We start from the raw sequence: 57,136 nt of genomic DNA on the forward strand, positions 1-57,136 counted from the left end.
TGCGGCTGCGGGCCCTGACGTGGGGTCCGGAGACGGGCCGTCTCGCGGTCCTGCTGCACGGCTTCCCGGACACCGCCCACACCTGGCGACACCTCGGGCCCACACTGGCGGACGCGGGCTGGCGCGTCGTGGCGCCGTTCACCCGTGGCTACGCACCCTCGACGGTGCCGACCGACCGCAGCGGTCACATCGCCGCACTGATGGACGACGCTGTCGCCGTCCACGCCCGTTCCGACGGCGGGCCGGATGCGGTGATCGTCGGTCACGACTGGGGTGCGATCACCGCGAATGCGCTCGCTGCGCATCCGGACAGCCCGTTCGTCGCGTCGGTCGCCCTCGCCGTCCCGCCGTTCGAGTCGTTGCGGAAACGAGCCGCTCTGCCGGTACTTCCGCGTCAGGTGCGTAACAGCTGGTACACGCTGTTCAACCAGGTGCCCTGGCTGCCGGAGCGGGTCGCGGAACCGCTGGTGCGCCGGCTGTGGGCGGACTGGTCACCCGGCTACGACGCGAGCGACGACCTGCCCGCCGTTCACGCGGCGATGGCCGATCCCGCGCATCGCAGCGCCGTGATCGGCTACTACCGGAATGCGGCGCGACCGTGGCCGCGGGTACCTGCCGGCTACCGCCGCTGGGCCGGTGCGGAGATGCGGCGAACACTGGTTCCGACCCTCTACCTGCACGGCGCCGACGACGGGTGCCTCGATCCCCGCCTCGCCGGACTCGTCGGGGATTCGCTTCCGGCGGGAAGTGAGTCCCATCTGGTCCCCGGCGCGGGTCACTTCCTGCAGTTGGAGCAACCCGAGAAGGTCAACGAACGGATCCTCGCGTTTCTCGCCACGCACTGACGGTGCGACGATGGTGGGCGCGCGAGAGCGCACGGCGACGGAAGGGGCTCGAGGGACGGTGGACATGCGGGCGTGGACTGTGCGTGGCAGGGCTGGGCAGGCGGCCGGGGCGCTGGTCCTCGCGGCGGTCCTCGGCGGGTGCTCGACGGGCAGCTCGCTCACCGACGATCCGGCCCCGGGGCCGATCACGGTCGGGGCAGGCGAGTCCGCCGAGAGTCAGGTCGTCGCCGAGATCTACGCCGAGGTGCTGCGCGGGACCGGGTCGCCCGTGAGCACCCGCCTTGGGCTCGGTGCGGGAGACACCCTGGCGATGCTGGACTCCGGTGAAGTGACCCTCGTGCCCGAGTACACCGGACCGCTTCTCCTGCAACTGAATCCGAATGCGACCGTCACCGATCCTGCCGATCCCGACGAGGTGTTCGCGGAGTTGAACAGGTCTCTGCCACAGGGGCTCTCGGTGTCGGACCAGGGTCTCGCGGAGGACCCGGCGACGACCGGCGAGGAGGGTGAGCGGGCCGCGGCCAACGTGGTGCCCCTGATGCGCGCGGGGGCGCTGACGACCGCACAGGTCAAGGCGCTCAATGTCGTTGCGGGCGAGCTGACGTCCGAGGATCTCGCGGACATGGGCGAGACGGTGCGCGGCGGCGAGCGCAGTCCCGGCCGGGTGGCCGGAGACTGGCTCGCCGCACGATAGATCGACCCGACGGTCAGACCCGCGGGACCGCGAGTTCGGCGCGCAGGAACTCGCCCAGTTCGGCCACCGCGTCCGCGGCCTCCCGGACCAGCGCCGCTTGCAGGTGCGCGACGTGCCACAGCGTCGGGAACTCCGTGTACTTCACCGTGGCACCCGCCGCGCGTATCCGGTCCACGAGATCGACGACCTGCGGATACAGCACCTCGGACGTGCCGACGTGCACGATGGTCGGCGGGAGGCCCGACAGGTCTCCGAGCAGTGGCGCGTAGCCCGGGTCGCGGGCGTCGCCTCCGCCGAGGTAGGCGGCGGCCGCCCGGTACGACCACCCGGTGTTGATCACGGTGTCCCGGTCGAACGGGGCGTTGCGGGCGCCGGGATCGACCCACGGTGCGATCAGCGCGAGAGCCGCCGGCTTCACGCTGTACCGGTCCACGAGTCGCCTCGCGGTGGCGAGGGACAGTCCGCCGCCTGCCGAGTCGCCTGCGACGGCGAGAGTCTCGGGGGTGAGCCCGTGCTCACCGAGCAGCTCCAGGTACGCGGCGACCGCGTCCTCGACGGCGGCCGGATACGGATGCTCGGGTGCCAGTCGGTAGTCGAGCACGTACACCGCAGATCCGGATTCCCGGGCGAGGTGCGCGGCGAGCGATCGGTGCGTCGCGAGCGATCCGACCGTGTAACCGCCGCCGTGCAGCTAGAGGATCGCGGTGCGGCGCTCGGTCGCGCCGACCGTGATCCGCTCGGCGGGCCTGCCTGCGAGGGTCAGCGGCCGCACCACCGTGTCCCGGGGCAGCGTCTGGAGTACGGAACCGGCGTCGATCACGCGCCGGGACACCGTGGTCGGGAGCGCGGGGTGCAGTGCGAGCCGGTAGAACGGCGCGAGTGCCGCGGCCACCACCGGGAGCGGAAGGTACGGCACGTCTAGTGGCCCTTCGGCTTCGGCAGGACGCGGCCCGCGATCTCGGCGACGACGCGCTGGTATCCGGAGCCGACCAGTCGGACCCACGCGTCCAGCAGTTTGGCGTCCGCCCCGATCAGGACACGGGCTTTGCCCTTCCGCACGCCGTTGACGATCACGGCCGCGGCGTCCTCGGGGGAGGTGCGTGCCAGCTTCTGGTCGAAGAACTGGGAGAACGTCGCGAGGTCCTCGCCCGGTCCGGCGATCGCGTTGCGGGCGATGGCCGTCTTGATTCCGCCGGGGTGCACGCAGGTCACCTTCACGGGGTGCTTCGCGATGAGCATCTCCTCGCGCAGCGACTCGGTGAACCCGCGCACCGCGAACTTCGCCGAGTTGTAAGCGGACTGACCCGGCATCGACAGCAAGCCGAACAGGCTGGAGACGTTGACGACGTGGCCGTCGCCGGATGCGATGATGTGCGGCAGGAATGCCTTGGTGCCGTTGACGACTCCCCAGAAGTCGACGTCCATGACGCGTTCGATGTCCTTGAACTCGGACTTCTCGAACTCGCCGTGGTAGGCGATGCCCGCGTTGTTGTAGACCTGGTTGACCTTGCCGAAGTGCGCGAGAACCGCGTCCGCGTACTCGAGCACCGCCTCGCGCTGGGTGACGTCGAGGTGGTCCGACTTCACGTCGGCGCCGAGTGCCTTGCACTGCGCGACCGTCTCCGCGAGTCCGACGCTGTTCTGGTCGGAGAGGGCGAGTTTCGCGCCGCGCTTCGCCAGGTTCAGCGCGAGGGCCCGGCCGATGCCGGAGCCTGCGCCGGTGACGACGACGACCTTGCCTGCGAATTCACTCACTGGACACTCACCTTTTCGTCGTGGTCTTCGTCGTGGTCCGGGGTTGCCGGCGCCGCGACCGGGGAGGGGGCGGGCAGGTCGGCGGCGTTGACGCTGTCGTACGCCTCCAGGTCGAACGTGCGTGTGATGTTACGGAACTCGAAGGTGAATGCCGGCCACAGCGTGGTGTTGTTTCCGTGCTTGTCGAGGTACCAGCTGGCGCAGCCGCCGTTGTTCCAGACGCTGTGGCTCAGCTTCTCCTGGAGGTCGCGGTTGTAGCGGTCCTGGGCGTCCTTGCGGACCTCGATCGTCCCGATGTCGTTGCGCTCGATCACGTTGACCGCGTCGACGACGTAGTTGAGCTGCGACTCGATCATGAAGACCATCGAGGTGTGGCCGAGGCCGGTGTTCGGTCCGACGAGGAAGAACATGTTGGGGAAGTTCGCGATGCTGGAGCCCTTGTAGCCCTGCTGGCCACCGGTCTCGAAAACCTCGGCGAGAGAACGGCCGTCGCGACCGAAGATGCCCGCGAACGTGGGCGAGTCGGTGACGTGGAAGCCGGTCGCGACCACGATCGCGTCGACCTCGCGGGTACGGCCCGTGCGATCGACGACTCCGGTCGCGGTGACCTCGGCGATGCCGTCGGTGACGAGGTCGACGTTCGGTCGGGTCAGCGCGGGGAAGTAGTTGTTCGAGATCAGCATGCGCTTGCAGCCGATCTGGAAGTTCGGGGTGACCTTCCGGCGCAGGGCCTTGTCCTTGACCTGGCGCCGCAGGTGCCGTTCGGCCGCGAACTGCAGGGGCTTCATGAACACCGGCGCCTTCGCCAGACCCACGACCTGCGTCTCGCGCATGAGGTAGATGCCGAGCCGGGACAGGCGCTGGAATCCGGGGACGTGCGTGAAGGCGAACTTCTCGACGGCGGTGTACTCGCGGTCCGCGCGCGGCAGGATCCACGGCGCCGTGCGCTGGTAGACGTCGAGCTGTGCGACCTTGTCTGCCAGTTGAGGCACGATCTGGATCGCGGACGCGCCGGTGCCGATCACGGCGACGCGCTTGCCGGTGAGGTCGTAGTCGTGGTTCCACTGCGCCGAGTGGAAGATCTCGCCCTCGAAACCTTCGATGCCCGTGATGTCGGGGAGCGACGGCTCGCAGAGCGCGCCGACGGCGCTGATCACGATCTTCGCGACGTAGGTGTCCTTCGACGTCTCGACGATCCAGCGCGAGCGCTCGGCATTCCAGGTCGCGGACTGTACGTCGCAGCCGAAGACGTGCTTGTCGAGCACGTTGTACTTGCGGGAGACCGATTCGATGTACTTCTGGATCTCGGGCTGGGGGGAGAACGAGCGCGTCCAGTTCGGGTTGAGCGCGAAGGAGTAGGAGTACAGGTGCGAGGGGACGTCGCATGCTGCGCCGGGGTAGGTGTTGTCGCGCCAGGTGCCGCCGACGTCCGAGCCGCGTTCGAGTACGAGGAAGTTCTTCTTGCCCTCCTGGCTCAGTCTGATCGCGGCACCGAGGCCGGCGAAGCCGCTGCCGATGATGAGGGTGTCGACCTCGCGCGGTGTGGTCTCCGGGGTCGCGGTAGTACCTGTAACTGGAAGACTCATGTATCGCAGAATAGTGGCACTACTGAGCATCGGTCAACAGTCTGTTGAATATTGTTCAGTAAGCTTCCTCGACATGGAAGCACCCAAGCGCGTTCGGATGAGCCCGGAGGAGCGGCGAGCGCAACTGCTCGACCTCGGTGCGCGCATGCTCGCCGAGCGGCCGCTCGAGCAGATCTCCGTCGAGGCGATCGCCGACCAGGCCGGTGTCTCGCGGGGACTGCTGTTCCACTACTTCGCGTCCAAGCACGACTTCCACCTCGAGATCGTCCGGCACACCAGCGCCCAGATGCTCGCGCACACGGAACCCGACCCGGATCTCGAACCGATCGCGATGCTGCGCGCCGCCGTCACGTCCTACGTCGACTACGTCAGCGACAACCGGGGCACCTACGTGTCGATGCTCCGGGGCAGCGCCAGCGGGGACGAGGCGATGCGCGAGGAGTTCGAACGGACCCGCGCCGTGATGGCCGAGCGGATCGTGACCCACCTGCCGCGTCTCGGGATCGAGTACGGTCCGCGCATCGCCCTCGCGGTCCGCGGCTGGATCGCGTTCGTCGAGGAGGCGACGATCAGTTGGCTTCGTGATCCCGGGATTCCGCGCGACGAACTGATCGACCTGCACGTCGCAGCGCTGCCCGCCGTCGCGCTCGGTGCCGCGGCCGCAGTCGACCTACTCGACTGAGCGGGCGCCCTCGCTGCCTGTCGGACGCCTCCGCTAGGTTGCGGGGGTCCGACCGTCGAGCCGAGGAGAGATGCGTTGCCCGAATGGAATTCGTCGAGCACGGTCCGGGTGCTGGCACCTGCCCGGCCACGCGCCCTGGCCAAGGTCCCGTTCGTCGAACTCGCGGACGGCCGACTGCAGGGGGTGGTGTCCAGCGGCTCCGACATCGGGCGTGTGTACGTCTCGTCGGTCGCCGCGGGCAGCTACGAATTCGCGTGCAGCACCAACAACAACCGGCCCTGCGGCGGCGCTCGGGGCACCTTCTGCAAGCACATCGCGACACTCGTCGACGAGGCCGCGCTCCAGTACGGCGCGGAACGGGTGGCCCGCTACCTGCGCGTCGACCTCGCCGGTGAGGATCTGTCGGGACGGGACGTCGCGGAGCGGATGCGCGAGGCCGGCCCGCCCCGTGCCGACGCGGGTGCGGCAGCAGGAGTCTTCAGCCGATTCCTGCGGCACCTGACGTACCTGGAACACCCGCCCACCACGACACCGATCCCCGAACTGCACTGGTTCCCGACCGCGCGGGCGGTGCGCTGATGCGTGGTGACCTCCTCGCCGAACCCGTCGACGGCCTGGACGAGGCACTGGCCGCCGTCGACGCGGTCGACCGCGTACTGGTCGCGGGTCTGCTTCGACCTCAGCCCGCGCAGGTCGCCGACCTCGCCCTGATCGCCGAGAGCGTCGAGGGAACGCCGCTGGCCGGCCGCGTCGCCGAAGCCGCGGACAAGGCCGCCGCAGGCACGGCGGGACCCGAACACACGGTGGCCCTCGCCGCCGCCCGCATCGCGCTCCTCGGCGCAGTCCACGACGCCGTGACCGCCCGGGTCGCCGCTGCCACCGGAACGGTCGCCGCCGGCGAACGGCTGCCGCCGACACGCGCCGAGGTCGAGCCCGTCAACCTGCTGGAGGCCGCCTGCACCTGGCTGGCAGACCTCGCCCGCTCCGGGTGGCAGGGCATCGACGCCGACCTCGTAGCGGGGGCAGCGCCCGTCGTCGCGGCGATGCTGCCGGATGTCACGCACCGGCGGCTGGCGACGCTGCTCGACGGGTTCGCCGCCGAACTCGCCGCGTCCTGCCCCGGGTCGGCGTTGTCACGGATTCCCGCACGTCGCTGGGCCGATCTGTGGTCACGTGCGATGCTCCTGACGCGGCCGGGTGCCGCCGCCGTCCCAGCCACGGGAGTCGTCAGCGGCCGCCTGCTGCCGCTCGGTGTCGACCTGCAGGAGCACCCGACGGCGGTGCAGGCGCAGGTGCACGCGGTACTCGAGCCCGTGGACGGTGGCGAGCCGCGGCTCGTGCGGGCGAGCGTGTCGACCCCGAAACCGGAGACCGTGGTCGGGGCCGGTGTGTGGCAACTGCTCCGGCCGCACCTGTCGCTGCTCGGCGCGGCAGGCGCCGGTCGGTCGGTCGAGATCACGGACATGCCGATCACCGCCGAGGGAGACCTGATCTGGCAGGACGCGAACGCCAGGCCCGGCGCGGCCGCAGATCCGTTCGTCACCGCCCGGGTCGTCCTGCCCACCGCGACCACGGTCGAGGTCGCGCCGCTGGACCGGCACCCGGCCCGCATCGCCGTCCCGGTCTTCCTCGACGGGTACACGATCGACGACGGTGCCACCGGAGGTGCTCCCGACGACGCTCCCACGGTGTCGTTCGTCGTTGCCGGACAACCGATTCGGGTCGACGTCGACCGCATTCCGTCCGCGAGTCCGCTGACCTCGGAGGCCGTCGCGGCATCGACCGCGTGCATCGCGCTGCTGCGCTGGGACGCCGGATCGTTCGTCCTCCAGCCGCTGGCCGTCGAGACGGCCGTGAAGCGGAAGACGGTCGCCGTCCACGCGGACGCCTGGGCCGCAGGCACCACCGACAAGGTGGGGGCGAAGGCGGAGAAGGCGGCCACCGCCGCAGTGGAGGCGCTCCGTGAGCGCGCCGGAAAGCTGCTCCGGGCATGACCGCGGACGACAACCGCAGGCAGGTCCTGTACTGGCGCCTGCTCGCCCGGCTCTTCGATCCCGAGGAGCAGGCCTCGCTCGAAACCGCGAGCCTCGGCGTCGTCGAGGACATCGGACTGCCGCCCGCGCTGCTCGATCCGCAGGTGTCCGTGGACTCGGTGGTGCAGCGGCACCCTGAACTGTCCGCGGAGTTCGACCGCCTGATGGTCCCCGGACCGGACGAGGACGCCGAGCGGGACGGCGCCGCAGAGGTGCGCCGAGCGGCGCTGGTGTCGAAGGTGTTGCTGAACGTCTTCGCCACCGGCACCGGCAACGTGACCGCCGGGCAGTTGAGCCGATGGCAGTCCGACACCGGATGGCTGGAACGGGCACTCGGGGTGACCCCGGGCGACCGCAGCGGGTCCCTCGGGCCCGAACTGGGCGCGCTCGAGGCGGATCTCGTCAAGCGGATGCACCTGCGCGAGGTCCTTGCGGACCCGGCCCTCGCCGCGCACCTGACGCCGAGCATGTCGCTCATCGAGCAACTTCTGCGCGACAAGGGCAACCTGTCCGGCATCGCCCTGGCGAACGCGAAGAAGCTGATCCGCCGGTTCGTCGACGAGGTCGCGGAGGTGCTGCGCAACCAGGTGGAGAGCGCCGCGGTGGGGACGATCGACAGGTCGATCCCGCCGAAGCGCGTCTTCCGGAACCTCGACATCGACCGCACGGTGTGGAAGAACCTCCCGAACTGGAACCCGGACGACGAGCGTCTGTACGTGGATCGGCTCCACTACCGGCACACGGCACGGAGAACCACACCGCAGCGATTGATCGTGGTAGTCGACCAGTCCGGGTCGATGGTCGACTCGATGGTGAACTGCGCGATCCTGGCGTCGATCTTCGCGGGCCTTCCGAAGGTGGACGTGCACCTGATCGCCTACGACACGCAGGCGCTCGACCTGACGCCGTGGGTGCACGACCCGTTCGAGATGCTGTTGCGCACCAACCTCGGTGGCGGCAACGACGGCATGGTCGCGATGTCGCTGACCCAGCCGAAGATCGCCGAGCCGCGCAACACCGTGGTCGTGTGGATCTCCGACTTCTACGAGACCCGGGTGGAGCAGCTGTTCGAGTCGATGGCGGCGATCCACCGGTCGGGCGCGAAGTTCATCCCGGTCGGTTCGGTCACCAGCGGAGGGCGCGCCAGCGTCAACCCGTGGTTCCGGGACCGCTTCAAGGATCTCGGCACACCGGTGATCTCCGGTCACATCCGCAAGCTCGTCCACGAGCTCAAGACGTTCCTTACCTAGAAAGGTGTTCATGTCCGACCTGCTGCGCGCACCCGCCGAACACAAGTACGCCGACGAGCTGGACTGGCTCGAGTCGATCGACACCGGCCCCAAGCCGTTCGCGTGGCGGCTGTCGCCGAAGATGGTGCGACTGTTCGTACTCGGCGCCGAACGTTCCGACGGCCTCGACCGCGAGATCGCCCAGAAGTGGTTCGGTGACCGCAGTGTCGTCGAGCGCGCCATCGTCACCCTCGCTTCGGACCGCGGTCTGCTACTGATCGGCGACCCGGGTACCGGCAAGAGCTGGCTAGCGGAACTGCTCGCGGCCGCTGTCAGCCGCAACTCGACCCTGGTGGTGCAGGGCACTGCGGGCACCACCGAGGACCAGATCAAGTACTCGTGGAACGTGTCGATGGTGATCGCGAAGGGGCAGTCGCGTGAGTCGATGATCCCCTCGCCGATCATGACCGCCATGGAGACCGGCGCGATCGGTCGGTTCGAGGAACTCACGCGCTCCACCAGCGACGTGCAGGACGCGCTGATCTCGATCCTGTCGGAGAAGTACGTCTCGGTCCCCGAACTCGACAGTGACAACATCGTTTTCGCCAAGGCGGGTTTCTCGGTCATCGCCACCGCGAACAGTCGTGACCGCGGCGTCAACGACCTGTCGTCGGCGCTCAAGCGGCGCTTCAACTTCGTTCAGATCCCGGTGGTGACGAACAAGAAGAGCGAAGCGGAGATCGTCCGCTTCCGCACGGAGGAGTTGCTGCGTAGGCACTCCATCGAACTCGACGTCCCGCCGACGCTCCTCGACGTCCTGCTGCGCAGCTTCGCCGACCTGCGTGCGGCCGCCGTCTCCGCGGGCAGCGACGACGAGAAGCTCGAATCCGCGTTGTCCACCGCCGAGCAGATCGGGGTTCTCGAAGACGCGATCCTGCACAGCAACTTCTTCGGGGAATCCGCGCTGACCGCTCGCACGCTGGCCTCGTCGCTGGTCGGGTCGCTGGCCCGGCGTCAGCCGGAGGATCTCGCGATCCTCAACAAGTACCTGCACGGCGTGGTCGAACCGCGGAGCAAGGACGAGGGCGGCGAGTGGCCCGAGTTCCTCGACGGCGGCCGCGACACCATCGCCACCCTGTCGTGACCGCGTCGACCGGCGCGCCCGCCGGGCGGCAGGCGTTCGACGCCCTGCGCACCCAGTTGCGGGACGCCGCTGCCACGTTCGCCGACGGACCCGACGTGCTGGCGGACATCCTGTCCGGCATCGTCGACGACGTCGACCGCGCGTTGGCGGAGCCACTGGAGATCTTCCCTGTGTGCCATCACTCGCCGGCGTCCGCCGTCGCGATGGCGCGGCGGTTGCGGGAGAAGCAACCCACCGTCGTGTACCTCGAGCTGTGCGAGGACATGGCGCCGATCCTGACCGAACTGCGCAACTGCCGGCTGCCGGTCGCGGTGCAGGCGTTCGCCACGGAGGTCGTCGGGTTCCCGGCGGAGTGGGCGCCGCTGTCGGTGGTCGCACCGATCACCGAGGCGTCGGCCGAGTACCAGGCCATCGCCTACGCCCTCGACACGCCGGGCGTGGAACTCGTGCTGGTGGATCGGTCGTCGGACCACGTCTTCCAGTGGTCGCCCCGCGAGGGCACACCCGAGCCGTCCGTCCCCGCGGACGCCGCGCCCGAGGAGGAGGCGGTCCTGCACGGGGAGGCGGTCGGTGTCGAGATCGGTGACCTGCGGCCACGTTTCGCGGAACTCGAGGAACACCTGCTGCACCATGGGAAGGTACGGCACTGGTCGGAGTGGTGGCACCAGTACGTCGAGGTCCCACTCGGCGACAGCGATCACCACACCTACCGTCAGGTGATGACCTTGATCGGCAGCCTGTTCCGGCGGCTGGCGCCGGGCGACCCGAGGCGGGTCCGGGTGGACGAGGACCGCGAACGATACATGTGGGCCCGGATGCGGGAACACCTCACGCGAACGGGCACCGACCCCGCCGACTGCCTGTACGTGTGCGGCGCGTTCCACGCGGCCAGCCGGGTGCCGGAATTCGGCGTCGGGGGCACGGACACGTTCGTGATCTCGCCGCCGAGCGGCAGCACCTGGCGTCACGGGCTGATCCCGTCCAGCCACGCCGCGATCGAGGCGCAGTTCGGACTGGCAGGCGGCTCGGTGTCCATCGCGGCGACGGAATGGGCGAAGTACCTCAAGCGGTCCCGGACGACGCCCTTCCGGCTCGCCGGTCAGGCTGGGACGAAACGCGCTCCACGGAAGGAACTTCCGGCGCCGGTCGCGGATTCCGCGCCGACCGATGCACTCACCGGGTTCCTTCGGCGCCCACCGGTGCTCGACGCCCTCGACGAGTCGGAACTGCTCGGCTGGTCTGTGGAGATCGTGCGGGCCGCACGCCGCAACGGCTACCTGGCGTCGACCGCCGACGCCATCGCCGTGTTCCAGACCTCCATCCTTCTCGCCGGGCTGCGGGACCGCGCGAAACCGACCCCGTACGACTTCCAGGACGCGGCGATCACCTGTATCGAGAAGGACCGCGTCCCGGGACGCCGAGACGTACAGCGGCTCGTCGAGATCATGATGGGCGGTGACCGTGTCGGGCAGGTCGGGTACGACGCGCTGCCACCACTGGCGCGCGACGTCCACGACCGGCTCGCCCCGCTGAACCTGCCGCTGCAGCAACGCGGGGTGCGCCGCGCACTGCTCGACATCGCGTCGTATCCCGAGCTGGAAGCGTGTTCCGATCTGCTGTGGATGCTCCGGTACCTGCTGCCTGTCGGTGCGGCTCGACCGATCATGGGGGAGAGGCGGCTGGGGGAGCGGCCGATCCAGGAGTCGTGGGATCTCGCGCTCGGCACGCATCAGCGAGCGCTCATCGAACTCGGCTACGAAGGTGTGAGTGTCGAGCAGGTTCTCGAGCAGCGGTTGCGGCGCACCGCGAACCACCCGCGCGCGACGGCGGCGGTGGTCCTCGGCACCGTCGAGGACGCGACCCTGTACCTGCGCAGCCCCCGCCTCGCCGCCGAACTCGGTACCCGCGCGCTCGACGTGCTGTCCGCCGAACGGGGTGTGGAGGGTGCACCGGAGGTGCTCGCCCGCATCCGGAGGCTGCTCGCCCACCACCGCACCGCCGACTCGGTGCTGCCGCCGTGGATCGAGGCGTTCGTCACGGCCGGCTACGCCCACTACTGCACGCTTCTCCCGACGGCGTTCGTCGACGACGATGCCACCGCTCCGCAGGTCGCGGCGATGCTCGGGTTCCTGTTCGGGATGGAGTCGCTGGCTCTGTCTTTGGGCTGCGACAGATCTCAGCTGGAACTCGCTCTCGCACAGTCTCATCCGCGGGAACCGGATCGGGTCGCGCTGCTGTGGGCGGCGCAGGTCCAGCTCGGTGATCTCAGCCGGCCCGAACTCCGCGCGCGGTGCGACGAACTGCTGTCCAATCCGCTGACCCTGCCCGCGTATCCGCGCTACCTCAGTGGATTCGTGCACGCGCTCGATCCGGTTCCCGGGCTGGTCGATTTCGTGGTCGAAGCGGTGTCCACCGCCTTCGCGCGACTACCGGACCGGTTGCTGATCCCGTGGCTACCGACCCTCGTCGCCACTCTGCGCACGAGCGGAACGCACCTGGCGCCCCGGCTGACGCGCGAGGCGGCCCGGACGTTCCCGTCCACCCTCCCGGCCCTCGACCGGTGGGTGCCGCCGTGGCTGCAGCTTGACGACGACCGCAGCCCGGCCGCACGGCACACCGGTGCGCGGGTGCGCCTGCTCGCGTCGTACCCCGGATCGTGCACCGCGCTCGCCGAGCTGCTGGGTTACGACGACCCGTGGGAGGAGTCGTCCCCGGACCGCTCCGTCGGTCTCCTGGCCGAGTTCCCGGACACCGCCGTCGCAGTGGAGGCGCTGGTGGCACCGTGACGAGGTGCCGCGATCTGTGAGAGTCACTCGAGTCCGTTCGCCCGCAGTGGGTCGCGGTCTACGGTCCAGAGCGGTTGCAGCATGTGCCAATCGGCGGGATGTGCTGCGATTCCGGCAGCGAACCGATCGGCCAGGGCCTGGGTCGTGTTCTGCACTCCGCCCGCGGTGTCGACGGGTGGATCGACACGAAATCCCCACCCGTCCGGTGTGAACCAGCAGTGCACGGGAAGCAGCGGGGCCCCCGTGTCGATCGCCAGCCGAGCGGGTCCTGCCGGCATCCGGGCTTGCTCCCCGAAGAACGTCACCGGGACTCCCGTGCCGCTCAGGTCGCGGTCCGCGAGCAAGCCGACGATCCGTCCCCGTCTCAGCCTGGTCGTGAGGCTGTCGAACGGCGGCTCCGCGCCGCCGCTGAGGGGGATGATCTCGAACCCGAGGCTCTCCCGGAATCGGACGAAACGCTGGAACAACGATTCGGGCCGGAGCCGTTCGGCGACGACGACCGGAGGCCCGGCACGGTGGGCCAGCCAGACCCCTGCGAGGTCCCAGTTGCCGCTGTGCGGCAGGGCCAGCACACCGCCGCGTCCGTTCTCGGTCACCGCTCGAATGTGCTCGAGTCCGGTCGCGACCGATTCGACGGTGTCGGTCAGCCGCACCGGATCCATCGACGGCAGCCGGAACGCTTCGCACCAGTAGCGGGCGTACGAGCGCATGTTCGCCCGTACCAGGGCGTCGGGTACCCGAGAAGGCGTCGTCGCGACGACCCGTGCGAGGTTCCGGCGCAGCTGTTCCGGACCCCCGTTCCGTGACGCGCGATCCGCCGCGGCATCGAACAGCCGCCGGGCCCAGGGCTGGGGCAGGGTGCGAACCAGGCGCCACCCGGCGGCGTAACCGAGGTCCCGGACCTGTTCTGCTCGGTTCACCCGCACAACCTCGCGTCGCTTCTCGCCACTTTCGTTCGTCCCCTCAGTGTCCACCCACTGCTCTGCACCGAGTCAAGAGCGAGGAGCCGGTTTCTGTCGTCGCGGCGCACAATCCGCCCACGGCCCACGGCCCACGGCCCACGGCCCACGGCCCACGGCCCACGACTCACGCAGTCACCTGCCCCCCAGTCGACCGGCGCGTCGGTCGGGCGCACCCTGCCGCGAACTGAAAGGATCGACGCCGACCGCGCGCGCGGTGGGAATCGGCACAACCGTGGGTCGACGGGTCTGCGGGGCAGCGCCGGCTATTCCCCCCCTCGTTCTGATCAGGAGTGCAGACAGTGAGTAGTACAACGAGCGTGGTGCCGGGGCAGGACCCCGCACCACACCGACATCGACCACCGGTCGATCACCGGTTCCTCGGACTCGACACGCGTGTGTTTCCACATGCGCTGGTGATCCTCGCTGTGTGGCTGCTGTGGGTGGTGATCGTGCCAGCCATAGATTCTGCGGTTTCCTCCGAGGATCCAGTCGGCGCTGGCGAGCGACTGGAGGTGACCGACTCGCTCTCGTTCGCACCCGTGCCAGGGTGGAACGTCGACAGCGGGTTCCGGGTCGGGCAACACGGCGCATCGGACTCCGTGCCTCGGGTGGCCTTGACGCGTGGCAACGTCACCTTCTCGGTCGACGCCGACACGTTCGACGGGACGCCGAGCGAGTTGCTGTCCCAGATCGATGCCGTATCTGCCGCCACCAGCGGAAATTCTGTCCTCGCCATGTCCAGCCCCCCGCAGCCGGTCACCACCACCGGCGGTCTGTCCGGTGTCCAGGTCCGGTTCGACACACCCAGCGCCGCGGGTTCGGTGACGACGTTCGTCGTCGACGGAACCGGGTTGCGGGTGCAGGTGGTTGGTCCGCCCGATCAGATCGCGGACCGAGGCCAGGAGATCGACGCGATGCTCACCGGCATCGGCACGACCGAGGGGGATGGACAGTGAGCACTGCACTACTCGAATCACGCGCGGCGGCGCTCGACAAGACTGCGTGGGGTGAGAAGTTCCGGTTCGTCCAGCCACGAAACGTGGTGTTCTGGATCTATCTGTGGCTGTGCGGAGTCGGCGCGGTCAAGGGCTGGCAGATGTTCGCCCCGTACGCCGGGTACTTCGGGCGCGCCCTCCTCGTCGCCGGCATCGTCGCCGTCATCAGCGTCATCGTGTGGGGGTGGTGGTTCCGCCACATCGACCGATTCGAACGCCAGCCCGTTGGACTTGTGGTCACCGGTTTCGTGTGGGGTGCAACGGCGGCGACGTTCACCATCGCGTTGCCCGGCAACACCGCACTCGGGTCCCTGTACACCAAGTTGTTCGGGCAGGTGTGGGCCGAGGATTGGCACGCCGGACTCACAGCCCCTCTGGTCGAGGAGACCGCGAAGGGCGTCGGAATCATCGTTCTGCTCGCCTTGGCACCGCGTCTCGTGCGCACCGTGACAGACGGGCTGCTGCTCGGTGCGTTCATCGGGTTGGGATTCCAGACCAGCGAGGACTTCCTCTACTCGTTCGCCGGGGCGACTCAGGGGTTCGGTGCGCATCAGACCGACGGACTCGTCGGATCCATCGCGCAACGCACGTTCTCCGACATCATCTCGCATCCACTTTTCACCGCACTCTTCTGTGCGGGTGTGATGTATCTGATCGGCTCGACGGCGCAACCACGTCGAATCGGACGCGGGATTGCGCTCATCGTGGCCCCGATCGTGGTCCACGGTGTCTGGGATTCGATGATCGCGATCGCCGGCGGCAGTGCGGCGCTGACCATCGTCATCATGGTCGGTGACGCGATCTTCGCGTTGACCGCGCTGTGGATCGCATTCGTCTGGGCGCACCCACGCGAGGCTCACTTCGTCCGTGACGTACTCGCGCCGGAGATCGAATCCGGGGTACTGACCGATGACGAGGTGACCGCTGCCGGCGGATGGCGGCAACAGCGGCAGTACGTCAAGGCCGGCGGACATCGAGCCGAACGCCGCCGCCGCCGACACCTGGTCCGCGCCGCGGTGGACTTGTGTGGGGATCTGGCGGCCAGCAAGGGAGCCGACACCGTTGACGTCGTCACATCACGCGGTGAAATCGCACGGCTCCGCTCAGAACATCCGTCCTGACCGGACGCAGGAGAGGTCCGGTAGGTGCGCTGTGCGCAGGCATGCATCACGAGGTGGCTGTACCGTGGAGTGATCGGCGCACCATGCATCGGAATTGACAGTCCTTCGATCTGCGCCGATTGGAAATCACCGGGCCGATTCGCGGCCCAGGCCAGGAGCGTCACGATGACGCAGAATCCGATTCCCTCGCACTACGACATGGGCCGTCGCACACGGACCCCGGGCAACCGTCAACCCTTCGCCGACGCCACTCGAACGCCTCGAATCCTCCTCGCACCCCGGTGGGACGGTCGCAGAACCGTCGACGGGGCATGGTGGCCCTGGACCACGAATCTGACCGCCGAACTTCACGACCTGGCCACCGTGCTGACGCTGCGGCTCGGCCCGGTTGCACGTTTCGCCTACGAATGGAACCCGATCAGCGCCGGGCAGCGACTTGTCGACGAGCCGGACGGCATCGCATTGACCGCACCGATACCCGGCCAACCGGCGAACACCATGTACGTCTCCGGAGAGAACGGTACGCACATGGTGTTGGCGGTGCTTCCGCCGGGGACGGTGGCGGACCGCGGGTACGACGCTATGCGCCGGATCGTCGACGACTCTCGCAGTGGTTGATCACGATTGATCCCCGCTACCGATCCCGACCGGCAACTGAGCGGCGCGCGGTTCGCGACGCCCGGTGGGTCAGGCGCCCGAGATCGGCGGATTCCCCTGCCGACTCACAGGTGCCGCAGGTAGCGGTCGGGAGAGTCGAGGAAGCTGCGCCAGTCGCGTACCAGGTCGAGGTCGGTCCACTCCGGGAACTCGATGCCGGCGTCGGTCAGCTCCCAGACGTCGGCGCCGGGGCAGGCCGCCAGGATCGGGGAGTGGGTTGCCATGATCACCTGGGATCCCTCGGCGACCAGGTCGCCGATCACCCCGAGGAGGGCGAGGCACGACCGGAACGACAGGGCCGCCTCCGGCTCGTCCAGGATCCACAGTCCGACGCCGACGGGTCGCTCCGCGACGTAGTGCAGGAACGACTGTCCGTGGGACAGTTCGTTGTAACCCTGGTCGTGTGCACGCACCCGGTTCTCGTCGGCCGCGGAGAAGAGCGAGTGCATCGACTCGGCTCGCAGGAAGCAGCCGCCGTGCGGCCGCGGCCGCATGCCGGTGCACGTCAGGTGCCGAGGCAGATCGGTGTCCTCGGCACTCGCACCCGCCGACCACATCCGGTCCTGGGCGCCGGTGAAACCCGACTGCCACGCGCCCGCGACGGCCTCGACGAGCGTCGACTTCCCGACTCCGTTCTCGCCGACGACCACCGTCACCGGGTTGGTGAATTCGACTCCGCGACTGCACAATTCGGCGATCGCGGGAACCTGGAGATACCACGAAGCCGGGTCGAATCCATCCCGTGGGGTGAACTCGACCCGGCTCAGTGGCAATGACACGTCAGACGATCAGCGGAACGCCTCGTCGATGATCTCCTGCTGCTCGACGGCGTGCACCTTGCTCGAACCCGAGGACGGGGCCGACATGGCGCGCCGCGAGATCCGCTTGATGCCCGTCAGCAGGTCGGGCAGCAGCTCCGGCAGCGCCAGACCGAACAGCGGCCACGCACCCTGGTTTGCCGGCTCCTCCTGGACCCAGCGGAACTCGGTGGCGTTCGGGTACTGCTTGAGTGTCTCGCGCAGCCGGCGGGCGGGCAGCGGGTACAGCTGCTCGATCCGGACGATCGCGACGTCGTCGCGGCCCTCCTTCTGCTTGCGCGCCAGCAGCTCCCAGTAGAGCTTGCCGCTGACCAGCAGGACCCGCTTGACGGCGTTGCGGTCGCCGCCACCGGTCTCGTAGGTGGGCTCTTCGAACACCGAGCGGAACTTGCCGGTGGTGAAGTCCTCGAGTTCCGAAACCGCAGCCTTGTTGCGCAGCATCGACTTCGGCGTGAAGACGATCAGCGGGCGGCGGATGCCGTCGAGGTGGTGGCGGCGCAGCAGGTGGAAGTACGACGCCGGGGTGGACGGCACCGCCACCGTCATCGAGCCCTCTGCACACAGCTGCAGGAAGCGCTCGATGCGGCCGGAGGTGTGGTCCGGGCCCTGGCCCTCGTGGCCGTGCGGCAGCAGCAGCACGACGTCGGAGAGCTGACCCCACTTGGCCTCACCGGAGGAGATGAACTCGTCGATGATGGTCTGCGCGCCGTTGACGAAGTCGCCGAACTGCGCCTCCCACAGCACCAGCGCGTCGGGGTTGCCGACCGAGTAGCCGTACTCGAAGCCCACACCGGCGTACTCGGTGAGTGCGGAGTCGTAGACCATGTACTTGCCGCCGTTGTCGGCGTCCGCCGCGATCTGAGCGATCGGGTTGTACTCGCCACCGGTCTTGCGGTCGATGAGCACCGAGTGCCGCTGCGTGAACGTGCCGCGGCGCGAGTCCTGACCGGCGAGGCGGACCAGCGCGCCCTGCTCGACCAGCGAGCCGAACGCCAGCAGCTCCGCGAATGCCCAGTCGACCTTGCCCTCGCGGGACATCTCGTGCCGCTTCTCGATGACCGGCTTGACTCGCGGGTGCACGGTGAAGCCCTCGGGCACGTTGAGGAAGGCGTCGCCGATGCGGGCGAGCGTCTCCTTGTCGACCGAGGTCTGCAGGCGCGCGGGCGGAGTCTGGTCGAGTTCGACCGACTCCGACGGCTCCGGCTTGAACTTCTCCAGCTCCCGGACCTCGTTGAAGACCCGCTCCAGCTGACCCTGGTAGTCGCGCAGGGCGTCTTCCGCTTCCTTCAGCGAGATGTCGCCGCGACCGATCAGGTTCTCGGTGTAGCTCTTGCGGACGGAGCGCTTGGTGTCGATCAGGTCGTACATCGCCGGCTGCGTCATCGACGGGTCGTCGCCCTCGTTGTGGCCGCGGCGGCGGTAGCAGATCATGTCGATGACGACGTCCTTGTTGAACTTCTGGCGGAAGTCCACGGCCAGCTGCGCCACCCAGACACAGGCCTCGGGATCGTCACCGTTCACGTGGAACACCGGTGCGCCGATCATCTTCGCGACGTCCGTGCAGTACTCGGACGACCGCGAGTGCTCGGGTGCGGTGGTGAAGCCGACCTGGTTGTTGACGACGATGTGCACGGTGCCACCGGTGCGGTAGCCGCGGAGCAGCGCCAGGTTCAGGGTCTCCGCGACGACGCCCTGGCCGGCGAACGCAGCGTCGCCGTGCAGCATCAGCGGCAGGACGGTGAATCCACCCTCGCCCTTGTCGAGCAGGTCCTGCTTCGCGCGGACGAGGCCCTCGAGAACCGGGTCCACCGCCTCGAGGTGCGACGGGTTGGCGGTGAGAGAGACCTTGATGTCGTTCTCGCCGAACATCTGGATGTAGGTGCCCTCGGCGCCGAGGTGGTACTTCACGTCGCCGGAGCCGTGCGCGGCCGCCGGGTTCATGTTGCCCTCGAACTCGGTGAAGATCTTCGAGTACGGCTTGCCTACGATGTTGGCGAGCACGTTCAGGCGACCGCGGTGCGGCATGCCGATGACGACCTCGTCGAGGCTGTGCTCGGCGGACTGGTCGATGACCGCGTCCATCATCGGGATGACCGACTCGGCGCCCTCGAGCGAGAAGCGCTTCTGCCCGACGTACTTGGTCTGCAGGAAGGTCTCGAACGCCTCGGCGGCGTTGAGCTTGCTCAGGATGTACTTCTGCTCGGCGACCGTCGGCTTGACGTGCTTGGCCTCGACGCGCTCCTGCAGCCACTTCGTCTGCTCGGGGTCGAGCATGTGCGTGTACTCGACGCCGATGTGGCGGCAGTAGGCATCCCGCAGGATCGACAGCACGTCCCGCAGCTTCATGCGGTCCTTGCCGTTGAAGCCGCCGACGTTGAACTCCCGGTCGAGGTCCCACAGCGTCAGGTCGTGGGTGGTGACGTCGAGGTCGGGGTGGCTGCGGAACTTGTCCTTGACGAACTGCAGCGGGTCGGTGTCGGCCATCAGGTGGCCGCGGTGCCGGTAGGCGGCAATAAGCTCGAGCACGCGCGTGCTCTTGTCGACCGCGCCCTCCGGCACGTCCTGACGCCAGCGGACCGGCTCGTAGGGGATGTGCAGCGAGTGGAAGATCTCGTCGTAGAACTCGTCGCTGATGAGCAGGTTGTGGATGGTGCGCAGGAAGTCGCCGGACTCGGCGCCCTGGATGATCCGGTGGTCGTAGGTCGACGTCAGGGTCATCAGCTTGCCGACGCCCATCTCGGCGAGCTTCGCGTTGCTCGCGCCCTGGAACTCGGCGGGGTACTCCATCGCACCTGCGCCGATGATGGCGCCCTGGCCCTGCATGAGGCGCGGCACCGAGTGCACGGTGCCGATGCCGCCGGGGTTGGTCAGCGAGATCGTGACACCGGAGAAGTCCTCGGCGGTGAGCTTGCCGTCACGAGCGCGGCGGACGATGTCCTCGTACGCGCTGTAGAACTGGACGAAGTTCGCCTCTTCGGTGTTCTTGATGGCGGCGACGACGAGGGACCGGCTGCCGTCCTTGCCGGGCAGGTCGATCGCCAGGCCGAGGTTGGTGTGCGCGGGGGTGACGACGTTCGGCTTGCCGTCGATCTCGGCGAAGTGCCGGTTCATGTTCGGGAACGCCTTGACCGCCTGCACGATCGCGTAGCCGAGCAAGTGGGTGAAGGACACCTTGCCGCCGCGGGTGCGGGCGAGGTGGTTGTTGATGACGATCCGGTTGTCGAACATCAGCTTCGCAGGGATGGCGCGAACACTGGTGGCGGTCGGGATCGCCAGAGAGGCGGACATGTTCCGCGCGACGGTGGCGGCGGCACCACGCAGCACCTTCGACTCGGGTTCCTCGGCGACGGGCTTCGCAGCAGGCTTCGCAACCGGAGCCGGAGCCGCGGCGGGCTTGGCTGCAGCGGGGGCCGGCGCGGGGGGAGCCGGGGTCGGCGCGGGAGGCGTGGTCGGGGCGGGCTTCGCGGTAGGTGTGGCGGTGGCCGCACCGTTGGTGGCGACACCGTTGGTGGCGACACCGTTGGTGGTGGCGACACCGTTGCTGGTGGTGGTCGCGGGAGCGGTCACGGGGATCTGCCCGTTCGTGCCCGACGCGTCCGGCTTGTAGTCGGTGAGGAACTCGTGCCAGCTTGCGTCCACGGATGAGGGATCATCCTGGAAGCGCTGGTACATCTCGTCGACAAGCCACTGGTTCTGTCCGAATTGTGACGTAGAACTGCTGCTCACGGCAGGTGTTCGCCTCGTTTCTCTCTTGTCCCCGAACGGCGCTGTACTTCAGAGGCTAGTCCCCCGGCGTGACGACTGCGCACCGGGCGCGACACGAGTGATCTGCGTCACGAAGGGTGCTGCAGCCTCCTAATCGAGGACGGCTGCGGCGGCCCGTTTATTCCCGACCTGCTGCAGGGTCGCCCGCCACAACGACTCGTACGGGCCGCCGGCGTGTCGGAGCTCCGCATGGGGTCCGCATTCGACGACGCGACCGTGGTCGATCACGACGACGACGTCCGCGCGGGCGGCGGTCGCCAGCCGGTGTGCGACGACCACCGAGGTGCGTCGTCGGGTCAGCCGTCCTCCGGCGTCGAGCACCGTTCGCTCGGTCGCCGGGTCGAGGGTGGCGGTCGCCTCGTCGAGCAGCAGTAGGTCGGGGTCGACGAGTTCGGCGCGGGCCAGTGCGACGAGCTGCCGCTGCCCCGCGGACAGGCCCTGCCCGCGCTCGCCGATCGGGGTGAGCATGCCGCCGGGCAGCGCGGCGATGGTGTCGAGCGCTCCGACCGCCCGGGCGGCGGCGGTGATCTGGTCGCGGGTGGCGTCGGGGCGACCGTAGGCGATGTTCGACGCGACGTCGCCGGAGAACAGGTGCGCCTCCTGTGGCACCACGCCGAGGCGTCCGCGGTACTCGTGCAGGGGGTAATGCCGCAGGTCGACGCCGTCGACTCGGACCTCGCCCGCGGTCGGGTCGTAGAACCGCGCCAGTAGTTTGACGACGGTGGACTTGCCCGCGCCGGTGCGTCCGACCAGGGCGACGGTCGTCCCCGGCTCGATCCGCAACCTCACGGAGTCCAGTGCGTCGGTGTCAGCACCTTGATACCGGAACGTCACAGTGGCGAAATCGACCGAACCCGTGAGGTGGCCGTGAATCGGTGTCGCGTCGGCCGTCGGAGCCGTCTCGATCGAGCTCGGCGTGCGCAGGAGGTCCCCGATCCTGCGCAACCCCACCCGAGCCTGCTGATACCCGTCGAACACCTGCGAGAGCTGCTGGATCGGGCCGAACAGCAATCCGAGGTAGAGCACGAACGCGACGAGGACTCCGGTCGTCGTGTCGCCACCGGCGATCTGTGTCGCGCCCACGTACACCACCGCGGCGAGCGCGAGATCGGACAGCAGGGTGATCAGCGGAAAGTAGAGCGAGATCGCGGTCTGCGAGCGCATCCGCGCCCTGCGGTAGCTGTCGGCGCGTTCCGCGAACCGTTGCGCCGCGAAGCCTTCCCTCCGGTAGGCCTGCGCGGCCCGCAGGCCCGTGACGTTCTCCTGGAAATCGGCGTTGACCAGTGAGATCCGCCCCCGCGACACCGTGTACGCGGTGGACGACACCTTCCGGAACACGAGCGTCGCGACCACCAGCGGTGGCACCGCGGCAAGCGCGACCAGCGCCAGGGCTGCGTCCGTGACGATCAGTGCCACCGAGATCCCGACGACGGTCAGCACGCTGACGACCGCGGTCGACAGGCCGGTCTGCAGGAACGTCGAGAGCGCGTCGACGTCGGTGGTCATGCGGGTCATGATCCGGCCGGAGAGCTCGCGCTCGTAGTAGTCGAGTCCGAGTCGCTGCAGGTGCGCGTAGCTGCGGACCCGCAGTCCGTAGAGAACGCGTTCGCCGGCCCGGGCGGTGATCACCGTCATCCCCGCGACGACCACCCAGTCGACCGCGACGAGGACGACGCCGGCCGCAGTTGCCCACCACAGCGCCGAGGCGTTGTCCGGGGTGACGCCGTGGTCGATGGCGAACCGGACGATGGACGGGAACACGATGCCGATCAGGGAGTCGACGGCGAGGCAGGCGACGACGGCGGCCAGGATCCAGCGGACCGGCCGCAGGATCGACGTCAGCCTGAAGTCCGGTTCGGGGCGGCGCAGGTCGGAGTCGTCGAGACCGGGGCGTTCGGTGGCCGGCGGCAGCGCGGCGACCGCGGCGCGCAGTTCCGGTGTCGCCGCGACCTCGCCCATCGCCGCGCCGCGGCCACCGGGTCCGCCGACGCCGCCAGGGCGGCCGGTGCCCGTGGTGGAGGCACGAGCCGGAACTGTGTCGGTGACGACGGCGTCGAACGCGGAGCCGGGGATCGTGGCCGGCCACAGCAGGGATTCGTCGGGTTCCGGCGTGACTTCTGCGACGGCCGGGGGATCCGCTGCCGCGTCGCCGGAGCTTCGAGGGTCCGCCGCGTCCTCCGGGTCCGCGAGCAGTTCGCGGAACAGGGGGCATCGCGCGTCGAGTTCGGTGACCGTCCCGGTGTCGAGGACACGGCCGCCGTCGAGGACCGCGACACGGTCGGCCAGCGCCAGGGTCGAACGACGATGCGCCAGGATCAGCGTGGTCCGTTCCCCGCGGTCGCGGAGGGTCTCGAAGATCGCGGCTTCGGTGGCGGCGTCGACCGCGGACGTCGCGTCGTCGAGGATCAGCAGTCGCGGGTCCACGAGCAGCGCCCGGGCCAGCGCCACCCGCTGACGTTGTCCACCCGACAGGGTCAGTCCACGTTCGCCCACCACGGTGTCGTAGCCGTCGGAGAGGTCCTCGATGAACTCGTCGGCCTGCGCCATCCGCGCCGCTGCCCGGATCTCCTCGGCGCTCGCGTCCGGGCGACCGAGCGCGATGTTCGCGGACACCGTGTCGGAGAAGAGAAACGGTTCGTCGAACACGAGCCCGACCGCCTCACGCAGCTGGTCGGCACTCAGCGCCCCGAGGTCGTGGGCGTGGCCGTCGACGGTGAGCGCGACACTGCCGGTGTCCGGAGCGTAGAACCGCGGCAACAGCAGCGACAGTGTGGTCTTGCCCGACCCGGCGCGTCCGACGACCGCGAGGGTCTCCCCGGGAGCGATGTCGAGGTCCAGCCCGTCGAGCACGCGGCGGTCCGCGTCGAACCCGAAGGCGACGTCGCGCATCCGGACCCCGAGCGGACCGTCCGGCAGCGCCACCGGATGGGGCGGGTCCGCGACACCGGGCTCGGTGTCGATCACCTCGTGGACCCGCTCGACTGCGGCCCGCGTCATCTGCGCGGTGGTCACCACCGACGACAGCAGCCGCGTCACGCTGGACATGGTCGCGACGTACGTCGCGAACGCCAGGAAGGTGCCGATCGTGATGGTGCCGTTCATGGCCAGCACGCCGCCGAGCGCGATCACGCCCACCAGCCCCAGCTGCGGCAACGCGGCCATCGTCGGGGTGAACCGTGAGTTGATGCGGGCGGCGCGGAGGCGTTCGGCGTAGAGGGTGCGGCCCAGGTTCTCGAGCCTGCCGACGGCGCGGGACTCCTGCCCGAATCCCTTGACGACGCGCACGCCGGTGACCGTCTCCTCGACGTGCTGGGCGAGGTCGGCGGCGCGCTGCTGCGCGGACCACGTGGCGGCGAACAACGTCGGTCGGAACCGCCACACCACCAGCGACACCGCCGGGACCACGAGCAGCGCGACGACGGTGAGCAACGGCGACAGCCAGGCCATCACGACCAGCGTCAACACGAACTGGAGGAGGGCGCCCGCAGACAGCGGAACCATCGCGAGCAGACCCTGCACCAGCTGGAGATCGGTGATCGAGCGGGAGACGACCTGACCGGTGCGGATCTGGTCCTGGCCGGCGCCGTCGAGCCGTTGCAGCGAGGCGAGGAGACCGAGCCGCAGGTCGTGCTGGACGTCGAGGGACAACCTGCCCGCGAGCATCCGCCGACCGAACTGACAGGCGAAGCGCACCACTCCGAGCGCGGCGATCGTCACGGCGATCGCCAGGATGCCCTCGGTGACGCCCGCGCCCGCGTCGTCGACGGCCTTCCGGGTCAGCAGCGGGAAGGTGATGTCGATGACGGCCGCCACCATGGTGACCGTCAGCGCGCCGACGGTCAGGGACCGGTGTCGCCAGCACGCGGCGGTGAGCCGCCGGATCCAGCCGGGGCGAGAGGTGGTGTGAGGCATCGACTCCCACGGTAACCGCAGGGTCGGACTGCATCGGCCGGCGTCAGGCGATGTCGCGGCTCCGGGTCCGCCACCAGCCGAACGCGCAGATCGCGGCCGTCCACACGATCAGTGCCAGGAGCGCCGCCTGCCACGCGGGCAGCCACTCGATCTCGACCGGGAACGTCAGCGTGGAGAGGGTGAGTGCACCCGGGAGCCAGCCCACGAGAGCGCCGCCGCCGACGTTGTGGAGGATCGTGTCCGCGATCAGTTCGCCCACCGGGATCCAGGCGAGCAGGGTCACCGACGCGGCCGTGGAGGACGCGAACAACAGGCCCAGCCCGGCCCCGAGCAGCGCCCACAGTGCCGTGACCAGCGCGGCGACGGGAATCAGGGTGAGGAACTCGGACGTGAACTCGACGGAGTCGCCGCCGAAGACGAGCAGGCACGCGACGGTGACGATCTCGACCGCGATCGCGTACCCGAGCCCGAACAACGCCGTCACACCGAGTTTCGTTGCGAGCACCGAATCGCGGCCGCGCGTGGTCAGGAACGTGGGGGTGAAGGTGTGGTGCCGGAACTCGGTACCCGCGTTGACCGCCCCGAACACCGCGGCGGCCAGCGAGGTGGCCATGATCGCGATCATCAGCGCGGCGGTCGCGGCAGCCTCGGGGTTCGCCTCGTCCACCAGTTCGAGGCCGTCGGCGACGGTCCCGTAGATGGCCCCGGTGAACATGGCGATGACGACCGGCGCGATCGCGAGGGCCCACCAGAAACGCAGCGTCAGGACCTTGCGCAGTTCGGAGGTGACCAGCGTGCTCATCGGGGGCCTCCGGGACCGGGACGGTCGGCGGGTGGCGGCGGGTAGGTCCCGGGTGGATACCCGCCCGCGGTCGGATGGGTACCGGTGGGTGCCTGCGGCGGCTGGGTGGGGTACCCCGCCTGCGGTGCGTATCCGGGTGGCGGTGCCGGTGGGTAGCCGGGCGCCGGCGCCTGCTGGAACGGCTGAGGAGCTGTGAAGGGCTGCGCCGTGTACTGCCCCGACGTCATCGTGAGGAAGACCTGCTCGAGGTCGACGTTCTCGGTGTCGGCGCCGAACACCGTCACACCGGCGGACTCCGCGACGGCGCCGATGGTGGGGACGGGCGCGCCTCGGACGGCGAGCCGGCCGTCGGTCATCATCTGCGCGTCGACGATCCCCTGCGCGGCGAGCGCGAGTGCGAGTGCCGAGGGGTCGGAGCTGGTCACGAAGACGCGTGCGCTGTGCCGGGCCCGCAGTTCCTCCATGTCGCCCTGGTAGACGAGGGTGCCGCGATTGACGATCACGACGCGGGTCACCGACTGTTCGAGTTCGCGCAACAGGTGGCTCGACACCAGGACGGTCCGCCCGACGGACGCGTAGGCGTGCAGGAACTCCCGCAACCAGGCCATGCCCTCGGGGTCGAGCCCGTTGGCGGGTTCGTCGAGGACCAGGATCTGTGGGTCGCCGAGCAGCGCGGTCGCGAGTGCGAGGCGCTGCCGCATTCCGAGTGAATGGGTTGCCACCTTCTGCCGCGCAGCGGAGGCGAGTCCGACCATCGCCATCACCTCGTCCGCTCGGTGGTCGGGAACGCCGATCGCCGCCGCATAGACACGTAGGTGGTCGATGGTGCTGCGTTTCGGGTGGGCACCGCGGGAATCGAGGACCGCGCCGACCACTCGCGCCGGCTGCCGCAACTGGCCGAACGGGACTCCGGCGATCGTGGCGTACCCGGCCGTGGGCGTGACGAGCCCCAGCAGCATCCGCAGCGTCGTGGTCTTGCCTGCACCGTTCGGGCCGACGAAACCGGTGATCGAGCCTGCGGGAACCTGGAAACTGAGGTTCGAGACGGCGTGCGCCGCGCCGAACTGTTTCGTCAGGGCGACCGCTTCGATGGCCGGAACTCCAGCATTCATGCCAGAACCTTAGAACGTCCCGCTCGGGTGCACCGGCGCGGCTTCGCTGCGTTGGCGAACGGTGGCGGTGATCCACGTTCGAGTTGCGTGGACGGTCGGTGCTCGTTCGTAGGCTGGCGCCATGAACGAGTTGGCGTACTTCCTTGCGACGGCCGAGCGCGGGTTCGTGCTCGATGTGGACGACGTGGTGGATTCCTTGATCCGGGAGGGAGTTCTCCTGCAGATCGACTGGTCTGGTGAGGACCGGCCCGGACAGGTGGTGCAGTTCGTGGCGGGTCGCGTGGAGGCCTTCGGGAAGGACCGCGGGATTGTCGCGGCGGTCGAGTCTGCGGCCGGAGAAGCAGACGGGGCCGGCATGGAGCGCGGGGAGCACGTGCCTGCGCTCCTCCGTGCGGTGGACGATGCCCTGGCGGTTGCCGGACTGGCGCTCGGCGAACTGCGTTCCGGAGACGACACGTACCGTGTCGGCGTCATGCGTCGCACGAGGGCGTCGAGTCGGGCGTGGGGTGTGGACCGGCCTTCTCCCGAGCTGCTCTACACCGTCGTCTGTCCGTGCGGGGGCATGAACGTGTGGCAGCTACCCAGGACCGAGGCGAAGCCTGCTGACGGCGAATGCGATTCGTGCGGCCTGAACCTGTTCGATTCCGCGGGCACCCCGATCGTGTCCATGGCCGTGGAGAACGCCGGGTAGCCGTCGCGGCGATCCGTCGACGTGGTCGTCGGCGATGCGCCGGGTGCGGAGGCCTGTTCGTCCGGCCGTAGCGTGGCGGGAATGGTGGATGCGGACCCGATCGAGCGTGTGAACAGGGGCGAGCGGTTCGTCGTGGCGCGGGCGTTCGTCGCGCTGTCGGTGGCGATGGGGCTGGGGCGGTTCGCGTTCACGCCGATCCTGCCGCTGATGCTGGACCAGACCGCGTTGCGCCCGGAATCGGCCGCGACCCTCGCCACCGCCAACTACCTCGGGTACCTGGCAGGTGCGGTCGCGGCCATCGCCGTCCATCGGATCGCGCAGTCGGTTCTCTCGCTCCGGATCGCGCTGGTGACGCTGGTGGCAACCGTCGCCGCGATGGCGGCGACCGAATCGGTCGCGGGGTGGCTGGTGCTCCGGTTCGTCGCCGGCGTGGCGAGCGCCGCGGTCTTCGTCTTCACCACCCGTGTCGCGCACCAGCGGGTCCGCGCGGACGGGGACGGTGTCGGCTGGGTGTTCGGCGGAGTCGGCGGCGGGATCGTGCTCTCCGCCGTGGCGGTCCTGGCGCTGGGCGAGACCGCGGACTGGCGGGTCGCATGGCTGGTGTCGGCGGCACTCGCGGCGATACTCGCGGTGGTGGCCTGGACGTTGCCCGGGGAAGGTCGGACGGCGGTGCCGACCCGGGTGCGGGGCCCCGTGACACCACCGGCCGCGCGCCGCGCCTTCGCCTGGTTGACCGTGGCCTACTTCTGCGAGGGACTCGGCTACATCGTGTCGGCGACGTTCCTCGTCGCCGCGGTTGCGGCCGCCGGATCGGCGCACTGGCTCGGGTCGGCGGTGTGGATCGCGGTCGGCGTCGCAGTGGTGCCCTCGTGCGTGCTGTGGATGCGACTGGCCCGCAGGTGGTCGCCCGCGACAGCGATGACGGCCGCGCTCGTGATCCAGGCGGTGGCCGTGGCGGTGTCGGCCGTGATCGACGCCGGCGTGGTCCAGATGGTCTCGGCACTGTGGTTCGGCGGGACGATGATCGCGATCGTGATGCTGGCGTTGGGGGAGGGTGCGCGGCTCACCGGACCACGCGCTGCCGCGATCCTGACGTCGGTGTACGGGCTCGGTCAGGTGCTCGGGCCGCTGGCCGTCGCCCCGCTGCTCGGCGGTGGCTACTCCGTCGCGCTCGGCGCCGCGGCGGCGGTGTTGGCGGTGGGCGCACTGTGCACGGTCCCGGTACTGCGGGCCGAACGCGCGACGTAACTGCTGGTCCGGGGCGATTTCGCCGGAGCCCTGGATTTGAATGAAACTAGCAGTTACAGTTACTCGTGTTGCGGGCCTCCGGCCCATCCACCGCTCGGCACCACACACGGGAGTAGCGATGACACAGTCGACGACTCGAAACGACCTCGACCAGGCCGATTACGACGACATCCTGCGTCGGCTGTCCGAGGCGTCCGTGGACAAGCACTTCGACCCCTACGTCGACATCGCGTGGGATTCGCCCGAGTTCGCCGTGACCCCGAACGACCCGCGCTGGATCCTCAACCCGGAGGACGACCCGCTGGGCTCGCACCCCTGGTACCAGGCCCTGCCGCAGGAGAAGAAGATCGAGATCGGGATGTGGCGTCAGGCCAACGTCGCGAAGGTCGGTCTGCAGTTCGAGAACATCCTCATCCGCGGCATGACCCAGTACGTCTTCTCGCTGCCCAACGGCTCCGTCGAGTACCGGTACTGCACCCACGAGTGCATCGAAGAGGGCAACCACACCCTGATGTTCCAGGAGATGGTCAACCGCATCGGCGTCGACGCTCCCGGAATGGGGCCGGTGCTGCGGGGGCTGTCCCCGTTCATCCCGCTGGCAGCCGGACCGCTGCCCGAGCTGTTCTTCGTCGGCGTCCTCGCCGGTGAGGAGCCGATCGACCACATCCAGAAGACGTTCCTGCGGGGCAGCGGGAACATGCACCCGATCATGAAGAGCGTGATGGCGATTCACGTCGCAGAGGAGGCCCGCCACATCTCGTTCGCCCACCAGTACCTGAATCGCCGGGTGCCGCAGATGTCCCGCATCGGACGGTTCGCGCTCTCCATCGCGATGCCGATCACCATGCGCATCCTCTGCGACGCGATCGTGGTGCCGCCGAAGTCGTTCTGGAAGAGGTTCGATATTCCCAGGTCGGTCCGGAAGGAACTGTTCTGGGACAGCCCCGCGACCCGGGGCATGCTGCGCAACTACTTCGGCGACGTCCGCATGCTCGCGCAGGACGCCGGACTGATGAACCGCTTCTCGAAGCGGGTGTGGAAGGCCTGCAAGATCGACGGCGACGTCTCCCGTTTCCGCAGCGAACCGGTTCGACGCGCGGCCTGACCGCACCCGACCACACCAGATCGGACAACTCGCCATGCCCCACGTCGTCACCCAGTCCTGTTGCAGCGACGCCTCGTGCGTCTACGCCTGCCCGGTGAACTGCATCCATCCGACGCCGGACGAGCCCGACTTCCTCACGGCGGAAATGTTGCACATCGACCCCGCGGCCTGTGTGGACTGCGGTGCGTGTGTGTCGGCGTGCCCGGTGGACGCGATCGTCCCGCAGAAGAAGCTGACCGAGCCACAGGTCCAGTACCTGCAGATCAACGCCGACTACTACAAGGAACCGCACGAGGACCGCGCCCGCATCGGCGGCAGCGCGACCCGGCCCGCGCTGGCGAAGGTCACCGCCGCGCCTGCCGTCGCCGCCGAGCACGGTCCGCTGCGTGTCGCGATCGTCGGATCGGGTCCCGCGGCGATGTACGCGGCGGACGAACTGCTCACCCAGCCTGGCGTGACGGTCGACGTGTTCGACCGGCTTCCGGTGCCGTACGGGCTCGTTCGCGCCGGGGTGGCGCCCGATCACCAGAAGACCAAGCAGGTCGCCCGGCTGTACGACACGATCGCCGCGCAGCCCGGTTTCCAGTACTACCTGGGTGTCGAGGTCGGTCGCGACGTCTCGCACGAGGAGCTGCTCGCGCATCACCATGCGGTGATCTACGCGGTCGGGGCGTCCCGTGACCGCACCCTCGGGGTTCCGGGGGAGGAGCTGCCGGGAAGCACCTCGGCCACCGACTTCGTCGCCTGGTACAACGGGCATCCCGATCACGCGAACGACAGCTACGACCTCTCGCACCGCCGCGCCGTCATCGTCGGCAACGGCAACGTCGCGCTCGACGTGGCCCGCATCCTGACCGCCGACCCCGACACGCTCGCCGGGACGGACATCGCTCCCTACGCGCTGGAAGCGTTGCGCGACAGCCGAATCGAGGAGGTCGTCATCGTGGCGCGGCGCGGGTTCGCGCAGTCGGCGTTCACGGTGCCGGAGTTCGCGGGACTGCTCGACGCACCCGGAATCGACGTGCTGGTTCCGGACGGCGAGGCCGCACTGGACTCGGTCTCCGAGGACCTCGCCGCGCGCGGCGAACTCGATCACGCCGTGACGCAGAAGCTGCGACTGCTCCAGGCACTCGCCCGGCCGGCCGTGGGCGGTCGCCGGATCGTCTTCCGTTACCTGCTCTCGCCCACCGAGATCCTCGGCGACGAGCGGGTCACGGGAATCAGGTTCGCCCGCAACGAGATCGTGGTGGGCGACGACGGCACCGTGCGCGTCAAGGCGACCGCCGACAGTGAAACCGTGGAGGCAGGCCTGGTCCTCACGTCGATCGGCTATCGCGGGGTGCCGATCGACGGAGTGCCGTTCGACGACACACGTGGCGTCATCCCCAACGACGACGGCCGGGTCCTCGCCGCGCCGGGCGGCGACTCCGTCACCGGCGTCTACGCCACCGGCTGGATCAAGCGCGGGCCGAGCGGATTCATCGGGACGAACAAGTCCTGCGCCCAGGACACCGTGCGGCACCTCGTCGACGACTTCAATGCCGGCCGGCTCGTCACGCCGACCGCGGACGCGGCGGCGCTACGCACTCTCGTCGAGCGGCGTACGCCCGCGTTCATCGACCGTGCGGGCTGGCAGGCGATCGACGCCGAGGAGCGGCGCCGGGGTGCGGAGTCCGGTCGGGTTCGGGTGAAGATCACGGACGAGGCGGAGCTCGTCGCTCTCGCGCGCACCGCCGCGGCTCCCGTCGCCGCGCCGAACGCGCGGCGGTGGCTCCGGAGGGGGCAGCTCGTCTCGTCCTGAACGCATCCGCGCGTCGCGGTGCGCGGGCACGTCCCGCGGCGGACAATCGTCCGATGAGCACCATCGGAGCACGGCATCCGAGCACGTCCCGGCGCTGGTGGGCCCGCGCGGCGTTCGCCGCGGTCGCCGTCACCGCCCTCCTGTTGCTCGTCGTCGCCGGGGTGTTCGGAACCCTGGCCCTGCTCGCCACGACGTTCGGCGGGGTCGCGCTGATGGCGGCGTTCGGCTACTGGTTCCTCTCCGGTCGGGGTGCGGCCCGCTGGGTCTGCCTGGCGATCGCCCTGCTGACGCCGGTCGCGGTGCTCGTCATGTTCGTGCAGCAGCGACTGCTCTGGGTGGTCCTCGTGGCGCTGGCGCTGGTCGCCATCGCGGTCGCCTGCGCCCGGGTCGCACTCGACGTCGGCAGGCGGCCGGTCCGGGAGCGTGACGTGGCGCCGCCGAAACATCCCTTCCTGGTGATGAATCCACACTCGGGTGGGGGCACCGTCGTCGAGAAGGATCTGGTGCGGCGGGCGGAGGATCTCGGCGCCGAGGTGGCACTGCTCGACGGACCGGAGATCGTCGACGTCGCGGAACTCGCGCGCGAGGCCGTTGCCCGCGGCGCCGATCTGCTCGGCGTCGCGGGTGGCGACGGCACGCAGGCGCTGGTCGCGGCGGTCGCCGCCGAGCACGACCTGCCGTTCCTCGTCATCAGCGCGGGCACCCGGAACCACTTCGCGCTCGACCTCGGACTCGACCGCACCGACCCCGTCGCCTGCCTCGAGGCACTCCGCGACGGCGTCGAGATCCGCATCGACCTGGGCACGATCGGTGACCGGGTGTTCGTCAACAACGCGTCGTTCGGGGTGTACGCCGAGATCGTCCGCAGTCCCGCGTACCGGGACGACAAGGGTGGCACAGTGCTGCGGATGCTGCCCGACCTCCTGGCGGAGGGCGGGGGGCCGCGACTGACGGTGCGCGCGGGCGACGCCGTCGTCGAGGGGCCGCAGGCCGTGCTCGTCAGCAACGGCACGTACCGCACGAACGACCTCGCCGGGCTGGGGCGCCGCACCTCGCTCGAGGACGGCGTCCTCGGGCTCGTCACGGTGTCGGTGTCGAGTGCACGTCAGGCGGTCGGCCTGCTCGGTCGCGTCCGCGAACGCGGAGTGACCCAGTACGAGGTGACCGAGGCGGTCGTCGATTCCGATGCCGACGAGATCCCGGTCGGGGTGGACGGTGAGTCCCTCACCGTGCGGACCCCGGTCCGGTGCAGTGTCCGGCAGGGTGCTCTGCGTGTTCGGGTGCCACGGACCCGGCCGGGGGTGCCGCCACCGAAGGTGACCCTGGACTGGGTGCGCCTCCGTGCGCTGGCGTGGGGCGGCGCCCCCGGCCGGTGAGTGTCACTGGCCGAGCATCGCCTTCATCTGCTCGATCTCGGCCTGCTGCCCGGCGACGATCTTCCCGGCCAACTCGTCGACCTGCTCGTTGGTTCCGTTGGCCTGGATGGCCCGGGAGGAGTCGATCGCGCCCTGGTGGTGGGCGATCATCATCTCCAGCCACGCCCGGTCGAACTCGGCCCCGATGGCGTTCTCCAGGGTGGCCATGTCGTCGGCCGACATCATCCCGCTCATGTCTCCCATGTCTCCCATCGACGAGTGGTCCATGCCCTCGTTCGTCATCGTGGGTTCGCCCCACGCGGTGAGCCAGCTCGTCATCAGCTCGATCTCGGGATCCTGGGCCGCCTGGATCCGCGACGCCAGCTCGAGCAGTTCCGCGTTCTCGGTGCGGCCCTGCGCGAGCGCTGCCATCTCCACGGCCTGCTGGTGGTGCGGAATCATCATCTGCGTCCACATCACGTCGGCGGCGTTGCGGTCGGAGGAGGACTCGGCCGGCGGTGCCGACGTCGTCATCGACATCGAACCCATGGAGTCCATCGAGTGGCCCGCGCCGTCGTCGCTGTCGCTGCAGCCCGCGACGATCAGGGCGCCCGCGGCGACGGCGGCGAAGAATCCGGCGGTCTTGGTACGTGTGTTCATGTGTCTGCCTTGCTCTTTCGGGTGTGTGGTGAAGGACCGGACTGCGCGCACGGCGCAGTGGCCCTGTCAGACCCGAAGGAGACAGAGGGTGGCGAGACGGGTGGACGTGTCGGGTGCGAACGGTGGTCCGCGCCCCGCGCGCATCCGGAAGTCGCGGACCCGCGCGACGGGCCCGCCGGTTGCGGCGGGGACGCCGAACAGCAGCAGGACGAGCAGCAGCGCGACGCCGCCGGCGAGCACGGCCAGGCACGAGGCGAGCATGTGCTGCCCGCCCGAGTGGTCACCGCCGTCACCGTGGTCCGCCGGAGGCGTGGCGCTGTGGTCCGTCGCCGGTGCTGCCGGATTCGACTGCATCACGGACTGCGTGGGGCTGTGCGCAGCCGACGCGGGGAGGCTGGTCGCGACGTGGTGCATCGCGAGTACCCCGAGGGCGAGTGCGAGCAGCAGAACCGCGCGGCGCGGCCCTGTGCTGACGTGCTCGGATCGGGGCATATCGGGCACTATACCCCCTGGGGGTAGCTCTCCTCGACCGGCTGCGGGTAGGCGTCCACCGTGACGGCCCATTGCGCGGGCGCCGGGCCGAATGCGTCGCGCGCGTTCGCGACGACGCCCTTACCGATCGTCCGGTTGCCCGCGCTGCCGATCACGGCACCGATGCCTGCGGGCACCAACTTGCCGAACATGAGGGCACCGCGCTTGACGGCGTACCGGGTGACGAACGTGTGGACCAGGCTGTTGTTCATGCCGCGCACCGTCTGGGTGGGCAGCTTTCCGGAGAGCAGAGCGCCCCAGTTCTTGGTGGTCTTCCCGACCGCCTTCTCGACGATCTCCATGCCCGCACTGCCGAGGGCGACGGCGAGCACCAGCGCACGCCGGCGTTCGTGGTTGTCGACCGGGATGCCGTGCACCGAGGCCACGGCGAGGGTGAACAGCGCGCTCGCCTCGAGGAAGAAGGCGGTTTCGGCGCCGACGGCGGCGATCGATCCGGCGGTCCCGATGCCGGGCACGGCGGCTGCGGCACCGACTGCGCCGCCGCTGCCTGTGACGGCGAGCAGGAACATCTTCTCGAGCCGGTCCACGATCTGCTGCGGGCTCTCCCCGGGATGGGCTCGGCGCAACCTCGACACGTGCGCCTCCACGGCAGGGCCCTGCAGCCTGGCGCCGTTGTCGAGGAGCGTGGTGATCGCCTGCTCGACGCGTCCGGTGATGTTCATCGGTACGTCCTCCTGCTCGGAACTGCACGGTCGGCAGCCGAACAAATGTCAAACGTCCGGCACGTCCCGATTGTTCCAAAGAATGCGGCTGCGCCGCCTGTGCGCACTTGTGGTAGCGCCGACTACCAAAAGTACGCACAGGGGATAGCCTCGGGGAATGCCCGGTGTCTCGGACGGGGCTCGTGCGTTGCCTGCCCCACCGCTGCGGCCCTTCCTCGGGCCGTACGCGGGGTACCGGCTGTCCGGTTATCCGCCCGGGGTCCATCTCGGGATGCCTGCGCCCGAGCTGACGGTCGTCGTGTCGCTGGACGAGCCGCTCGCCGTGACCGCCACCGCACACCCCGAGCAACCCGCGGGCGCCTGGGGAGCCCTGGCGAGCGGGCTCGCGACCTCGGCGGTGAGCATCGCGCACGACGGCAACCAGCACGGCGTCCAGTTGGCGCTCACCCCGGCCGGATCGAGGGCGCTGCTCGGGGTGCCCGCCGGAGCGATCGGGGCGTGGATCGTGGACCTGCGCGACGTCCTCGGTCCCGACGCCCGCGAACTCGCCGAGCGGATCGCCGCCGAGCCCGGCTGGCCCGAACGGTTCGCGATCCTCGACGAGGTGCTGGTGCGTCGCGCGGTCGACGACACTCTCGACTGCAACCTCGCCCGCGCCTGGCAACGGCTCACCGAGCCCGACGCGCCGCGCGTCGCCGACGTCGCGCGAGAGATCGGCTGGAGCAGAAGGTATCTGGTCACCCGGTTCACCGCGGAGTTCGGGATCGGGCCGAAGGACGCGATGCGCGTGGCCCGCTTCGACAGGTCCAGGCAACTCCAGCGCCTGCGTCCGTCGGCGACCCTCGCCGACGTCGCCGCACGATGCGGTTTCTACGACCAGGCCCACCTGGCTCGGGAATGGCGCGCCCTCGCCGGGGTGCCGCCGTCGCGGTGGCGGGCCGAGGAACGGTTCCCACTCGTCCAAGACGACGAGCCCCACGAGCGGGCAGTGTCGACGCCATGACCACCGAAACGGAAGCAACGATGACCACCACACACGTCTGGCCCTGCCTCACCTACGCGAACGCCCGGGCCGCGATCGCCTTCCTCGTCGACGCCTTCGGGTTCGTGGAGAAGGCCGTGTACGGCGAGGGTGACCGCGTGGACCACGCCGAGCTGACCTGGCCGGCAGGCGGCGGTGTGATGCTCGGCAGCCGTCGCGAGGACTCCGTACTCGCCGACCTGCCCGCCGGCGTGGGGGCGATCTACCTCGTCACCGACGGCCCCGACGCCCTGCACGACCGTGCCGTCGCGGCGGGCGCCACGGTCGTACAGGGGCTGAAGGACGAGGACTACGGCTCCCGTGGATTCACCTGCCGCGACCCCGAAGGCGTGTTCTGGAGCTTCGGTACCTACGCCGGCGAATAGTGGAGAGGCGTCAGAACGGCGGGACCGTCTCGGCGGGAAGCGGCGGCGGAGGCGGTGTGCCCTCGCCGAAGGGCCGGCCGCCCAACGCTTCCCGGCCGTGCGGGCTGTGCCAGGACGACAGGTCCGGGCCCTTCGGGACGATCCCGGTCGGGTTGATGTCCCGGTGCACCACGTAGTAGTGCTCCTTGATCTGCGCGAAGTCGACGGTGTCGCCGAATCCGGGGGTCTGGAACAGGTCTCGCGCGTACGCCCACAGCACGTCCATCTCGGTGAGTGTGCTGCGGTTGCACTTGAAGTGCCCGTGGTAGACGGGGTCGAATCGGGCGAGTGTCGTGAACAGTCGCACGTCCGCCTCGGTGATGGTGTCGCCGACGAGGAATCGCTGGTTCCGTAGTCTGTCGGTCAGCCAGTCGAGGCGCGCGAACAGCCGGTCGTACGCGGCGTCGTAGGACTCCTGCGATCCGGCGAACCCGCACCGGTACACACCGTTGTTGACGTCGCGGAACACCAGGTCGGCGACCTCGTCGATCTCGGCGCGCAGGTGCTCGGGATACAGCTGCGGAGCTCCCTCGCGGTGGTACGCCGTCCATTCCGTCGAGAGGTCGAGGGTGATCTGCGGGTAGTTGTTGGTGACGACCTTGCCGGACGGGACGTCGACGATCGCCGGGACGGTGATGCCGCGCGGGTAACCGGGATCGCGGGCGAAGTACGCGTCCTGCAGCCTGGGGATCTTCAGGACCGGATCGACGCCGCCGGGGTCGAGATCGAATGTCCAGCTGCGCTTGTCGTGGGTGGGTCCGCACAGGCCCATCGACAGCACGCCCTCCAGTCCGAGCAGCCGGCGGACGATGATCGCGCGGTTCGCCCATGGGCATGCCCGGGCCGCGACCAGCCGGTATCGGCCGGGTTCGACGGGGTAGCCGTCGCGGCCGTCGGCGGTGATCCGGGTTTCGATGTACCGGGTGTCCCGGACGAATTCCCTGCCCGGGTCGACGTAGGAGCCGCGCGTGCTGTCGTTGTCGGTCACCCCGTCAGATTACGGTGCGCGCGTTGTCCGGTCAGCGGCTGTGACGCGGGTCAGGGCAGTGTGACCTCGGTGATCGAGCCGAGTTCCTCGAATCCGAGTCGCGCGGCGAGGCGGCGGGACGCGGTGTTGCCCGGATGGCTGCTCCACTGGGGGATCATGCCCTCGTCGATCGCGTCGTTCGTGCACAGCCTGCCCACGACGGTGCCGTGGCCCCGGCGCCGCGCGGCAGGCACGGTGAGTACCCCGATGCGTGCGACGATCCCCTGCCATTCGTCGTATCCCGCCGAGGCGAGCGGATTCTCGTCCTCGTCGAGGAGCGTGAACCAGTTCCGGCGCCCGATGAGGGATGCCTCGGCGACGTCGTCGGGCGGGCACGCCGCCTCCAGCGCCTGGACGTGCGGCTGGACGTGGGAGATGAGGGGATTGTCGACGTCGATGTCGTCGCGCGGCTCGGCGGCGTACGAGAGCAGCCGCGGCGCCGAACACCGTCCGGCGTGGTCCTTGGTCAGCTCCATCAGCACGGCGCGGGACGACAGGGCCTCGTCGTCGAGATCGTCGGCCCGGTCGACGAGCCAGTCGGGTCCGACGAGTGCGGTGGACGTGCCGAGCCGGATGTGGACCACGCGGCGCTCGGCCCGGCCGACGGAGCGGGCCCCGTCGCGACGCAGGGCGTCGTCGGGCAGCCCGAGCTCCCGCGACCAGGCGAGGGCGACGATGTCGAGTTGATGCGAGTCCACGCACCGACGGTATCGGTTCTCGGCGACGACCTTGACCGCCTACTGTTCCGCGCCGTATATTCCACACGGAATATACGCGCGGAAGGAGGTGCGGGCCGTGCCCGGCACTCCACTGGGGACCACCGTCCTCGCCCTGCTCAACGAGCGCGACATGCATCCCTACGAGATGTTCCAGCTGCTCCAGCAGCGTCGCCGCGACCGGCTGGTCAAACTGCGCGCCGGGTCCCTGTACCACGCCGTGGGCAGGCTCGAAGCCGCGGAACTGATCGTCGCCGTCGCCACCGAACGGGACGGGAACCGTCCCGAACGCACCACCTACGCGATCACCGGCGCCGGCCGCGCTGAACTGCGCGCCCGGGTCGGGGAGGCGCTCGAACGGGCGGTCCGCGAGTTCCCGCAGTTCCCCCTGGCCCTGTCCGAGGCGCACAACCTCGACGGCGAGGAGGTCGTACAACGGCTCACCGCCCGGATCGCCCTCCTAGAAGGGGAACTCGCCGACCTCGACACGTTCCGCGCCACGATGCTCGAACTCGACAAGCCGCGTGCCTACTGGATCGAGGTCGACTACCGGCGCGCCGTCACCCGCACCGAGATCGACTGGCTCCGCGCCACCGTCGACGAACTCACGAGCGGCACGCTCCCGTGGGTCGTTCCGGAAACCACCACGAACAATCGAGCGCAGACCGCTGCGCAGCACACGAGGGGCTGACCCATGACCGAAACCACGACATCCGGGACCGCGACGCCCGACGTCAAACCCTGGCCTGCGCTCTGGGCGCTGTGTCTGGGGTTCTTCATGATCCTCGTCGACTCGACCATCGTCGCGGTCGCGAATCCGGCGATCATGGAGGACCTCGGCGCCGACATCAACAGCGTCGTGTGGGTGACGAGCGCGTACCTGCTCGCCTACGCGGTGCCCCTGCTGATCACCGGCCGCCTCGGTGACCGCTTCGGCCCGAAGAACCTGTACCTGCTCGGCCTGACGTTGTTCACGGCGGCGTCCCTGTGGTGCGGTCTGTCCGGAAGCATCGAGATGCTCATCGTCGCCCGCGTGTTCCAGGGCTTCGGTGCGGCACTGATGACCCCGCAGACGATGGCCGTCATCACCCGCATCTTCCCGCCCGACAAGCGCGGCACCGCGATGGGCCTGTGGGGTGCGGTGGCCGGTGTCGCCACACTGGTCGGCCCGCTGGCGGGCGGCGTGCTGGTCGACGGGCTCGGCTGGCAGTGGATCTTCATCGTGAACGTGCCCGTCGGCATCGTCGGTTTCTTCCTCGCCCTGCGGCTCGTCCCCACCCTCGAGACCCACGAGCACAAGTTCGACATCCCCGGCGTGCTCCTCAGCGCCGCAGGCATGTTCCTGCTCGTGTTCGGTCTGCAGGAGGGCAACACGTACGACTGGTCGGCTCGCATCTGGCTGATGATCGGTGGTGGCCTCGCACTGCTCGCGCTGTTCGTCTGGAACCAGTCGCTTAACAAGGACGAGCCGCTGCTGCCGCTGGAGCTGTTCCGCGACCGCAACTTCTCGCTCGCCAACATCGCAATCACCTCGATGGGCTTCGCGATCACCGGTCTGCTGCTGCCTGTGATGTTCTACGCGCAGGGCGTCCGGGGCCTGTCCCCGACACAGTCGGCGCTCCTCATGGTGCCGATGGCGGTGCTCACCGGCGTCCTCGCGCCCAACGTCGGCAAGCTCGTCGACCGGGTGCACCCCCGCTACATCGCGGGCCCGGGATTCCTCATGCTGTCGGTGTCACTGGGCTGGCTGGCGCTGGTGATGACGCCGCACACCGCGATCTGGGAGTTGCTGCTGCCGATCGCGCTGATGGGTGTCGCGAACGCCTTCATCTGGTCGCCGCTGGCGGCGACCGCGACCCGCAATCTGCCACTGCACCAGGCCGGCGCCGGCTCCGGCGTCTACAACACCACACGGCAGGTCGGTGCGGTGCTCGGCAGCGCCGCGATCGGTGCACTCATCACGTCGCGGCTGACCGCGAACGGGCTTCCGTCCACCGGCGGCATGCAGGAGGGCATGGCCGGGTCGATGCCCGAATTCCTGCTCGACGGGTTCAGTTCCGCGATGGCGCAGACGATGATCCTGCCTGCCGTGGTACTGCTCGTCGGTTTCGTTGCCGCGCTGTGCTTCTCCCGTCCGCAGGCGGCACCGGTCGGTGCCCCGGTGGCGGCCGCGCCGGAGAGTCGCGAGCCTATGGCAGGCTGAGTCCATGACCGCATCCGCGAAGCCGACCCGACTCGAACGCAGCAGCACCGACGCAGGCGCCGAGGTCGCCGTCCTGACCTTCGCGAACGGGGACCTGAACCTGTTCGACCAGGCGATGTTCGACTCGCTGACCGCGGATCTGGCCGAGCTCACCACCCGGCCGCCGCGGGCGCTGTTGCTGCGGTCCGAGGGTCGGGTCGTCTCCGGCGGCGTGGACGTGCACGTGTTCGACGGGCTGACGGCGGAACAGGGCACCGAACTGTGGCAGACGCTGTTCGCCGAGATCATCCACCGGATCGAGGCGCTACCGTGTCCGGTCGTGTACGCCGCGCACGGGCTGACCCTCACCGCCGCGTTCGAGATCTCCCTCGCCTGCGACATCATCCTCGCCGCACCGAAGGCGAAGTTCGGACTCGTCGAGACGGTGGTCGGGTTGACACCCTCGATGGGTGGCCCGCAGCGGCTCGCCGAGCGGGCAGGCTCCGGACGGGCCCGCGAGTTCGTGATGACCGGCGACCTGTACGACGCCGAGACGATGCACTCCTGGGGCGTCGTCAACGCCGTCCACGAGGACGTCGACGCAGCGGCCCGCGCGCTCGCCGCGCGGCTCGCCGACGGACCGACCCTGGCCCACCACGCCACCAAGCGGATCATCGAGGGGTGGCGGTCGGGCGGTGTGGCCCACGCGGATTCGATCACGCCCGAGGTGTCCGGTGCACTGTTCGAGACCGAGGACCTGCGCGGCGCCGTCCGGAGCTTCCTCGAGGCGGGACCGGGGAAGGCACGCTACGCAGGCCGGTGAATCTAGAGTGTCACCATGGCGGGTGAGGTGCGGCGGCGGTCGCTCGGGCGTGTGATGGCGGCGGCGACGGCGGGAATCCTCGGGGCGACGGTCCTCGCGGCATGCGGATCGTCGACGGAGGATCTCGAGGCGAACGCGCACCGGGAGCGCGCCGAGATCGCGGCGGACGGCTTCGTCTACGGATACGCGCCCGTGGCGCTGACCAGGACACGAGCGAACATGACGTGCCTGCTGCCGATCAATCAGCTCTACAACCAGTCGCAGATGTCGGGGCCGGATTCGCGGACTGTGGTCGCCCCGAACGTCGACACCCTGTACTCCGTCGCCTGGCTCGACCTGCGGTCCGGCCCGATCCTGCTGACGCATCCCGAGATGGGTGACCGGTACTTCGGTTTCCAGCTGCTCGACATCTACAGCAATGTCTTCGCAAATGTCGGGACGCGGGAGACGGGCTCGGCCGCAGGCTCGTTCCTGATCGCGCCGCCCGGCTGGTCGGGCACCGCGCCCGCCGGCGCCGAGGTGATCGAGTCGCCGACCTGGGACTCGTGGGTGATCGGCCGGACGCTCGTCGAGTCGATGGAGGACCTGCCCGCCGCGCAGGCCGCGCAGAAGCAGTACTCGATGCGGGTCCTCGGTCCCGCGCCCGTGACGACACCGCCGTCCCTGCCGCCGAACGACTGCGGGAACAACCCGGCGCCACAGGCGGTCGGGGCGTCGGGGCCCGCGTTCTACGACGAGCTCGCCGCGGTCCTGGCCGCCAATCCGGCGCCGGAGGCGGACGGTCCGCTGCTCGCGGAGATCGCGGAACTCGGAGTCACTCCCGGGGCGACGCCGAGCACCGGCGATCGGCAGGACGTCGAGGCGCTCGCGTCCGGTGTGGTCCTGGGCAGCGAGCGGATCGACGACGTGATCGCCGAGGGCTCCGACGGCGATCCCGGCTCCTGGAGCTCGCTCGAGGACGCAGGCCGGTACGGCACCGACTACCTGCACCGCGCGATGGTCGCGAAGATCGGCCTCGGCGCGAACGTGCCCGAGGAGTCGATGTACCACGTCACCCGCGAGGACGCCGCGGGCGACGTGCTGCGGGGATCGACCGGTCACCTGCTGCACTTCGACGCCGATCAGTTGCCGCCGATCGACCCGAGGGGGTTCTGGTCGATCACGCTGTACGGGCCCGACATGTTCCTGGTGCCCAACAGCATCGCCCGCTACGCGATCGGCGACCGTACGCCCGGACTGGTGCGCGGCGACGACGGATCCCTCGACGTGTGGATCTCCAGTTCGCCGCCGCCGTCGGGCAAGACGAACTGGTTGCCGGCGCCGGAGGGCGACTTCGTCCTCATGCTGCGTACCTACCTGCCGACCGACCAGACCTGGTCACCACCGGTCGTGCAGGCAACCGAATGACAGCTCCAGCCTCTACGACGGGAACCCTGATGACGACGCCACTTGCCGAACTCCACATGCACATCGAGGGGTCGCTCGAACCGGAACTGATCCTCGAACTGGCGGAGCGCAACGGGATCGAGCTGCCGTACGCGGACCTCGACGACCTGCGCTCGAGGTACGAGTTCACCGACCTGCAGTCGTTCCTGGACCTCTACTTCGCGAACATGGCGGTCCTGCGGACCGCGCAGGACTTCGCCGACATGACCCGCGCCTACTTCGCCCGCGCCGCGCGCGCGGGTGTGGCGCACGCGGAGATCTTCTTCAACCCGCAGGCGCACACCGCGCGCGGGGTTCCGCTGTCCGAGGTGCTCGACGGGCTGGCGGACGCGGTCTCCGCGAGCGAGGCCGAGTTCGGTGTCACCAGTGGACTGATCGCGGGAATCCTGCGGGACCGCCCGGCATCCGAGGCGGACGCCCTGCTGACCGACCTGCTCGCGGTGGGCGCACCGATCATCGGGATCGGCCTCGACTCGGCCGAGGTGGGGAATCCGCCGTCGAAGTTCGTGGATGTGTTCGCTCGGGCGCGTGCGGCCGGACTGCACGTGGTCGCGCACGCGGGGGAGGAGGGCCCGCCGGAGTACATCACCGAGGCCCTCGACCTCCTCGGCGTCGAGCGCATCGACCACGGCATCCGGTGCCTGGAGGACACCGATCTGGTGCAGCGACTGGTGCGGGAGCGCATTCCACTGACCACGTGCCCGCTGTCGAACGTGCGGCTGCGGGTGGTCGACACTCTCGCCGACCACCCGCTGCGCGACATGCTCGCGGCCGGGCTGAACGTGTCCGTCAACTCGGACGACCCGGCCTACTTCGGCGGGTACGTCGACGACGCCTTCGCCGGTCTCGTTGCCGCGGTCGGGCTCACCGCCGAGGAACGGGAAGTGCTGGCCCGCAACTCGATCCAGGCGTCGTTCGCGAGCGACGACCGCAAGGCCCAGCTCCTCGGCGGCTGACCGGTCAGCCGAGGACCTGCCGCAGGTACGCGTTGTCGAACAGTCGCGCCGGGTCGTACTTGTCGCGGACCGACACGAACGCGTCGAAGTGGCGGTAGCTGGGGCGCAGGTCGTCGGCGGTGCGGGAGTGCAGCTTGCCCCAGTGCGGTCGTCCGTCGACGCCGCGGGCGATCGCCTCGACGGCGTCGAAGTACTCGCGGTGGTCCCGCCGGTGGTACTGGTGCACCGCGATGTACGCCGTGTCACGACCGTTCGCCGTGGACATCCACACGTCGTCGGCGGCGGCGAAGCGGACCTCGACCGGGAACGCGACGGTGACGTCGGACTTGTTCAGCCAGCGGTCGATCTCCCGGAGGGTGTCGCTGACGGCCTCGGCGGGGACGGCGTACTCCATCTCCCGGAACCGAACCCGCCGCGGCGAGGCGAACACCTCGAAGCTGCGATTGACGTACTCGCGGCGGCTCAGGGCCCGCGCGGTGAAGCCGTTGATCGAGGGGATCGCCGACGGGATCGCCGTGGCAACCCGGTTGATGCCGTCGAAGAGCACGTTGGAGAGCAGTTCGTCCTCGACGAACGCGCGGACGGGGTGGACGGGGTCGACGGCACGATCGGCGGGCAGCCGGGTGTTGTGCTTGGTCAGCACCCGGTCGGTGTGCGGGAACCAGTAGAACTCGAAGTGGTCGGTGCCGGCCACGTGTTCGTCGAGGCCCGCGAGGGTCTCCGAGAGAAGTCCGGGGGCTTCGACGGCGCGCATGAGGAAGGCGTCGACGCACTGCAGCGTGACCTTCGCGATGACACCGATCGCGCCGAGGCCGATCCGGGCGGCGTGGAACAGTTCGGGGTTCTCCTCGTCGGAGCAGTCGACGACGGTGCCGTCGGCGAGCACCAGTTGCAGGGCCCGCACCTGGTGCGCGATACCGCCGAAACGGGCGCCGGTCCCGTGGGTTCCGGTGGAGATGGCGCCGGCGATCGACTGGGCGTCGATGTCGCCGAGATTGGCCATCGCCAGACCCAGATCCCACAATGCGGGATTGAGTGCGTGCAGTCTGGTGCCCGCGAAAACGGTGACGAGCGCCCCCGACGGCTCCGTCGTCGGAACGACGGACTCGATGCCCTGCAGGTTGTCCAGGCTGATCATCACACCGTCGGTCGCGGCGATGGGAGTGAACGAATGGCCGGCGCCGACGCACTTGACCTGCAATCCTTCGGCGGCGGCGCGCCCGATCTCGGTACTCAGTTCAGTAACGGTCGACGGCGTGGCATAGCGGGTCGGGCGAGCGTCGGCGCAGCGCGCCCAGTTCTGCCACGTCTGTGAATCCATGTCACCATCATTTACTGGACGTCCGTCCAGGTCAACACCTGCATCCTTACCGAGTCCTTACGAATTACGATCACCCCATGCTGAATCGGCTACCTGCAGAGGAGCGACGAGCGCAGCTCGTGGAATCCGCCATGGGCATCGCGGAACGTGGCGGCGTCGGCTCCGTCACCATCCGTGCCGTCGCGGAGGACGCGGGCGTGTCGCTCGGGGTCGTGCACTACTGCTTCGAGAGTAAAGAGGCGCTGGTCGCCGCGATGGGTGAGGCGCTGGTTCTCCAGCTCAGCCAGGCCCTGCGCTACGCGTTCGGTCAGGCGCGGGCCGACGAGTCCGAGACGGGTATCCGGGCGCTCAAGGGGCTGCTGCACAGCGGGCTGTCGGCGATGTGGCCGATCATCGAGGCCACCCCGGACCGTCAGTTGCTGACCTATGAGATCACCGCGTACGGGCTGCGGCAGCAGGCCGCAGGCGCGGAACTGGCCGGCGCCATCGCCAACAACCAGTACGCGACGATGGACGCCGAGGCGGTCGCCTTCCTGGAGAGCTGCGCGGAGCACAGTGGCACCCGGTGGACCGAACCCGTGCCGCACATCGCGCGGTTCGCTCTCGCGGTCATCGACGGCATCGTGCTGCGCTGGCTCGTCGACCGCGACGGCGAGGCCGTCGTCGCCGAGTTGGACGACCTGGTCCAGATGGTGACCAGGAAGGCCGTCGAAAACTGATCTGGACGATTGTCCAGCAAGGGTGTTGACTGAGGCGGTGACCGTGACCATCCAGCGCACCAGCAGCCCGGACGCCGTGGTCGCCCGCCTCGACGCGGCGACCACGGCCCTCGACGGACCGTTCGCGGCCCTCGACCTGCAGTCCCTCGACGCCAACGCCGCAGACCTGGCCCGCCGCGCGGCGGGCACGAAGATCCGGGTGGCCAGCAAGTCCGTCCGGGTCCGGGCGGTGCTCGAACGGGTACTCGGGTCCGGTCTCACCGGTTCCGGCGCCTACGCAGACCCCGACGGCGCGGGCGCCTTCCAGGGGATCATGGCGTACTCGCTGCGGGAAGCGATCTGGCTGGTCCGGGCCGGTGCCCGGGACGTGCTGATGGGGTACCCGACCGTCGACCGGGCCGCGCTCGCGGAACTCGTCGCCGACTCGGTGCTGCGCGACTCGATCACCCTGATGGTCGACGGGGACGGGCAGCTCGACGTCGTCGCGGCCACCGGATCCACCGACGTGCGGGTGTGCCTCGACATCGACGCGTCCCTGCGGATCGGGCCGGTGCACCTTGGAGTGCGGCGATCCCCGCTGCGCAGCCCCGCCGACGCCGCCGCCCTCGCACGGGTCGCCGCGGATCGCGGCTTCCGGGTCGTCGGCGTGATGTTCTACGAGGCGCAGATCGCGGGCCTGCCGGACAGCAGCCCCGCCGTGCGGCTGGTGAAGAAGGCGTCGGCAGCGGAACTGTCCTCCCGGCGAGGCGCGGTCGTCGACGCCGTCACCTCCGTCGTGGGACGGCTGGAGATCGTCAACAGTGGCGGAACCGGGTCCCTGGAGGTCAGTTCGGCCGACCCGGCCGTCACCGAGGTCACCGCCGGGTCCGGGCTGTTCGTGCCGACCCTCTTCGACAGGTACCGGGCCTTCACCCCGCGGCCGGCGATGTTCTTCGCACTCGACGCGGTGCGGCGACCGACTCCGAAGATCGCCACCCTCTTCTCCGGCGGCTACATCGCGTCCGGGCCTGCCGGTGCGTCCCGGGTGCCGACTCCGGTGTGGCCTGCCGGCCTGAAGTTGCTCCGCAACGAGGGCGCGGGCGAGGTGCAGACCCCGGTGACCGGATTCGCGGCGTCGGCGCTGCGCATCGGCGACCGTGTGTGGTTCCGGCACGCGAAGGCCGGTGAGCTGTGCGAGCGGTTCACCGCGGTGCATCTCGTCGACGCGGACGGGACCGCCACCGCGGTGCCGACGTACCGCGGTGAGGGGCAGTGCTTCGGCTGACCCGGTGATCGTGGGTGGCCTGGCCGGTCACCTACGATGGGGCCGTGGCGCTCCGGGACGCGATACTCGCGGCACTCACCAAGGGTGAGTACTCGGGATACGACCTGGCCAAGGCGTTCGACGTCACCGTCGCCAACTTCTGGACCGCCACCCCCCAGCAGCTCTACCGCGAGCTCGACAGGATGCACCAGGACGGCCTGATCGTCGCCCGCACCGTCGAGCAGGAGAAGCGGCCGAACAAGCGGACCTACACCCTCACCGCGGCAGGCAGGGCGGCGCTGGGCGAATTCGTCGTGAGCACACCGAAACCCATCGCGATCCGCGACGAGTTGCTCGTCCAGGTCGAGGCCATGACGGCAGAGTCGGTCCCGGCGGTGCGGGACAGCGTCGCCCGCAAGCTCGAGGTGTCCCAGGCGAAACTGAGACGCTACGAGGACAGGCGCGAGTACCTGCTCGCCGGCCGCACCGAGCACCGGTTCCTCGTCGAGGCGGACGAGAACCTCGGGTCGTACCTCACGCTCGCCCGCGGGATCGCTTTCGAACAGGAGAACGTCCGGTGGTGCGAGCTCGTCCTCGACGCGCTGCCCGAGCGCGACTGACCCGGTTCGCGCGCGGCGTCAGCGGTCGTCGCACGGGTGGGTGCGCAGGAACGCGCCCAGTTCGATCAGGCCCGCCGGGGTGGACGGCAGGTAGTCGGTGAGCGCGGGGGAGCGCACGATGACGGCCCGCCACTTGCCGCGGGAGATGGCCACGTTCAACCGGTTCCGGGACAGCAGGAATCCCATCCCGCGCGGCACCTCGTCCGCCGAGGACGCCGTCATGGACACGAACACCACAGCGGCCTCGCGGCCCTGGAACTTGTCGACGGTCCCGACGAGCACCTCGTCGAGCCCCAGGTCGGCGAGGTGCCGCCGGATCAACGCCACCTGCGCGTTGTAGGGCGCGACGACGAGGATGTCGGACTGTTCGAGCGGGCGGGGCTCCGCGCCCGCGCCCGCCGTCCACGCGGCGCCGATCAGCTCCTGCGCCTGCTTCGCGATCGCGTCGGCCTCCTCAGGCGAGAACGTCGAGTTCCCCACGTGTTCCACGAACAGGGTGTCGACGCCGGGCGGTACGCCGTCGAGGTGCCGGGCGGTGGTCACCGGCTCGTTCGCGTGGAGCAGTCCCTCGTAGGAGAGCTCCGACACCGGCGCGCACACCGCCGGGTGCATCCGCCACGTCACGTCCAGGAAGTAGCCCAGGTCGGGTGGCAGCGCGCCGTGCCCGTGTGCGAGCCAGCCGAGCGCCGAGGTGTCCACCGGCTCGGGGTGGATGCCCTGGCTGACCTGTGGCAACTGCTGAGGATCGCCGAGCAGCAACAGGTTTCGGGCGCTGATCCCGACCGCGACGGTGTTGGCGAGGGAGAACTGGCCGGCCTCGTCCACCACGAGCAGGTCCAGGGTGCCCGGTGGCACCCGATCGGGATGCGCCAGGTCCCAGGCGGTTCCGCCGACGACGCAGCCGTCGTCCTCGTGGTCCCGGAGGAACCCGGGGAAACCGGACGGGTCGAGCTTCGTCCATGCCGGCTCGGCCGCGAGACCCGAGGTCGGCTTCTTCGCAACCTGCTCGCCAGGCACCCCAGCCCGGACCACTGCGTCGAGCATGTTCTCGACGACGGAATGGGACTGCGCGACGACGCCGACCCGCCAGCCGTGCCGTGTCACCAGCTCCGCGACGACCTTGGCGCCGGTGAACGTCTTGCCGGTCCCGGGCGGGCCCTGCACCGCCAGGTACGAGTCGTCCAGGTCGAGCAGCGCGTCGGTGATCGCGCGGGCTCGGTCGTCGGGATCGGCTGCGGGGAGCGGATTCCCGGAACGGGTGCGGGGCGGGATGCGGCGCAGGATGTCCACCGCCGCGGTGTGCGGCATGGTAGGGAGGGCGTTCGCCGTCGCCGCGGCCTGTACGGCGATCGCCGCTTCGATCTTCGTCGTCGGGATCGGGCGTTCGGGAGCAAGGGCCGTCGGCACCGGCTCGTGCGTCTCGGCACCCTGCAATTCCTCGACGAGCACCACGTCCCGGGGCCTGCCGTCCGGGCCCGTGTCCTCCTCGACCGCGACGATCGTGACGTCCACGGTGCCACGCGCGGCCGCGTCGTCCGATCCGACGCCGGTAGCCGCGTCGTACAGCGCGAACGGCTTCGCGGACACTCTCGGTGCGGACCCCGACCCCCACCGTCCGACGAGGCGGAGGGTGCGCCGCAGTTTCCGCTGCCGCGGGGTGGTCTTGCGCCAGTCGTCGGTGACGGCCACCGACTCGGCGACGAACACGTCGGCGGTGTCCGCCCATTCGTCCACGGGTGCGGTGAGACGGTCGAAGTGGGCCCACCAGAACGGTTTCCGCTCGCGTCGGTGATAGCCGAGTGCCGCCGCGAGCAGCGCTGCGGCCTGCTGCTCCGGAGTCCGGTGACCGGGCAGCGAATCCCCGACGTGCCCGCGGAGCGCGACCTCGTCGGCGCTGGGTTCCTCGACGACCACCGCGACCGCCTGCTGGACCGGATGCGGCTGCACGCCGCGGTCGGCGGCCAGGCTGTGCAGCCAGTCCCGCAGCTTCAGCGTGGAGAGGCAGTCGTACTCGTTGTAGTCGGAGATGCCGCGCAGCAGTTGCGCCGCCTCGTCGTCCCGCCCGGCGTCGCGCAGTTCGCAGTAGTCGGCATACGCGACCACCGACCCCGCGGCATCGGTGACGTCGCCGCCGCGCAGCTGCTCGCCCATGTAGAGCGGTTCGAGCTTCTTGATCGAGTACGACGGCGCGCCGACCCGGACGGACGCCTTCACGACCGGGTACAGGTCCACGAGGACGCCGTCGCGGAGCAGCGCGTCCACGGTCTCCTCGCCGACTCCGTACCGGCCCGCGAGCCGCAGCAGCGCCGACTTCTCGTAGGCGGCGTAGTGGTAGACGTGCATGTCGGGGAACAGTTTCCGGCGCTCGGTGACGTAGTCCAGGAAGTCCAGCAGCGCCTGCCGCTCCTGCGCCCGGTCGTGCGCCCAGAACGGCCGGAACGTCCCGTCGGACTCCATCACCCCGAACAGGTACTCGAGTCCCCAGTCGGGGGAACCGTTCTCGGCCCACAGCGGATCGCCCTCGAAGTCGAAGAAGACGTCGCCCTGGTCGGGGGCGGGGACGCCTGCGAGTGCGGCGCCGTCACCGATCACCTCGAACTCGGGACGATCCTTCGTCGAGCGGAGCTGCACCGACGCCTGCGCGCGCAGGCCGTCGAGGACGCGAGCGCCGATGCCGTCCACCGGGCCGGCGGTGGCGGCGAGCGCGTCGATGGTGGTGACGCCCCCGCGAATCAGCTTCTCGCGCTGCGTCGATCGCATTCCGGCGACCAGGACGAGATCGCGGGTGCGTTCCACCTCCGGGGTGCACGACTCGCAGCGACCGCAGGCGCGAACAGCTCCCCACTCGACGGGCGCCGCGCCGCGGCGGTGGTCCGCCAGGAGGTGCACCAGCGTGTCGCGCCGCCGACGGAACACCGGCAGGACGTCCGCGAGGGCGACGTCGACGACGCTGTCGTCACCGAGGATCAGGCTCGCTTCCGGCGCGATGGGGATGCCGCTGTCCGACAGGGCGTCGGCGTAGGCGGCGAGTTGGAGCAGCGCGGGGACGCGTGCGTGCCGCGACAGCTTGGTGTCGATCACCCGGTACCCGGCGTCCTCGCGGACCAGGAAGTCGCTGAACCCCACGAACCGGCCACCGGACCGCGCGTTCTGGAAGACGGTGCCCTGGTGGATCACCTCCGCCCCGGCACGTGCCGCTGCGACGGTCGCGAGGCTCGCACGGGTGAGGCCGTCGACGTCGAAGTCCGGCCGTTCGATCACCACGACGCCGTCGCCGAACCGGTCGCGGTAGGACTCCAGCCGGCGGCGCTCGTGGGAGTCGCCCAGTGCGGATGTGCGGGCCAGCATCGGATCGGTCTCCGGCGTCGACGCCTCGGAGGTGTGGCCCAACGTCAGATCATAGCGGCGCAGCAGGGCGAACTCGCAGTCCGCGGCCTGCGTGAGGTCGCGCGTGCTGAACACGGTCACGTCGTCGAGGAGGAACACGGAACGACTATGGCAGATCCCGGTGACAGGCAGGCGGGGCCGACGCGGCCCGTCGGTACGGTGACGCGATGACGTCCTCGAGATTCCTCGCCGGTGCATCCGGGCAGGTCCATGTCCGGCACTGGCCGTGTACCGACCCCGTCGCCGGTCTGGTCTTCCTGCACGGGATGGGCCAGCACACCGGCCATTACCACCGGTTCGCGCGGGCACTCGGCGCCGAGGGCATCGAGACGTGGGCACTCGACCACGTCGGTCACGGGCTGAGCGAAGGGGAGCCGGGGAATCCGGGCCCCGTCACCGACCTCGCTGCCAACGCGTTGATGCTTGCGGACCTCGCCGCTGCCGACCGCCCCGGCCTGCCGCTGGCGGTCATGGGTCACTCGCTCGGTGCTGCCACCGCCGTCGCCGCCCTCGCCGAGCAGCCCGAGCGGTTCGTGGCGGTGGTGTTGTGCGGGCTACCGCGCCGGGCCGCCGCCGACCCGGGCGCCGTCGATGAGGTGCGGGCGCCGATCCTCGTCGTCCACGGCGTCGACGACCGGCTCGCGCCGATCGACGGTGCCCGGGCATGGACGTCCGCGGTCCGGAACGCCGAAATGCGCGAATACCCGGATGCCGGTCACGATCTCTTGCACGAACCGGTGCACCGCCAGGTGACCTCCGATGTCGCGGCCTTCGTCCGCGCTACGGTGCAGCCATGACACCGGACGAACACCTGACGCTGCTGCGCACCGAGGGCGAACGGCTCGCGGCGATGCCCGCCGACGCGCTGGACGCACCCGTGCCGACAGTCCCCGGGTGGACGCTCGAACGGGTCGTCCGGCACACCGGCCGCGTGCATCGGTGGGTGGCCGCGACGGTGGCCGCCGGACCCGGTGCCTCGCTCGGAACCGAGGTGAAGTCTCTGCCTCGGGGGCCGGAATGCCTGTCCGCGTACCGGGAATCGCTCGACGCGCTGCTGACGGAGCTGTCGTCGCACGAGTCGACCCATCCGGTGACGACATTCTCCGGGCCGGGCGAGTTGCGGTTCTGGATCCGCAGGCAGGCGCACGAGGTCGCGGTCCACCGCATCGATGCCGCCGACGCCGTGCACGCCGCGGGCGGGCCGGCGCCCGAGCCGCTGGACGCGCGCGGTGCCGCCGACGGCGTCGACGAATGGGCCGGGCTGATGCTGCGTCGCGCGCTCACAGAGGTGCCCGCGGCGTTGCACGGCAAGACCGTTCACCTGCACGGGACCGACACCGACGACGCCGAGTGGCTGCTCGGATTCTCGCTGGACGGTGTCACGGTCGAGACCGGGCACGCAAAGGGCAACGTCGCGGTCCGCGGTACCGCCGCCGAACTGCTGCTGACCATGTGGCGCCGCCGCCCGCTCGCCGCGTTGGAGACCTTCGGCGACGCCGACGTCGCGCACCGCATGCTCGACGCCGCCGTCATCTGACCTGTGCGCACTTCTGGTAGTGGGTGCTACCAGAAAGGCGCACAGGCGCGGAGCGCCTACTTTCCGCCGCAGCCCCAGGTCAGGCGGGCCGCCGACTGCCCCGCGACCAGTGACTCGCGGAGCGCGTCGTCGGTGAGTCCCGGGTCGCCGAGGGAGGTGCACGCAACGACCGTGATCGGGCGGTCACCGTCCGTGACGACCGTCGCGCCGTGCCGGAAGTCGTCGTGGGGGAGTGCGAGTGCCGTCCGCGTCGACGCCCACGCCTCCGGTCCGAATGCGACGACGGCGCGCACCCAGCGCTGCAAACCCGCCCAGTCGGCTGCGGTGTCGGCGACGATGCGCGTCCCGAACAGCTTCTGTCCGGGGTGATCCCGGTCGCCGTCCGCGGCCGCGATCCCCAGCCGGTGCAGTGCGCCGAGCACCCGACGTTCCCCGGCCGGGTCGGGATTCACCAGCAGCAGCGCCGGGAACTCGTCACCGAACCCCGGTCGTCCGCGGTCCACGGAGTCGGCAGGCACAATCGTCGGCATGACGCTCATTGAACCCGATGCCGCGCTGCTCGACACGGTCCGTTCCGCCGAGCGGGTGGTGGTGTTCTCGGGTGCGGGGATGTCCGCGGAGTCCGGGGTCCCGACGTTCCGGGATGCTCTGACCGGACTGTGGGAGCGATTCGATCCGACCGAGCTGGCGACTCCGGAGGCGTGGGAGCGCGACCCCGCGCTGGTGTGGGCCTGGTACGAGTGGCGCGCTGCCATGGTCCGCCGGGTGGCACCGAACGCGGGCCACCTCGCGGTCGCCGAGTGGGCGCGAGCCGCCGAGCTGACCATCGTGACCCAGAACGTCGACGACCTGCACGAGCGTGCGGGTTCGAGGGTTTCCGCGCACCTGCACGGCAGCCTGTACGCGCCGCGGTGCAGCGGATGCGGCCGGCCCGCCGAACTCGACGACGCCCGGTTCGACGGCATGACGGAGCCCGCCGAACGAATGACGCCGCCGAGGTGCGTGCACTGCGGGGCGGCGGTGCGCCCGGGCGCGGTGTGGTTCGGTGAGCCGCTGCCGGACGACGCCTGGGCGACGGCCGCGGACTCCGCCGAGAACTGCGACGTGATGATCGTCGTCGGGACGTCCGGGGTGGTGTACCCGGCCGCCGAACTTCCCCTGCGTGCGATGCGCGCCGGCGCGACAGTCGTCGAGGTGAACCCGCAGCGCACCGACCTGAGTGACGCGGTCACCCACTCCTGGCGGGCCACCGCCGTCGAGGCGCTCCCGGCGCTCGCGAGGTGAGCCTTCAGGCGCGCACGCCTCGGATGTAGGTCTCGACGAGCCAGCGCTCGTGTTCGGCGAGGTCGGGCAGGTCGGCGCCGGTCGGTAGTGGCCGGGTGATGGTGGCCAGCCCGAGCTGGAACTGCACCGCCGTCAGGTCGTTGCGGACGACACCCACGCCCCGGGCGAGGGAGACCACCGTCTCGATGGATTCGAGCGCCTCGGTCCGCAGCGCCACGAACTTCGACACGTCCGCGCCGTCGGTGAGGGCGTCCACCACGATCGACACGAGGGCTCCCGGACGAAGTGCCGCGACCTCGCGGACGAACGAGGCCCACCACGTCTCCGGGTCGGGCGCCACGCCTGCGGAGTAGCGGTCCATGATCGCGGCGATGCGCTCGCGGGTGTCGACGGCGATCGCGTACAGCAGGTCGTCGCGGGTGGCGAAGTGCCGGTAGAGCGTCGCGACGCCGACACCTGCCTCGGCGGCGATCGCGTTCACCGACACCGTCGTCCCCTTCGACGCCACGAGTCTGCGCGCCGCGGCGACCACCGCGTCGCGATTGGCCTGCGCGTCGGCTCTCATGGCGAGCTCCTTTCGGCGTCTCCATTGTGGACCAGTAAGCGGAGTATTACACTCCCATTTAATCGGAGTATTTTTCTATCACTTATGGAGTGGTGATGACCGCACTGCACGATTCCCCGCCCGCCGAGACGCGACGGCCGCACGGTCCACGTGTGCTCCTCGGCGTCGTCGCCGGACTGACCCTCGCGGTGTCGCTGATGCTGCTGGCATTCGCCGCACCAGCGGTCAACTCCGGAGCCCACGACCTGCCCGTCGCCATGTCCGGCCCGGACGCCGCGGTCGCGAAACTCGAGGCGGCGCTGGACGCCAACGGCCCCGGGGCGTTCGAGGTCACGACACACGCAGACGCCGACGCGGTGGCGACCGCGATCACCGAGCGCGACGCGGTCGGAGGCATCTCGATCACCCCGGACGGTGTGCTGATCCAGACCGCATCCGCCGCCGGTGCGCCCTACGCGCCCCTCCTCAAGTCGGTCGGTGCCGGCCTCGCGGCGCAGGGTCAGTCGGTGACCTACACCGATCTCGTGCCGCTCACCGAGGACGACCCGGCCGGATCCGGTCTCACCGCACTCGCCCTCCCACTCGCGTTCGGCGGCATGATCTCCGCCGTCGGACTCGTCACCCTCTTCAAGCACAGCCGGACGCTGCGTGTGCTCGGGTCGATCGGGTTCTCTGTGGTCGCGGGAATCGTCATCACCGCGATCCTGCAGTTCTGGCTCGGCTCGATCGACGGCTCGTTCTGGCTCACCGCAACGGGTGTCGCGCTCGGCATCGCCGCGATCTCGCTCGTCGTGCTCGGGTTGGAATCGTTGCTCGGTTACCCCGGACTCGGGATCGGCGCTGTCGTCATGGTCTTCATCGCGAACCCGCTGTCCGGCCTCGCCACCGGCCCGTGGTGGCTGCCGCAGCCGTGGGGTGCGATCGGGCAGTTCCTGCCGATCGGGGCCGCGGGCACCGTCATCCGGTCGGCCGCCTTCTTCGACGGTGCCGGTGCCGGACGGGCCCTTCTGGTGCTGGGAGTCTGGATCGCGGTGGGGTTGGCTCTGGTCGCGCTGTCCGCGCGGCGCGCCACGCGGGACGACGCCGTCGCCACCGCGTAGCGGCCACCGTCGCGTCCTACGTGTAGATCACCTTGTCGCTCGACCCGAACGCGATCATGAGCGCGTTGTAGAACTCGATCTTCGGGTCGTACACCAGGATGTCCTGCACGGTCAGCATTCGAGCTCCTCGCATCGTCGAAACGGAGAATGGGTCGTCTCCCGGAGGGGAGACGACCCATTCTCGTCACATACGCGGCCCGGTCGGGCCGAAACGTCAGGAGTAGATCGCCTCGATGGCGGTCCCGAACGACTCGTGGATGACGTTGCGCTTGAGCTTGAGCGTCGGGGTCAGTTCGCCGGTCTCGATCGTGAAGTCCACGTCGAGGATGCGGTACTTCTTGATCTGCTCCGGGTTGGAGACCTTCTTGTTGCCCTCCGCGACCGCGGCGTCGATCTCCGCGACCAGGTCGGCGTGCTTGACGATCTCGGTGATCGGCGTGCTCGCATCGATGTTGTTGCGCTCGAGCCAGCCGGGCAGCGCCTCCTGGTCGATCGTGATGAGGGCGCCGATGAAGGGCTTGGCGTCGCCGACCACCAGGCACTGGCTGATCAGCGGGTGCGCGCGCAGCGCGTCCTCGAGCACCGCCGGTGCGACGTTCTTGCCGCCGGCGGTGACGATGATCTCCTTCTTGCGGCCGGTGATCGAGACGAAGCCCTGCTCGTCGATCGATCCGAGGTCGCCGGTGTGGAACCAGCCGTCCTTGATCGAATCGGCGGTCGCGGCGTCGTTGTGCCAGTAGCCCCCGAACACGACCGGGCCCTTGACGAGGAGCTCGCCGTCGTCGGCGATCTTGGCGGCGTGCCCGTTGATGGGCTTGCCGACCGTGCCGACCTTCTGCTCCGCGGTGGTGTTCACCGTGATCGCGGCGCTGGTCTCGGTCAGGCCGTAGCCCTCGAAGACCGGAACGCCGATGCCGCGGAAGAAGTGGCCGAGACGGGCACCGAGGGCGGCGCCGCCGGACACCGCGCGGTCACACTCGCCGCCGAGTGCGGCACGCAGCTTGCTGTAGACCAACTTGTCGAAGACGAAGTGCTTGATCTTCAGGCCGAGACCCGGGCCACCCGTCTCGAGTGCCTGGCTGTACGCGATCGCGGTGTCGGTGGCCTTGGCGAAGATGCTGCCCTTGCCGCCATCCTCCGCCTTCTGCTTGGCAGAGTTGTAGACCTTCTCGAACACGCGCGGCACCGACAGGATGAAGTTCGGCTTGAACACGGCGAACTGGTCGACCAGCGTGGTCAGGTCGGCGGTGTGGCCGACGGTCACCTTGTTCTCGAACGCGCCGAACGAGATCGCGCGGGCGAACACGTGCGCCATCGGCAGGAACATCAGCGTCGCCTGGCCCTCGGCCATCGCGTCGTCGAGCGCCAGCTTCACGGCCTTCGCCTCGGCGCTGAAGTTGCCGTGGGTGAGCTGGACGCCCTTGGGGCGGCCGGTGGTACCGGACGTGTAGATGAGCGTCGCGGGCGAGGACGCGCTCACCTGTGCGCGACGCTCGTGCAGCGCCTCGTCGGTGATCGCCGAGCCGCGGGACACGAGCTCGTCGAGCGCGCCCGCCTCGATCTGCAGCATCTCGCGCAGCGACGGTGCCGCCTCGGCGACGTCCTTGACGGCTTCGGCGTGCTTCGCGGTCTCGACCACGAGCAGGGCCGTCGCGGAATCCTCGAGGATCCACTGGGCCTGGTCGGGGGAGGACGTCTCGTAGATCGCGACGGTGCACCCGCCCGCGGTCCAGATGGCGTAGTCGAGGACGACCCACTCGTAGCGGGTGGCGGACAGGATCGCGACCCGGTC

The 57,136-nt window shown here is 69.7% G+C and carries 48 protein-coding genes and 1 pseudogene (1 of these 49 only partly in view); 30 read left to right on the forward strand and 19 right to left on the reverse strand.

The genetic code is table 11. The features are described 5' to 3' along the window. On the forward strand, positions 1-845 hold an 845-nt coding region (locus ACFSJG_RS05110), incomplete at its 5' end, for an alpha/beta fold hydrolase (RefSeq protein ID WP_378484115.1). A 64-nt stretch (positions 846-909) separates the two neighbouring features. Then, positions 910-1,539 carry a glycine betaine ABC transporter substrate-binding protein gene (locus ACFSJG_RS05115; RefSeq protein ID WP_378484116.1) on the forward strand — a complete coding sequence of 210 codons (630 nt, stop codon included), beginning with the start codon at positions 910-912 and terminating at the stop codon, positions 1,537-1,539. A 13-nt stretch (positions 1,540-1,552) separates the two neighbouring features. Here ACFSJG_RS05115 and ACFSJG_RS05120 read toward each other — a convergent pair. The 3 genes and pseudogenes from ACFSJG_RS05120 to ACFSJG_RS05130 all read right to left on the reverse strand — a co-directional run bounded on the left by ACFSJG_RS05120 (position 1,553) and on the right by ACFSJG_RS05130 (position 4,880). Then, positions 1,553-2,455, reverse strand: a pseudogene (locus ACFSJG_RS05120) (alpha/beta hydrolase). 2 nt (positions 2,456-2,457) lie between these two features. Beyond that, positions 2,458-3,294, reverse strand: a complete 837-nt coding sequence (locus tag ACFSJG_RS05125; RefSeq protein ID WP_378484117.1) for an SDR family NAD(P)-dependent oxidoreductase — start codon at positions 3,292-3,294, stop codon at positions 2,458-2,460. Further along, positions 3,291-4,880 carry a flavin-containing monooxygenase gene (locus ACFSJG_RS05130; protein WP_378484118.1) on the reverse strand — a complete coding sequence of 530 codons (1,590 nt, stop codon included), beginning with the start codon at positions 4,878-4,880 and terminating at the stop codon, positions 3,291-3,293. The genes ACFSJG_RS05125 and ACFSJG_RS05130 overlap by 4 nt, the downstream gene beginning before the upstream one ends. Before the next feature lie 73 nt (positions 4,881-4,953). On the opposite strand from ACFSJG_RS05130, the gene ACFSJG_RS05135 reads away from it, so the two are divergent. From ACFSJG_RS05135 to ACFSJG_RS05160, 6 genes are all read left to right on the forward strand, one after another. Then, positions 4,954-5,562 (forward strand): TetR/AcrR family transcriptional regulator, encoded by a 609-nt coding sequence (locus ACFSJG_RS05135; protein ID WP_378484119.1) that lies wholly within the window; start codon positions 4,954-4,956, stop codon positions 5,560-5,562. Positions 5,563-5,637: 75 nt separating this feature from the next. After that, positions 5,638-6,141, forward strand: a complete 504-nt coding sequence (locus ACFSJG_RS05140; RefSeq protein WP_378484120.1) for a hypothetical protein — start codon at positions 5,638-5,640, stop codon at positions 6,139-6,141. Next, the gene (locus ACFSJG_RS05145) at positions 6,141-7,556 is read left to right on the forward strand and encodes a hypothetical protein (RefSeq protein WP_378484121.1); all 1,416 of its coding nucleotides are present in this window, start codon (positions 6,141-6,143) and stop codon (positions 7,554-7,556) included. Before ACFSJG_RS05140 ends, ACFSJG_RS05145 begins: the two co-directional genes overlap by 1 nt. After that, on the forward strand, positions 7,553-8,845 hold the full coding sequence (locus ACFSJG_RS05150; RefSeq protein ID WP_378484122.1) for a vWA domain-containing protein: 1,293 nt from the start codon (positions 7,553-7,555) through the stop codon (positions 8,843-8,845). The genes ACFSJG_RS05145 and ACFSJG_RS05150 overlap by 4 nt, the downstream gene beginning before the upstream one ends. Before the next feature lie 10 nt (positions 8,846-8,855). Beyond that, the gene (locus tag ACFSJG_RS05155; RefSeq protein WP_378484123.1) at positions 8,856-9,968 is read left to right on the forward strand and encodes an ATP-binding protein; all 1,113 of its coding nucleotides are present in this window, start codon (positions 8,856-8,858) and stop codon (positions 9,966-9,968) included. Continuing rightward, positions 9,965-12,754 carry a DUF5682 family protein gene (locus tag ACFSJG_RS05160; RefSeq protein ID WP_378484124.1) on the forward strand — a complete coding sequence of 930 codons (2,790 nt, stop codon included), beginning with the start codon at positions 9,965-9,967 and terminating at the stop codon, positions 12,752-12,754. The genes ACFSJG_RS05155 and ACFSJG_RS05160 overlap by 4 nt, the downstream gene beginning before the upstream one ends. Positions 12,755-12,777: 23 nt before the next feature. On the opposite strand, the gene ACFSJG_RS05165 is transcribed toward ACFSJG_RS05160, so the two are convergent. Then, positions 12,778-13,674: a phosphatidylinositol mannoside acyltransferase gene (locus ACFSJG_RS05165; RefSeq protein ID WP_378484125.1), complete on the reverse strand. Its 897-nt coding sequence runs from the start codon at positions 13,672-13,674 to the stop codon at positions 12,778-12,780. 554 nt (positions 13,675-14,228) lie between these two features. Between ACFSJG_RS05165 and ACFSJG_RS05170 the strand changes: the two genes are divergently transcribed. The 3 genes from ACFSJG_RS05170 (at position 14,229) to ACFSJG_RS05180 (ending at position 16,450) form a co-directional block, all read left to right on the forward strand. Beyond that, entirely contained in the window at positions 14,229-14,672 is a 444-nt protein-coding gene (locus tag ACFSJG_RS05170) for a hypothetical protein (RefSeq protein WP_378484126.1), read from the forward strand. Next, on the forward strand, positions 14,669-15,832 hold the full coding sequence (locus ACFSJG_RS05175; protein WP_378484127.1) for a PrsW family intramembrane metalloprotease: 1,164 nt from the start codon (positions 14,669-14,671) through the stop codon (positions 15,830-15,832). The genes ACFSJG_RS05170 and ACFSJG_RS05175 overlap by 4 nt, the downstream gene beginning before the upstream one ends. Positions 15,833-15,997: 165 nt before the next feature. Beyond that, positions 15,998-16,450, forward strand: a complete 453-nt coding sequence (locus tag ACFSJG_RS05180; RefSeq protein ID WP_378484128.1) for a DUF5994 family protein — start codon at positions 15,998-16,000, stop codon at positions 16,448-16,450. Positions 16,451-16,554: 104 nt separating this feature from the next. Here ACFSJG_RS05180 and ACFSJG_RS05185 read toward each other — a convergent pair whose 3' ends face one another. The 5 genes from ACFSJG_RS05185 to ACFSJG_RS05205 form a co-directional block, all read right to left on the reverse strand. Next, on the reverse strand, positions 16,555-17,268 hold the full coding sequence (locus ACFSJG_RS05185; protein ID WP_378484129.1) for an AAA family ATPase: 714 nt from the start codon (positions 17,266-17,268) through the stop codon (positions 16,555-16,557). Between the two features lie 9 nt (positions 17,269-17,277). After that, a complete protein-coding gene (locus ACFSJG_RS05190; protein ID WP_378484130.1) occupies positions 17,278-21,033 on the reverse strand; it encodes a multifunctional oxoglutarate decarboxylase/oxoglutarate dehydrogenase thiamine pyrophosphate-binding subunit/dihydrolipoyllysine-residue succinyltransferase subunit in 3,756 nt (1,251 codons plus the stop codon). A 129-nt stretch (positions 21,034-21,162) separates the two neighbouring features. After that, the gene (locus tag ACFSJG_RS05195; RefSeq protein WP_378484131.1) at positions 21,163-24,984 is read right to left on the reverse strand and encodes an ABC transporter ATP-binding protein; all 3,822 of its coding nucleotides are present in this window, start codon (positions 24,982-24,984) and stop codon (positions 21,163-21,165) included. A gap of 43 nt (positions 24,985-25,027) precedes the next feature. After that, complete coding sequence (locus ACFSJG_RS05200) at positions 25,028-25,786, reverse strand: ABC transporter permease (RefSeq protein ID WP_378484132.1); 759 nt, start codon at positions 25,784-25,786, stop codon at positions 25,028-25,030. Further along, a complete protein-coding gene (locus tag ACFSJG_RS05205) occupies positions 25,783-26,898 on the reverse strand; it encodes an ABC transporter ATP-binding protein (protein WP_378484133.1) in 1,116 nt (371 codons plus the stop codon). The genes ACFSJG_RS05200 and ACFSJG_RS05205 overlap by 4 nt, the downstream gene beginning before the upstream one ends. 121 nt (positions 26,899-27,019) lie before the next feature. On the opposite strand from ACFSJG_RS05205, the gene ACFSJG_RS05210 reads away from it, so the two are divergent. The 5 genes from ACFSJG_RS05210 (at position 27,020) to ACFSJG_RS05230 (ending at position 33,119) form a co-directional block, all read left to right on the forward strand. Then, the gene (locus ACFSJG_RS05210) at positions 27,020-27,589 is read left to right on the forward strand and encodes a DUF6630 family protein (RefSeq protein ID WP_378484134.1); all 570 of its coding nucleotides are present in this window, start codon (positions 27,020-27,022) and stop codon (positions 27,587-27,589) included. Between the two features lie 81 nt (positions 27,590-27,670). After that, entirely contained in the window at positions 27,671-28,837 is a 1,167-nt protein-coding gene (locus tag ACFSJG_RS05215) for a YbfB/YjiJ family MFS transporter (protein ID WP_378484135.1), read from the forward strand. A gap of 118 nt (positions 28,838-28,955) precedes the next feature. Then, positions 28,956-29,942 carry an AurF N-oxygenase family protein gene (locus ACFSJG_RS05220; RefSeq protein ID WP_378484136.1) on the forward strand — a complete coding sequence of 329 codons (987 nt, stop codon included), beginning with the start codon at positions 28,956-28,958 and terminating at the stop codon, positions 29,940-29,942. A gap of 34 nt (positions 29,943-29,976) precedes the next feature. After that, positions 29,977-31,743 (forward strand): FAD-dependent oxidoreductase, encoded by a 1,767-nt coding sequence (locus tag ACFSJG_RS05225; RefSeq protein WP_378484137.1) that lies wholly within the window; start codon positions 29,977-29,979, stop codon positions 31,741-31,743. Positions 31,744-31,796: 53 nt separating this feature from the next. Beyond that, entirely contained in the window at positions 31,797-33,119 is a 1,323-nt protein-coding gene (locus ACFSJG_RS05230) for a diacylglycerol/lipid kinase family protein (protein ID WP_378484138.1), read from the forward strand. Positions 33,120-33,122: 3 nt separating this feature from the next. Here the strand turns inward: ACFSJG_RS05230 and ACFSJG_RS05235 are convergent, their stop codons facing one another. The 3 genes from ACFSJG_RS05235 to ACFSJG_RS05245 all read right to left on the reverse strand — a co-directional run bounded on the left by ACFSJG_RS05235 (position 33,123) and on the right by ACFSJG_RS05245 (position 34,972). Continuing rightward, a complete protein-coding gene (locus ACFSJG_RS05235; RefSeq protein ID WP_378484139.1) occupies positions 33,123-33,758 on the reverse strand; it encodes a DUF305 domain-containing protein in 636 nt (211 codons plus the stop codon). Between the two features lie 66 nt (positions 33,759-33,824). Further along, positions 33,825-34,250, reverse strand: a complete 426-nt coding sequence (locus tag ACFSJG_RS05240) for a DUF6153 family protein (RefSeq protein ID WP_378484140.1) — start codon at positions 34,248-34,250, stop codon at positions 33,825-33,827. An 8-nt stretch (positions 34,251-34,258) separates the two neighbouring features. Continuing rightward, complete coding sequence (locus ACFSJG_RS05245; protein WP_378484141.1) at positions 34,259-34,972, reverse strand: hypothetical protein; 714 nt, start codon at positions 34,970-34,972, stop codon at positions 34,259-34,261. 157 nt (positions 34,973-35,129) lie between these two features. Between ACFSJG_RS05245 and ACFSJG_RS05250 the strand changes: the two genes are divergently transcribed. Both ACFSJG_RS05250 and ACFSJG_RS05255 read left to right on the forward strand, forming a co-directional pair. Beyond that, positions 35,130-35,975 (forward strand): helix-turn-helix domain-containing protein, encoded by an 846-nt coding sequence (locus tag ACFSJG_RS05250; RefSeq protein ID WP_378484142.1) that lies wholly within the window; start codon positions 35,130-35,132, stop codon positions 35,973-35,975. Continuing rightward, entirely contained in the window at positions 35,972-36,379 is a 408-nt protein-coding gene (locus tag ACFSJG_RS05255) for a VOC family protein (protein WP_378484143.1), read from the forward strand. Before ACFSJG_RS05250 ends, ACFSJG_RS05255 begins: the two co-directional genes overlap by 4 nt. A 10-nt stretch (positions 36,380-36,389) precedes the next feature. Here ACFSJG_RS05255 and ACFSJG_RS05260 read toward each other — a convergent pair whose 3' ends face one another. Continuing rightward, complete coding sequence (locus tag ACFSJG_RS05260; RefSeq protein WP_378484144.1) at positions 36,390-37,406, reverse strand: glutathione S-transferase family protein; 1,017 nt, start codon at positions 37,404-37,406, stop codon at positions 36,390-36,392. Positions 37,407-37,456: 50 nt separating this feature from the next. Further along, positions 37,457-38,143: a GNAT family N-acetyltransferase gene (locus tag ACFSJG_RS05265; protein ID WP_378484145.1), complete on the reverse strand. Its 687-nt coding sequence runs from the start codon at positions 38,141-38,143 to the stop codon at positions 37,457-37,459. Between the two features lie 97 nt (positions 38,144-38,240). Between ACFSJG_RS05265 and ACFSJG_RS05270 the strand changes: the two genes are divergently transcribed. Genes ACFSJG_RS05270 through ACFSJG_RS05290 form a run of 5 tightly spaced genes read left to right on the forward strand, consistent with a single transcriptional unit; the run spans position 38,241 to position 43,568 of the window. Beyond that, the gene (locus tag ACFSJG_RS05270; RefSeq protein WP_378484146.1) at positions 38,241-38,852 is read left to right on the forward strand and encodes a PadR family transcriptional regulator; all 612 of its coding nucleotides are present in this window, start codon (positions 38,241-38,243) and stop codon (positions 38,850-38,852) included. A gap of 3 nt (positions 38,853-38,855) precedes the next feature. Beyond that, positions 38,856-40,364 carry an MFS transporter gene (locus tag ACFSJG_RS05275; protein ID WP_378484147.1) on the forward strand — a complete coding sequence of 503 codons (1,509 nt, stop codon included), beginning with the start codon at positions 38,856-38,858 and terminating at the stop codon, positions 40,362-40,364. A 4-nt stretch (positions 40,365-40,368) separates the two neighbouring features. Further along, on the forward strand, positions 40,369-41,166 hold the full coding sequence (locus tag ACFSJG_RS05280; RefSeq protein WP_378484148.1) for an enoyl-CoA hydratase/isomerase family protein: 798 nt from the start codon (positions 40,369-40,371) through the stop codon (positions 41,164-41,166). A gap of 15 nt (positions 41,167-41,181) precedes the next feature. Beyond that, positions 41,182-42,573: a DUF1254 domain-containing protein gene (locus ACFSJG_RS05285; RefSeq protein ID WP_378484149.1), complete on the forward strand. Its 1,392-nt coding sequence runs from the start codon at positions 41,182-41,184 to the stop codon at positions 42,571-42,573. A gap of 29 nt (positions 42,574-42,602) precedes the next feature. Then, positions 42,603-43,568 carry an adenosine deaminase gene (locus ACFSJG_RS05290; protein ID WP_378484150.1) on the forward strand — a complete coding sequence of 322 codons (966 nt, stop codon included), beginning with the start codon at positions 42,603-42,605 and terminating at the stop codon, positions 43,566-43,568. Positions 43,569-43,572: 4 nt separating this feature from the next. Here ACFSJG_RS05290 and ACFSJG_RS05295 read toward each other — a convergent pair whose 3' ends face one another. Further along, positions 43,573-44,889, reverse strand: a complete 1,317-nt coding sequence (locus ACFSJG_RS05295) for a D-arabinono-1,4-lactone oxidase (RefSeq protein ID WP_378484151.1) — start codon at positions 44,887-44,889, stop codon at positions 43,573-43,575. Positions 44,890-44,966: 77 nt separating this feature from the next. On the opposite strand from ACFSJG_RS05295, the gene ACFSJG_RS05300 reads away from it, so the two are divergent. From ACFSJG_RS05300 to ACFSJG_RS05310, 3 genes are read left to right on the forward strand one after another with little or no spacing between them, the layout of a single operon-like run. After that, positions 44,967-45,608: a TetR/AcrR family transcriptional regulator gene (locus ACFSJG_RS05300; RefSeq protein WP_378484152.1), complete on the forward strand. Its 642-nt coding sequence runs from the start codon at positions 44,967-44,969 to the stop codon at positions 45,606-45,608. A gap of 37 nt (positions 45,609-45,645) precedes the next feature. Continuing rightward, a complete protein-coding gene (locus tag ACFSJG_RS05305) occupies positions 45,646-46,872 on the forward strand; it encodes an amino acid deaminase/aldolase (RefSeq protein WP_378484153.1) in 1,227 nt (408 codons plus the stop codon). A gap of 44 nt (positions 46,873-46,916) precedes the next feature. Beyond that, positions 46,917-47,471, forward strand: a complete 555-nt coding sequence (locus ACFSJG_RS05310) for a PadR family transcriptional regulator (protein ID WP_378484154.1) — start codon at positions 46,917-46,919, stop codon at positions 47,469-47,471. Between the two features lie 18 nt (positions 47,472-47,489). Here ACFSJG_RS05310 and ACFSJG_RS05315 read toward each other — a convergent pair whose 3' ends face one another. Next, a complete protein-coding gene (locus ACFSJG_RS05315; RefSeq protein ID WP_378484155.1) occupies positions 47,490-50,957 on the reverse strand; it encodes a TM0106 family RecB-like putative nuclease in 3,468 nt (1,155 codons plus the stop codon). 68 nt (positions 50,958-51,025) lie between these two features. Between ACFSJG_RS05315 and ACFSJG_RS05320 the strand changes: the two genes are divergently transcribed. Together ACFSJG_RS05320 and ACFSJG_RS05325 are read left to right on the forward strand one after the other, a co-directional pair. Then, a complete protein-coding gene (locus ACFSJG_RS05320; protein WP_378484156.1) occupies positions 51,026-51,655 on the forward strand; it encodes an alpha/beta hydrolase in 630 nt (209 codons plus the stop codon). Next, positions 51,652-52,395: a maleylpyruvate isomerase N-terminal domain-containing protein gene (locus ACFSJG_RS05325; RefSeq protein ID WP_378484157.1), complete on the forward strand. Its 744-nt coding sequence runs from the start codon at positions 51,652-51,654 to the stop codon at positions 52,393-52,395. Before ACFSJG_RS05320 ends, ACFSJG_RS05325 begins: the two co-directional genes overlap by 4 nt. Before the next feature lie 56 nt (positions 52,396-52,451). Here the strand turns inward: ACFSJG_RS05325 and ACFSJG_RS05330 are convergent, their stop codons facing one another. Beyond that, positions 52,452-52,925, reverse strand: coding sequence for a hypothetical protein (locus ACFSJG_RS05330; RefSeq protein WP_378484158.1), 474 nt, complete (start codon positions 52,923-52,925; stop codon positions 52,452-52,454). Between ACFSJG_RS05330 and ACFSJG_RS05335 the strand changes: the two genes are divergently transcribed. Next, a complete protein-coding gene (locus tag ACFSJG_RS05335; RefSeq protein WP_378484159.1) occupies positions 52,924-53,679 on the forward strand; it encodes an SIR2 family NAD-dependent protein deacylase in 756 nt (251 codons plus the stop codon). The two genes, ACFSJG_RS05330 and ACFSJG_RS05335, sit on opposite strands and share 2 nt — an antisense overlap. A gap of 4 nt (positions 53,680-53,683) precedes the next feature. Here ACFSJG_RS05335 and ACFSJG_RS05340 read toward each other — a convergent pair whose 3' ends face one another. Beyond that, positions 53,684-54,244 (reverse strand): TetR/AcrR family transcriptional regulator, encoded by a 561-nt coding sequence (locus ACFSJG_RS05340; RefSeq protein WP_378484160.1) that lies wholly within the window; start codon positions 54,242-54,244, stop codon positions 53,684-53,686. Positions 54,245-54,339: 95 nt separating this feature from the next. On the opposite strand from ACFSJG_RS05340, the gene ACFSJG_RS05345 reads away from it, so the two are divergent. Beyond that, positions 54,340-55,344 (forward strand): ABC transporter permease, encoded by a 1,005-nt coding sequence (locus ACFSJG_RS05345; protein ID WP_378484161.1) that lies wholly within the window; start codon positions 54,340-54,342, stop codon positions 55,342-55,344. A 214-nt stretch (positions 55,345-55,558) separates the two neighbouring features. Here the strand turns inward: ACFSJG_RS05345 and ACFSJG_RS05350 are convergent, their stop codons facing one another. Continuing rightward, positions 55,559-57,136, reverse strand: partial view of an AMP-dependent synthetase/ligase gene (locus ACFSJG_RS05350; RefSeq protein WP_378484162.1) — the 3' portion only. 210 nt of this gene lie beyond the right edge of the window; only the last 1,578 of its 1,788 coding nucleotides appear in the window; the start codon falls outside the window, past its right edge — the gene reads right to left on this strand; its stop codon occupies positions 55,559-55,561.

The organism is Rhodococcus gannanensis, from assembly GCF_042681175.1.
Classification (GTDB): Bacteria; Actinomycetota; Actinomycetes; order Mycobacteriales; family Mycobacteriaceae; genus Rhodococcus_G; species Rhodococcus_G gannanensis.

Bases quoted from the DNA above. Each gene is read 5' to 3' on its own strand.
- ACFSJG_RS05285 (WP_378484149.1), top strand. From the start codon at position 41,182: ATGGCGGGTGAGGTGCGGCGGCGGTCGCTCGGGCGTGTGATGGCGGCG.
- ACFSJG_RS05215 (WP_378484135.1), top strand. From the start codon at position 27,671: ATGGTGGATGCGGACCCGATCGAGCGTGTGAACAGGGGCGAGCGGTTC.
- ACFSJG_RS05280 (WP_378484148.1), top strand. From the start codon at position 40,369: ATGACCGCATCCGCGAAGCCGACCCGACTCGAACGCAGCAGCACCGAC.
- ACFSJG_RS05235 (WP_378484139.1), bottom strand. From the start codon at position 33,758: ATGAACACACGTACCAAGACCGCCGGATTCTTCGCCGCCGTCGCCGCG.
- ACFSJG_RS05145 (WP_378484121.1), top strand. From the start codon at position 6,141: ATGCGTGGTGACCTCCTCGCCGAACCCGTCGACGGCCTGGACGAGGCA.
- ACFSJG_RS05220 (WP_378484136.1), top strand. From the start codon at position 28,956: ATGACACAGTCGACGACTCGAAACGACCTCGACCAGGCCGATTACGAC.
- ACFSJG_RS05325 (WP_378484157.1), top strand. From the start codon at position 51,652: ATGACACCGGACGAACACCTGACGCTGCTGCGCACCGAGGGCGAACGG.
- ACFSJG_RS05130 (WP_378484118.1), bottom strand. From the start codon at position 4,880: ATGAGTCTTCCAGTTACAGGTACTACCGCGACCCCGGAGACCACACCG.
- ACFSJG_RS05180 (WP_378484128.1), top strand. From the start codon at position 15,998: ATGACGCAGAATCCGATTCCCTCGCACTACGACATGGGCCGTCGCACA.
- ACFSJG_RS05345 (WP_378484161.1), top strand. From the start codon at position 54,340: ATGACCGCACTGCACGATTCCCCGCCCGCCGAGACGCGACGGCCGCAC.
- ACFSJG_RS05250 (WP_378484142.1), top strand. From the start codon at position 35,130: ATGCCCGGTGTCTCGGACGGGGCTCGTGCGTTGCCTGCCCCACCGCTG.
- ACFSJG_RS05115 (WP_378484116.1), top strand. From the start codon at position 910: ATGCGGGCGTGGACTGTGCGTGGCAGGGCTGGGCAGGCGGCCGGGGCG.
- ACFSJG_RS05210 (WP_378484134.1), top strand. From the start codon at position 27,020: ATGAACGAGTTGGCGTACTTCCTTGCGACGGCCGAGCGCGGGTTCGTG.
- ACFSJG_RS05200 (WP_378484132.1), bottom strand. From the start codon at position 25,786: ATGAGCACGCTGGTCACCTCCGAACTGCGCAAGGTCCTGACGCTGCGT.
- ACFSJG_RS05290 (WP_378484150.1), top strand. From the start codon at position 42,603: ATGACGACGCCACTTGCCGAACTCCACATGCACATCGAGGGGTCGCTC.
- ACFSJG_RS05330 (WP_378484158.1), bottom strand. From the start codon at position 52,925: ATGCCGACGATTGTGCCTGCCGACTCCGTGGACCGCGGACGACCGGGG.
- ACFSJG_RS05255 (WP_378484143.1), top strand. From the start codon at position 35,972: ATGACCACCGAAACGGAAGCAACGATGACCACCACACACGTCTGGCCC.
- ACFSJG_RS05275 (WP_378484147.1), top strand. From the start codon at position 38,856: ATGACCGAAACCACGACATCCGGGACCGCGACGCCCGACGTCAAACCC.
- ACFSJG_RS05195 (WP_378484131.1), bottom strand. From the start codon at position 24,984: ATGCCTCACACCACCTCTCGCCCCGGCTGGATCCGGCGGCTCACCGCC.
- ACFSJG_RS05205 (WP_378484133.1), bottom strand. From the start codon at position 26,898: ATGAATGCTGGAGTTCCGGCCATCGAAGCGGTCGCCCTGACGAAACAG.
- ACFSJG_RS05340 (WP_378484160.1), bottom strand. From the start codon at position 54,244: ATGAGAGCCGACGCGCAGGCCAATCGCGACGCGGTGGTCGCCGCGGCG.
- ACFSJG_RS05135 (WP_378484119.1), top strand. From the start codon at position 4,954: ATGGAAGCACCCAAGCGCGTTCGGATGAGCCCGGAGGAGCGGCGAGCG.
- ACFSJG_RS05150 (WP_378484122.1), top strand. From the start codon at position 7,553: ATGACCGCGGACGACAACCGCAGGCAGGTCCTGTACTGGCGCCTGCTC.
- ACFSJG_RS05300 (WP_378484152.1), top strand. From the start codon at position 44,967: ATGCTGAATCGGCTACCTGCAGAGGAGCGACGAGCGCAGCTCGTGGAA.
- ACFSJG_RS05320 (WP_378484156.1), top strand. From the start codon at position 51,026: ATGACGTCCTCGAGATTCCTCGCCGGTGCATCCGGGCAGGTCCATGTC.
- ACFSJG_RS05225 (WP_378484137.1), top strand. From the start codon at position 29,977: ATGCCCCACGTCGTCACCCAGTCCTGTTGCAGCGACGCCTCGTGCGTC.
- ACFSJG_RS05245 (WP_378484141.1), bottom strand. From the start codon at position 34,972: ATGAACATCACCGGACGCGTCGAGCAGGCGATCACCACGCTCCTCGAC.
- ACFSJG_RS05295 (WP_378484151.1), bottom strand. From the start codon at position 44,889: ATGGATTCACAGACGTGGCAGAACTGGGCGCGCTGCGCCGACGCTCGC.
- ACFSJG_RS05240 (WP_378484140.1), bottom strand. From the start codon at position 34,250: ATGCCCCGATCCGAGCACGTCAGCACAGGGCCGCGCCGCGCGGTTCTG.
- ACFSJG_RS05230 (WP_378484138.1), top strand. From the start codon at position 31,797: ATGAGCACCATCGGAGCACGGCATCCGAGCACGTCCCGGCGCTGGTGG.
- ACFSJG_RS05155 (WP_378484123.1), top strand. From the start codon at position 8,856: ATGTCCGACCTGCTGCGCGCACCCGCCGAACACAAGTACGCCGACGAG.
- ACFSJG_RS05335 (WP_378484159.1), top strand. From the start codon at position 52,924: ATGACGCTCATTGAACCCGATGCCGCGCTGCTCGACACGGTCCGTTCC.